This is a genomic window from Chryseobacterium sp. CS3K3.1 (genome assembly GCF_059515165.1).
Genome location: NZ_JCAKRV010000006.1, coordinates 1 through 57,671, shown reverse-complemented (window position 1 = coordinate 57,671; position 57,671 = coordinate 1). Strand labels below are relative to the sequence as shown.

Annotated in this window: 46 protein-coding genes and 1 tRNA gene (1 of these 47 running past the window's edge); 17 read left to right on the top strand and 30 right to left on the bottom strand. The window is 36.9% G+C overall.

The window, feature by feature from the left end; translation table 11 throughout:
* From AC5YGI_RS07635 to AC5YGI_RS07620, 4 genes are all read left to right on the top strand, one after another.
* Nucleotides 1-833 carry the 3' portion of an MBL fold metallo-hydrolase RNA specificity domain-containing protein gene (locus AC5YGI_RS07635; RefSeq protein WP_330746238.1) on the top strand. 547 nt of this gene lie to the left of the window's left edge, so 833 of the gene's 1,380 nt are visible here — the last part of the coding sequence; the start codon falls outside the window, past its left edge; it ends in the stop codon at nt 831-833.
* Nucleotides 834-1,068: 235 nt separating this feature from the next.
* Nucleotides 1,069-3,576: a cation-translocating P-type ATPase gene (locus AC5YGI_RS07630; protein ID WP_496167928.1), complete on the top strand. Its 2,508-nt coding sequence runs from the start codon at nt 1,069-1,071 to the stop codon at nt 3,574-3,576.
* A 661-nt stretch (nt 3,577-4,237) separates the two neighbouring features.
* Nucleotides 4,238-5,359, top strand: coding sequence for a T9SS type A sorting domain-containing protein (locus AC5YGI_RS07625; RefSeq protein WP_496167927.1), 1,122 nt, complete (start codon nt 4,238-4,240; stop codon nt 5,357-5,359).
* 578 nt (nt 5,360-5,937) lie between these two features.
* Nucleotides 5,938-8,901: a response regulator gene (locus tag AC5YGI_RS07620; RefSeq protein WP_496167926.1), complete on the top strand. Its 2,964-nt coding sequence runs from the start codon at nt 5,938-5,940 to the stop codon at nt 8,899-8,901.
* A gap of 92 nt (nt 8,902-8,993) precedes the next feature.
* On the opposite strand, the gene AC5YGI_RS07615 is transcribed toward AC5YGI_RS07620, so the two are convergent.
* The 3 genes from AC5YGI_RS07615 to AC5YGI_RS07605 all read right to left on the bottom strand — a co-directional run bounded on the left by AC5YGI_RS07615 (nt 8,994) and on the right by AC5YGI_RS07605 (nt 11,524).
* Nucleotides 8,994-9,065 (bottom strand) — tRNA-Arg (locus AC5YGI_RS07615).
* A 569-nt stretch (nt 9,066-9,634) separates the two neighbouring features.
* The gene (locus tag AC5YGI_RS07610; RefSeq protein WP_330746242.1) at nt 9,635-10,405 is read right to left on the bottom strand and encodes an alpha/beta fold hydrolase; all 771 of its coding nucleotides are present in this window, start codon (nt 10,403-10,405) and stop codon (nt 9,635-9,637) included.
* 9 nt (nt 10,406-10,414) lie between these two features.
* Nucleotides 10,415-11,524 carry an epoxide hydrolase family protein gene (locus tag AC5YGI_RS07605; protein WP_330746243.1) on the bottom strand — a complete coding sequence of 370 codons (1,110 nt, stop codon included), beginning with the start codon at nt 11,522-11,524 and terminating at the stop codon, nt 10,415-10,417.
* 347 nt (nt 11,525-11,871) lie between these two features.
* On the opposite strand from AC5YGI_RS07605, the gene AC5YGI_RS07600 reads away from it, so the two are divergent.
* Nucleotides 11,872-12,513: an NAD(P)-dependent oxidoreductase gene (locus tag AC5YGI_RS07600; RefSeq protein WP_330746244.1), complete on the top strand. Its 642-nt coding sequence runs from the start codon at nt 11,872-11,874 to the stop codon at nt 12,511-12,513.
* Nucleotides 12,514-12,661: 148 nt separating this feature from the next.
* On the opposite strand, the gene AC5YGI_RS07595 is transcribed toward AC5YGI_RS07600, so the two are convergent.
* A complete protein-coding gene (locus tag AC5YGI_RS07595; RefSeq protein WP_330746245.1) occupies nt 12,662-13,429 on the bottom strand; it encodes a methyltransferase domain-containing protein in 768 nt (255 codons plus the stop codon).
* Between the two features lie 90 nt (nt 13,430-13,519).
* On the bottom strand, nt 13,520-16,312 hold the full coding sequence (gene uvrA / locus AC5YGI_RS07590) for an excinuclease ABC subunit UvrA (RefSeq protein WP_496167985.1): 2,793 nt from the start codon (nt 16,310-16,312) through the stop codon (nt 13,520-13,522).
* A gap of 639 nt (nt 16,313-16,951) precedes the next feature.
* On the opposite strand from uvrA, the gene AC5YGI_RS07585 reads away from it, so the two are divergent.
* Together AC5YGI_RS07585 and AC5YGI_RS07580 are read left to right on the top strand one after the other, a co-directional pair.
* Nucleotides 16,952-18,763, top strand: coding sequence for a TonB-dependent receptor plug domain-containing protein (locus AC5YGI_RS07585; protein WP_330746246.1), 1,812 nt, complete (start codon nt 16,952-16,954; stop codon nt 18,761-18,763).
* A gap of 72 nt (nt 18,764-18,835) precedes the next feature.
* A complete protein-coding gene (locus AC5YGI_RS07580; RefSeq protein WP_330746247.1) occupies nt 18,836-19,552 on the top strand; it encodes a DUF2490 domain-containing protein in 717 nt (238 codons plus the stop codon).
* Here the strand turns inward: AC5YGI_RS07580 and AC5YGI_RS07575 are convergent.
* The 12 genes from AC5YGI_RS07575 to AC5YGI_RS07520 form a co-directional block, all read right to left on the bottom strand.
* Nucleotides 19,549-19,995: a phosphohydrolase gene (locus AC5YGI_RS07575; protein WP_041461800.1), complete on the bottom strand. Its 447-nt coding sequence runs from the start codon at nt 19,993-19,995 to the stop codon at nt 19,549-19,551. The genes AC5YGI_RS07580 and AC5YGI_RS07575 overlap by 4 nt on opposite strands.
* A gap of 81 nt (nt 19,996-20,076) precedes the next feature.
* A complete protein-coding gene (locus tag AC5YGI_RS07570; RefSeq protein ID WP_330746248.1) occupies nt 20,077-20,412 on the bottom strand; it encodes a YegP family protein in 336 nt (111 codons plus the stop codon).
* Nucleotides 20,413-20,439: 27 nt separating this feature from the next.
* Complete coding sequence (locus tag AC5YGI_RS07565; RefSeq protein ID WP_496167925.1) at nt 20,440-20,754, bottom strand: hypothetical protein; 315 nt, start codon at nt 20,752-20,754, stop codon at nt 20,440-20,442.
* Between the two features lie 145 nt (nt 20,755-20,899).
* On the bottom strand, nt 20,900-22,675 hold the full coding sequence (locus AC5YGI_RS07560) for an acyl-CoA dehydrogenase FadE (protein WP_227942772.1): 1,776 nt from the start codon (nt 22,673-22,675) through the stop codon (nt 20,900-20,902).
* A gap of 114 nt (nt 22,676-22,789) precedes the next feature.
* Entirely contained in the window at nt 22,790-23,158 is a 369-nt protein-coding gene (locus AC5YGI_RS07555) for a four helix bundle protein (protein WP_496167924.1), read from the bottom strand.
* Nucleotides 23,159-23,212: 54 nt separating this feature from the next.
* Complete coding sequence (locus tag AC5YGI_RS07550; protein WP_114822156.1) at nt 23,213-24,391, bottom strand: thiolase family protein; 1,179 nt, start codon at nt 24,389-24,391, stop codon at nt 23,213-23,215.
* Between the two features lie 104 nt (nt 24,392-24,495).
* Nucleotides 24,496-24,960, bottom strand: coding sequence for an IS200/IS605 family transposase (tnpA, locus tag AC5YGI_RS07545; RefSeq protein WP_496167923.1), 465 nt, complete (start codon nt 24,958-24,960; stop codon nt 24,496-24,498).
* An 81-nt stretch (nt 24,961-25,041) separates the two neighbouring features.
* Nucleotides 25,042-27,435 (bottom strand): 3-hydroxyacyl-CoA dehydrogenase/enoyl-CoA hydratase family protein, encoded by a 2,394-nt coding sequence (locus tag AC5YGI_RS07540; protein ID WP_496167922.1) that lies wholly within the window; start codon nt 27,433-27,435, stop codon nt 25,042-25,044.
* A 53-nt stretch (nt 27,436-27,488) separates the two neighbouring features.
* Entirely contained in the window at nt 27,489-27,941 is a 453-nt protein-coding gene (locus tag AC5YGI_RS07535) for a MarR family winged helix-turn-helix transcriptional regulator (RefSeq protein ID WP_330747650.1), read from the bottom strand.
* Nucleotides 27,942-28,106: 165 nt separating this feature from the next.
* Complete coding sequence (locus AC5YGI_RS07530) at nt 28,107-29,030, bottom strand: ABC transporter ATP-binding protein (protein ID WP_330746252.1); 924 nt, start codon at nt 29,028-29,030, stop codon at nt 28,107-28,109.
* Between the two features lie 502 nt (nt 29,031-29,532).
* Complete coding sequence (locus AC5YGI_RS07525; RefSeq protein WP_330746253.1) at nt 29,533-30,504, bottom strand: iron chelate uptake ABC transporter family permease subunit; 972 nt, start codon at nt 30,502-30,504, stop codon at nt 29,533-29,535.
* 19 nt (nt 30,505-30,523) lie between these two features.
* On the bottom strand, nt 30,524-31,087 hold the full coding sequence (locus AC5YGI_RS07520; RefSeq protein WP_330746254.1) for a thioredoxin domain-containing protein: 564 nt from the start codon (nt 31,085-31,087) through the stop codon (nt 30,524-30,526).
* Between the two features lie 33 nt (nt 31,088-31,120).
* On the opposite strand from AC5YGI_RS07520, the gene AC5YGI_RS07515 reads away from it, so the two are divergent.
* Nucleotides 31,121-32,245 carry a 2Fe-2S iron-sulfur cluster-binding protein gene (locus AC5YGI_RS07515; RefSeq protein ID WP_496167921.1) on the top strand — a complete coding sequence of 375 codons (1,125 nt, stop codon included), beginning with the start codon at nt 31,121-31,123 and terminating at the stop codon, nt 32,243-32,245.
* A gap of 56 nt (nt 32,246-32,301) precedes the next feature.
* Nucleotides 32,302-32,859, top strand: coding sequence for a SanA/YdcF family protein (locus tag AC5YGI_RS07510; RefSeq protein ID WP_395974871.1), 558 nt, complete (start codon nt 32,302-32,304; stop codon nt 32,857-32,859).
* On the opposite strand, the gene tamL is transcribed toward AC5YGI_RS07510, so the two are convergent.
* Nucleotides 32,856-35,465 (bottom strand): translocation and assembly module lipoprotein TamL, encoded by a 2,610-nt coding sequence (gene tamL / locus AC5YGI_RS07505; protein ID WP_330746256.1) that lies wholly within the window; start codon nt 35,463-35,465, stop codon nt 32,856-32,858. The two genes, AC5YGI_RS07510 and tamL, sit on opposite strands and share 4 nt — an antisense overlap.
* Here tamL and AC5YGI_RS07500 point away from each other — a divergent pair.
* On the top strand, nt 35,451-36,176 hold the full coding sequence (locus AC5YGI_RS07500; protein WP_110008752.1) for a TrmH family RNA methyltransferase: 726 nt from the start codon (nt 35,451-35,453) through the stop codon (nt 36,174-36,176). The two genes, tamL and AC5YGI_RS07500, sit on opposite strands and share 15 nt — an antisense overlap.
* 67 nt (nt 36,177-36,243) lie before the next feature.
* Here AC5YGI_RS07500 and AC5YGI_RS07495 read toward each other — a convergent pair whose 3' ends face one another.
* The 5 genes from AC5YGI_RS07495 to porQ form a co-directional block, all read right to left on the bottom strand.
* Nucleotides 36,244-36,744 carry a phosphoribosyl-ATP pyrophosphatase gene (locus AC5YGI_RS07495; protein ID WP_202842456.1) on the bottom strand — a complete coding sequence of 167 codons (501 nt, stop codon included), beginning with the start codon at nt 36,742-36,744 and terminating at the stop codon, nt 36,244-36,246.
* A 3-nt stretch (nt 36,745-36,747) separates the two neighbouring features.
* Nucleotides 36,748-37,056 (bottom strand): phage holin family protein, encoded by a 309-nt coding sequence (locus tag AC5YGI_RS07490; protein WP_202842454.1) that lies wholly within the window; start codon nt 37,054-37,056, stop codon nt 36,748-36,750.
* Nucleotides 37,057-37,135: 79 nt separating this feature from the next.
* Nucleotides 37,136-37,486: a YtxH domain-containing protein gene (locus AC5YGI_RS07485; RefSeq protein WP_047431084.1), complete on the bottom strand. Its 351-nt coding sequence runs from the start codon at nt 37,484-37,486 to the stop codon at nt 37,136-37,138.
* 95 nt (nt 37,487-37,581) lie between these two features.
* Nucleotides 37,582-38,256 (bottom strand): (d)CMP kinase, encoded by a 675-nt coding sequence (cmk, locus tag AC5YGI_RS07480; RefSeq protein WP_496167918.1) that lies wholly within the window; start codon nt 38,254-38,256, stop codon nt 37,582-37,584.
* Nucleotides 38,257-38,340: 84 nt separating this feature from the next.
* On the bottom strand, nt 38,341-39,333 hold the full coding sequence (gene porQ, locus AC5YGI_RS07475) for a type IX secretion system protein PorQ (protein ID WP_110008755.1): 993 nt from the start codon (nt 39,331-39,333) through the stop codon (nt 38,341-38,343).
* Nucleotides 39,334-39,499: 166 nt separating this feature from the next.
* Between porQ and pyrH the strand changes: the two genes are divergently transcribed.
* The gene (pyrH, locus tag AC5YGI_RS07470; RefSeq protein WP_496167917.1) at nt 39,500-40,207 is read left to right on the top strand and encodes a UMP kinase; all 708 of its coding nucleotides are present in this window, start codon (nt 39,500-39,502) and stop codon (nt 40,205-40,207) included.
* A gap of 82 nt (nt 40,208-40,289) precedes the next feature.
* On the opposite strand, the gene AC5YGI_RS07465 is transcribed toward pyrH, so the two are convergent.
* Nucleotides 40,290-41,645, bottom strand: coding sequence for a lipase family protein (locus AC5YGI_RS07465; protein WP_496167915.1), 1,356 nt, complete (start codon nt 41,643-41,645; stop codon nt 40,290-40,292).
* A gap of 361 nt (nt 41,646-42,006) precedes the next feature.
* Here AC5YGI_RS07465 and AC5YGI_RS07460 point away from each other — a divergent pair, with 361 nt between their 5' ends.
* Entirely contained in the window at nt 42,007-42,915 is a 909-nt protein-coding gene (locus tag AC5YGI_RS07460; RefSeq protein WP_496167914.1) for a hypothetical protein, read from the top strand.
* 27 nt (nt 42,916-42,942) lie between these two features.
* Here the strand turns inward: AC5YGI_RS07460 and AC5YGI_RS07455 are convergent, their stop codons facing one another.
* Entirely contained in the window at nt 42,943-43,227 is a 285-nt protein-coding gene (locus AC5YGI_RS07455; RefSeq protein ID WP_411413243.1) for a hypothetical protein, read from the bottom strand.
* A 411-nt stretch (nt 43,228-43,638) separates the two neighbouring features.
* On the opposite strand from AC5YGI_RS07455, the gene frr reads away from it, so the two are divergent.
* Together frr and AC5YGI_RS07445 are read left to right on the top strand one after the other, a co-directional pair.
* Nucleotides 43,639-44,193, top strand: coding sequence for a ribosome recycling factor (frr, locus tag AC5YGI_RS07450; protein ID WP_034694343.1), 555 nt, complete (start codon nt 43,639-43,641; stop codon nt 44,191-44,193).
* 198 nt (nt 44,194-44,391) lie between these two features.
* Nucleotides 44,392-45,453, top strand: coding sequence for a 3-oxoacyl-ACP synthase III family protein (locus tag AC5YGI_RS07445; RefSeq protein ID WP_496167912.1), 1,062 nt, complete (start codon nt 44,392-44,394; stop codon nt 45,451-45,453).
* 43 nt (nt 45,454-45,496) lie between these two features.
* On the opposite strand, the gene AC5YGI_RS07440 is transcribed toward AC5YGI_RS07445, so the two are convergent.
* From AC5YGI_RS07440 to AC5YGI_RS07420, 5 genes are all read right to left on the bottom strand, one after another.
* Complete coding sequence (locus tag AC5YGI_RS07440) at nt 45,497-46,141, bottom strand: hypothetical protein (RefSeq protein WP_496167911.1); 645 nt, start codon at nt 46,139-46,141, stop codon at nt 45,497-45,499.
* An 83-nt stretch (nt 46,142-46,224) separates the two neighbouring features.
* Nucleotides 46,225-47,016, bottom strand: coding sequence for a hypothetical protein (locus AC5YGI_RS07435; protein ID WP_330746263.1), 792 nt, complete (start codon nt 47,014-47,016; stop codon nt 46,225-46,227).
* 131 nt (nt 47,017-47,147) lie between these two features.
* Complete coding sequence (locus AC5YGI_RS07430; protein WP_227942756.1) at nt 47,148-48,605, bottom strand: LptF/LptG family permease; 1,458 nt, start codon at nt 48,603-48,605, stop codon at nt 47,148-47,150.
* 110 nt (nt 48,606-48,715) lie between these two features.
* Nucleotides 48,716-49,363, bottom strand: a complete 648-nt coding sequence (gene lolA1 / locus AC5YGI_RS07425; RefSeq protein WP_227942755.1) for an outer membrane lipoprotein periplasmic chaperone LolA1 — start codon at nt 49,361-49,363, stop codon at nt 48,716-48,718.
* Between the two features lie 64 nt (nt 49,364-49,427).
* Nucleotides 49,428-52,007, bottom strand: a complete 2,580-nt coding sequence (locus AC5YGI_RS07420) for an FtsK/SpoIIIE family DNA translocase (protein WP_454510661.1) — start codon at nt 52,005-52,007, stop codon at nt 49,428-49,430.
* Between the two features lie 362 nt (nt 52,008-52,369).
* Between AC5YGI_RS07420 and AC5YGI_RS07415 the strand changes: the two genes are divergently transcribed.
* The 3 genes from AC5YGI_RS07415 to AC5YGI_RS07405 all read left to right on the top strand — a co-directional run bounded on the left by AC5YGI_RS07415 (nt 52,370) and on the right by AC5YGI_RS07405 (nt 57,448).
* A complete protein-coding gene (locus AC5YGI_RS07415; protein WP_496167910.1) occupies nt 52,370-53,005 on the top strand; it encodes a cysteine hydrolase family protein in 636 nt (211 codons plus the stop codon).
* Between the two features lie 325 nt (nt 53,006-53,330).
* Nucleotides 53,331-53,909, top strand: coding sequence for a Crp/Fnr family transcriptional regulator (locus tag AC5YGI_RS07410; RefSeq protein WP_330746267.1), 579 nt, complete (start codon nt 53,331-53,333; stop codon nt 53,907-53,909).
* A 269-nt stretch (nt 53,910-54,178) separates the two neighbouring features.
* The gene (locus AC5YGI_RS07405) at nt 54,179-57,448 is read left to right on the top strand and encodes a cytochrome c biogenesis protein (RefSeq protein ID WP_496167909.1); all 3,270 of its coding nucleotides are present in this window, start codon (nt 54,179-54,181) and stop codon (nt 57,446-57,448) included.
* Nucleotides 57,449-57,671 lie beyond the last annotated feature (223 nt).

Here is a 57,671-nt window from a genome sequence, read left to right as displayed (position 1 = left end):
CAGGAGATATAGGAAGAAATCACAGTGCAGTTTTAGCTCCTCCAGATTTTTTTACACAGGCTGATTTTTTGGTTATGGAATCAACTTACGGAGACAGGCTCCACGAAAATAAAGACCTATCGGATCAGTTGGAATATTGGATTAATAAGACTGTAAAAGACCGGGGAAATATAATTATTCCCTGTTTTGCAGTCGGGCGGGCACAGGAAATCATTTATATCCTTCAGGAACTTAAAGACAGGAATAAAATCCCGGGCAGTATTCCGGTGGTGCTGGATAGTCCTATGGCAGCTGCTGCTACCGAAATTATGGTAAGGTACTCAGATTATACATTAGTCGGGAGACAGCAATGGAATGACATTATTGAAAAGATTTACATAACAAAGGATTATACTGAAACCCAGGAAATAATTGCAGAAAAACAATCAAAAATTGTTATTGCAGGAAGTGGTATGATTACAGGCGGAAGAGTGCTGGAATATCTGAAACACTATATCGGTGACAGCAGAAATACAGTACTTATCGTTGGATTTCAGGCTGAAGGTACCAGGGGCCGGGCATTGTTAAATCAATCTCATGAACTTAAAATGCACGGAAAATACTATGAGGTCAGAGCCCATATTGCAGAAATTACAGGGTTATCCGCGCATGCAGATCAGTCTGAATTATTGGAATGGATCAGAAAATATAAAATTCCTCCAAAGCAGGTCATGCTTGTCCATGGTGAGCTGTCTGCATTGGAAGCCCTGAGGGTAAAAATCCAGACGGAGCTTCAGGTTCCGGTTAAGATTCTTAAAAAAGATGAAGAAAGTATTTTAGCACAAGTGGAATAGGAATTTTTTATTTTAAATGACAAATCGCATTGCCACAGGAGTTGTGTCCATAAAGGTCAAAATCGACCACAATAAACTTTCGAAAGCCACCTGTTTTTAAACGCTCCCATAATACTTTCATTTGCTGATTCTTAAAGGATGTGAAAAAAGATCTGTCGAACCTGATAAAAATAGCAGGGTGAAATTCTGCTGATAAGCAAAACAATCAGTAAATTTAGTATCATATCCATTTCGTATGAATTACAATATACCGGAAAATTTGAAAGGGCTTACAGAATCCGAAGTAACCGCTTCCAGAAAAAAATACGGATATAACCGTCTCGAAGCGGTTAAGAAAGAATCCTGGACAGATCTTCTTCTCAACATCCTAAAAGAGCCGATGCTGATTCTTCTTATATGTGTTTCCTTCATTTATGTGCTTACAGGAGATTATGGCGAGGCTTTATTTATGTTTGCTGCTATTGTTGGAGTTACTGCAATTTCTTTTTACCAGGATAACAGGAGCAAAAAGGCACTGGAAGAACTTGAAAAATTGAATGAACCTTTAAGTAAGGTAATCAGGGATTCAAAGATTATAGATATTCCTACTTTTGAGATAGCAGTCGGAGATCTGTGCATTACCGAAGAAGGAAACCTCATCAATGCTGACGGAAGAATTGTTCACAGTAACGATTTTTCTGTCAATGAATCATCCCTTACGGGCGAGAGCTTTTCTGTTTTCAAGGACAGCAGATCCGAAGATAACAGAGTCTACAGCGGAACAATTACTGTTTCCGGACTTGCCGTTTTTGAGGTGGAAAATATAGGAAAAGAAACTAAAGTAGGAAAAATAGGACAGTCTATACTCAATATCAAAACAGAAATATCTCCTTTACAGCTTCAGATCCGGAACTTTGTAAAGGGAATGGCTGTTATCGGAATCATTATCTTTCTTGCAGTATGCATCTTCAGTTTTGTTAAAACAGGAGATTTTGTGACCAGCTTACTCAGCGGACTTACATTGGCAATGTCTGTTCTTCCTGAAGAAATTCCCGTAGCCTTTACAACTTTTATGGCTTTGGGGGCATGGAAACTGATGCGGGAAGGAATTATCATTAAACGAAGCAGTATTGTAGAAACCCTGGGAAGCGTTTCCGTAATCTGTACTGACAAGACAGGTACGATTACGGAAAACTCCATGAAGTTGAAACATCTTTATGACTACCGTTCCGACAGGATTTATGAAGAACCTGAGTTTGGAATAACAGCGCTGCATGAGCTTATTGATTATGCGATGTGGAGTAGTGAGCCCGTACCTTTTGATCCTATGGAAATAACACTGCATAAGGTCTATGAGCAGACCCGGAAGCCTGACCAAAGAAAAAATTACCAGCTTTTTCATGAATATCCACTGGAGGGCAAGCCGCCGATGATGACCCATCTTTTTGAAAATGAACAGAAAAACCGCATAATTGCAGCTAAAGGAGCTCCGGAAGCCATTATCAGTGTTTCCAGTCTTTCAGAAGAAGAAAAAAACAAAATTAGAAAGTTAATAAAGAATTTCGGAGAACAGGGATTCAGGGTTCTCGGTGTTGCCAGATCTCATTTTGAAGGAAATGATTTCCCGGATAAACAGCAGGATTTTAAATTTGACTTTCTAGGATTGACCGTATTTTACGATCCTCCCAAAAAAGGAATAAAAGAAGTATTTAAACATATTTACGACGCCGGTATTCAGGTAAAAGTCATTACAGGAGATAATGCAGATACTACTAAAGCCATTGCATTGCAGGCAGGAATAGTAAACAATACTCCGCCTGTTAATGGAAGTGAAATAGCCGCCTGTTCAGAATCAGATCTTATAAAACTTTCTGAAGAGACTACTTTGTTTACACGAATGTTTCCGGAAGCAAAGCTTGAAGTGGTTTCTGCCTTGAAAGAACAGGGCCATGTAGTGGCCATGCTGGGGGACGGTGTGAATGACGGTCCTGCTTTAAAAGCAGCTCATATTGGGGTGGCAATGGGAAATAAAGGAACTGAAATTGCCAAATCAGCCGCAGCATTGGTCATCACCAATGACGATCTGGATAAGCTTGTAATTGGGGTTGCTGCAGGAAGAAGAATTTATGCCAATATAAAAAAAGCGGTCCAGTATATTATTTCTATTCATATTCCTATTATACTCACCGTTTCTTTGCCTTTATTTCTGGGCTGGGTATTTCCCCATATTTTTACTCCGGTGCATGTTATTTTTCTGGAACTGGTTATGGGGCCGACGTGTTCCATTGTTTATGAGAATGAACCAATGGAAAAAAATGCGATGCAAAGGCCTCCGAGACCATTGACAGATACTTTTCTTAATTGGAAAGAGCTTGCAATAAGCATAATTCAGGGGATCATCATTACTGCAGGAATATTATGGCTGTATCAGTACTCTGTCAGTCATGGAAATGGTGAAGCTAAAACCAGAGCATTGGTTTTCACTACGCTTATATTTTCCAATATACTGCTAAGTCTGGTGAACCGTTCTTTCTATTACAGCATGCTGGAGTGTTTTAAGAACCGAAACGTCCTGCTTGCCGGGATTTCAGTATTGGTGCTAATTTTCCTTCTGATTATTCTCTATGCAGCTCCTGTTTCCGGATTTTTCAGTGTAACCGCTCTCAATGTAGAAGAACTTGGACTGGCACTGCTCACTGCTTCAGTTTCCGTACTGTGGTTTGATGTTTATAAATTCATAAAAAGACTTTATTTTAGGAAATAATCAATATGGAAAATTAATTATCTATAATAAGTATATATAATTTTGATTCGTATGCCGGAAATTAGATATGGACACTATAGAAAGTCTGTAAGGATGAGTACGGATATTATTTCTCTGAATCTCAGATTCAGGTAGCAGAGGAATATACTAATAAACTTAAACTGTTTGAGTTCTTTTCAACATCAAACAAAATTGAGAATTGTTACCAACAAAATCTACACGCCTGCAATTATATATCTACAGAATTACTTTGTGATTACCTTAATGATCATTGTAGATTTGTTCCATTATAAAAGTACTGATGAAACCTTGCAGCTTACGTTGAAAGCATTTAAATAATTTAACATTAATAAACGTCCATATATTAATAAAAAATAACATATTTTATGTTATATTGATTTGATTTTTTCCCCGGCGAGATCCGGGGATTTTTTGTGGTAATTCTTTTAATGGGTGTCTGGTGTATCAGGGACATTGTCTTTATTATCTATTCTAAATAAGTTGACATTAAGTACAATTAAAATCTACACCACTATAATTTATATCTACAGAATTTCTTTGTTACTACTTTATTGATCATTGTACATTTGCCCCATCATCAAAAGGTGCCTGATGAAACTCATCATTTATTAATTTATATCCCAATTAAAATTTTTACAGAATGAAAAAATCTTATTTTCTACTTCTTTTAGCATTTTCAGGTTTAAGCTTCGGGCAAACCAACCATACCTGTTCTACCGCCAGACAGGTCACCCAATTCCCCTATACTTTTGATCAGACAGATGGAATAACATCTCCAGCTGATGGCTTGATAACTGCTTGTCCGGATGAAATGAATGATGGCCTTTGGTATTCTTTTACAGGTGATGGGAGTTATGTAAGTATTAAAGTTACTGCTACATCAGATTGGTACTATCAGATAGGAGTATTTACAGGAAGTTGTAACGCTCTTGTATGTGGAGCAAAAACACATCTTTATGATCTAGCACCGGTTAAAACACTTACCATTCCAACTGTAACTGGAACCATTTATTATGTAAATGTTGGTGCGTATTTACCGCATACAGATATTCCAGAGGGGAATTTCAAAATAGAAATAAACAAGATAGACATTGCACCAACTAATGACCAATGTTCAACAGCCAAGCAAGTTACTCAATTGCCATATGCATGGACCCAAGTTAATGGTGTTTATGCCGCCAATGATGGCTTGACAGATACTTGTTCAGATAGCATGAATAATGGTCTCTGGTATTCTTTTACAGGGGATGGAAATAATACAACAATTAAAACCATTACTCTTTCTGACTGGAATCATCAGATAGGAGTATATACCGGAAATTGTAACGCTCTTGTATGTGCAGAAACAAAAAATAGTGAAGGTGGAGGTATAGGAAAAATTGAAACAATGACTATTCCTACTACAGCTGGAACCACCTACTATGTAAATGTTGGTAATCATGATGGCTCTGATGATCGTTCAGAGGGAAATTTCATTATTCAGATTACTACAGAATCTTCACTGGCTACTCATGAGACATCTGGTTCAAAAGCTGGCAGTCCTATCAAATTATATCTAAATCCATTCACAGATGAATTACATATTTCTGATAGTACCAAAGTAAAATCAATTTCGGTTTTTGATATTTCAGGGAAGTTGGTTAAAACTGTTGATAAACCTGATTCTGTTCTTTATTTAGGAGAGCTGAAGCAGGGAGTATATTTAATTACTTTGAATCAAAAAGACGGTTCTAAACAAACGCTGAAAGCGATTAAGAAATAAATTGGCGTGTACATAATTTGTACTGTATCATAGTCCTTGTATAACGTATTACATTGATGAGCAAAGTTGAAAAACTTTGTTTGTTAATAAAAAGCGACTCATCTCAGATTTGAGTTTTCATGGTTATTAGTTTTTTTTATCCCCGGTTAATCCGGGGATTTTTCTTTTTATAACTTAGGGTAAAAGTCAACTATAGAAGTAAAAGAAATTGCTTTTTAGCAAATTAATGACCGGAAATGTTAAGAGGTTGGGAATTGATTTTTAATAAAACTACGATGCCCGGGAAATCATTTTCACTTACTCTCCAAAATTTACGTTAAACTTTTGAGTGGTCGCAAAAGCATTACAAGTATAAAAATTTTATTTTTTAATCGAATATCTCACGTAATCAAGTTTTTTTAAAATAAACACCAATGGAGAAAAATGATATACAAAGTAAACTTTTATAAAATTGATAAACCCATCTTTAAGACTTTAATTGTACTCATTTTCCAATATCTGCTGACAAATTTCTAAATTAATTTGCTAATAATATAAAATGACTTATTTTTAGTATTTTATTACAAAAATACTATTCAATGCCGAAAAAAATTATAAGAAATCTTCAAATTGGCGTAGTGATTTCTTTGATGCTTCTGATTGCTAGTTCCATAGCATCTTATATCAGCATACATAAGCAGATGGAGAATAGGAAAGAGTTGTTAAAAAATAAGGAATCTATAAGCTTGGCAAAAGATATCTTAAATACTCTTTTAAATGCTGAAACGGGAAATAGGGGATATCAGCTTACCGGCCGGGAAAATTTTCTTGAACCTTTCAATAAAAGTAAGGATGAATATCCGCTTCTTGTTTCGAATATAGATAGGCTTAATCTTAAAAATAAAGATCAGATTAATGTCCTAAATGAACTTCTACATGCTTCGGAAATGATGATGAAGGAATATGTCATGCTTATTGAGAATCGTAGAAAGGGAGTATTAATGAGTCCGGAAGAACTTTTACAAGACAAGGAGGCTATGGACAGATGTCGCAGGCTCGTTCAGAAATTTGTAAAAAATGAGGAAGTTCAACTTGCCATAAAAAATGAAGATCTGAATAAATCTTCCAACTGGACTGTTTTGTTCATCATCTTTTCTGCCGTTGCAGCTATCGGTGTAACCCTTTTTGTTTATATACAACTAAAATCTGACCTTATTCGTCGTGGTAAGTTAGAAAAAGATCTGTTTTACACTAAGGAAATGCTTGAGGAAACAGGCTCAGTAGCCCAGGTGGGAGGCTGGGAAGCCAATATGAAGACCGGAAAGCTTTTCTGGTCTCAAAGTACTAGAGAAATTCACAAAATAGAAAATAATTTCCAGCCTACTTTTGAAAATGCCCTTGGATTTTATAAAGGAAAAAGCGGGGATAGAATAAAATATCTTTTTAACAGGGCAATACAACAAGGAATTCCTTTCGATGAGGAGCTTCAGTTGTTGCGTAATGATGGCGCCACGATCTGGGTAAGAGTAAAAGGTATTCCTGAATTTGAAGGTGATAGCTGTAAAAGAGTTTTTGGAATCATTCAGGACATTGATGCATTCAAAAAAATGTTTCTCGAGGTTACCCGGAAGGAGGCTATAATGCAGTCTTTTGTCACTGATGTTCCTGTTCCTTTGGCCATGTTTGATAAAGATCTTAACTATATTGCTGTAAGCAGCAGATGGAGAGAGGAATTTAATATGAATGATATAGATCTTATCGGTAATAATCTTTTCACAATATCACCTAATATTCCCGAAGAAGGAAAAGAGATCTATAAGAATGCGCTGTTGGGAAAAACGTACATCAACGGTGATTTTACGTTAAAGGTGGAAGGAAAAGAAGAAATTCAGCATTACGACCTTAAAGTGGGACCTTGGTATCTTACAAAAGATGAAGTAGGCGGTGTCATTATTTCCATACAGAATATTACCAATGCTGTTAAGATCAATGAAGAACTGAAAAATGCCAAAGAAACAGCAGATACAGCCAGCAAAGCAAAATCCGAATTTCTGGCCAATATGAGTCATGAGATCAGGACTCCTTTAAACGGAGTTATAGGTTTTTCAGACCTTCTCCTCACGACACCGCTGAATGAAACACAGATGCAATATCTGAATTACATCAATGAGTCTGGGGAAAATCTGCTTAGCATCATCAATGATATTTTGGATTTTTCTAAAATAGAATCCGGAAAAATGGAGCTTTTTATTGAAAAATGTGATGTTTATGATATGGTAAGCCAGGTAATCAATGTGATCATTTATCAATCCCAGAAAAAAGATATTGAACTTCTTCTCAATATTGAGCCAGGCCTTCCGAAAATACTTTTTATGGATGAAGCAAGGTTAAAACAGATCTTGATCAATCTTCTGGGGAATGCTGTCAAGTTCACAGAAAAGGGAGAAATCGAGCTTAAAGTAGAGAAGTTGCACATGAATGATCATACTATCGCTTTGCGCTTCTCAGTAAGAGATACAGGGATTGGAATCCCTGTTGAGAAACAGAAATACATTTTTAATGCCTTTACCCAGGAAAACAGTTCCATCAGTAAACGATATGGCGGTACGGGTCTGGGGCTTACTATCTCCAACAATATCCTGGGATATATGGGAAGCCATTTGTCGCTGAGCAGCGCAGAGGAAAAAGGGTCTGTATTTTTCTTTGATATTGAAATTCCTTACGAGATCCCTCAACTGAGAGAGGAGGAGGACATAACTATTAAAACGGCCTTAGTGGTTGATGATAATGAAACCAACAGGATTATTCTGGAGCACATGCTTACCTATAAAAATATCAAGTCTACCTTGGCTTCTAATGGGATGGAAGCCTTAGAGATCCTGTTGAAAGGTGGGAGGTTCGATGTGATCCTGATGGATTATCATATGCCCGTTATGTCCGGATTGGAAACTATAAATAAAATAACAGAACTGTTCAATCAGCGAAAAGAAACTTCACCATTTATAGTACTTTCTTCTTCATCTGAAGAACTGGGAATACTTAGTTCAATCAGGAAAATAGAAAATGCGCATTTACTTTTAAAACCCATCAAATCACATGATCTATACAAAACTTTAAAAAAGGTAGACCAAAGTTATACAGTAGAAATTAGTAAGGATCATTCTGAGAAAGTTTCGCATGTATTTGCCTCGGAATTAGAAGTGCTTTTGGTTGATGATAACGTAGTGAATATGGTCCTGAATAATAGAATAATGAGATCTCTTGCACCTGGTATACATCTAACGGAAGCCGTTAATGGGCTGCAGGCTTTGGAAGAATGCCGGAAAAAACAGTTTTCCATTATTATGATGGATGTACAGATGCCGGTAATGAGCGGTATTGAGGCAACACAACATATTAGAATGCTTCCGGGGTATGAACATATACCTATCATAGGTGTTACAGCTGGAAATGTGCTGGGTGAAAAAGAAAAGTGCCTTGAAGCCGGAATGAATGATTTCCTTCCCAAACCTGTAAAGCAGGCGGACCTTCTTGAAATACTCAAAAAATATATTATCGTTTAGAATTGATGAAAAAACAGGACTTGATTTCTTATTAAAATAGAAAGAAAATAAAATAATGTATCTTATTTAGTTAGTGCCATTTGGAAAATTTGTAGCCCCACCAGGAATCGAACCTGGATCTAAAGTTTAGGAAACTTCTATTCTATCCATTGAACTATGAGGCCGGGTTTGACTCATAAAAATACAAATTATTTAATAATCAACAATAAATGCAGAGAATGGAGATTGGGGCAAAGATGTTGGTACCGTTTTGTGCCTTTTTGAATATAATAAAGATACGAAAATGCTTTTATAAAAGGACTGTAGGATAAAAGAATCTGCCCTTTAGAGGCAGATCCAGTAGATAAATACATCTCATTTTTTTAATTAGACAACAATAAAAAGCACAGCCGACAATGCTGTGCTTAAATTTTTATTTCAAATTTAATTGCAATTTCAAGAGTAGTAAGAAAAGCAAATAAAGTTTCCACTTCGATGTTTATTACATAGTAAATGTAGTAATTATTTTAATACCAAATATGAATTTAATGTTAAAATTCACAAGTTATCCACATTTTTTTGTGGATAAGTCCGAAACTCATTTAAAAATCCAGGTTGATGCAGTTTCGATATCCATATCCTGACCTCCTATTGGCTGAATTAGATTCAGCTGATGATTTTCCAAAAAGTTTTACATTGCTTTTTCCAATACATGTGGCGGCATTAGAAACTCTACAGTAAGATACTTCTTAAATTATTGCTCAGAAAGATATTTAAAAACATATTCATTTAAGGTTTTTTTCTCTTCATCACGGCCTTTATTGTCCATATGACTATGATTAATGGAGGTTGTTTGTACTGTTATAGAATACTTTTTTTGTTCTGCCTCATCTGGAAGTACACCTTCATCAGCCGGATAATCATTAGAACGCAGAGTATATACTTTAGGAACAGAAGTTCTGGGCAGAAACATTCTGCGGTTGTCCATTGTGATCAGTTTATATACCAGGTTAGGATGCTGATTGGCGAATAATGCTGCCATATCACCACCATTGGAATGGCCTATTAAGGTCAGATGTTTATAATCCAGTTCCGGTTTCATCTTTTTAAGTTCATTCAGTACAAAAAGAATATTATCCGAACCATTCTGCCAGAAAGGTCTTCTCACCATTTGTAAATTTCCTTCAGTGGGCAACAGATGGTCTGTTGTAAGTTCGTGCTGAATACTTACCGTAAAATAACCTTTTGAAGCCAGTTTTTCAGTCAAATAAGAATAGACAAAATAATCGCCACCCTTATTAAAACCATATCCGTGATTAAAGATAATAACCTGTTGATTGGGAATCTTTTTATTCGTTTTAGAGTGATAAAAGGCTACAGGAATCTTCCGGTTTCTGCTCTGGTCAAAGAAGGTTAAAGTATCAAGTTTTACTTCATAATCATTACCTTCGGTATTTTTTTTTTGTATAGTACAGCTCATCATCAAAACAGAAACTGTAAAAAGGGCAGATATATTATATTTCATACATTGTTTTTATGGGACAGAATAGAAAAATGATCTCAGTTCATCTGCAAATATATGGGGTAATTCCAGGGCGGCAAAATGGCCACCTTCATTCATCTTTTTAAAGCTGGTGACATTCACGAAACGTTCTGCCCATTCTTTCGGAAACTGAGCTTCACGGGGAAATACAAGTACTCCTGCAGGAACATTGCTCTTTTGATGCGCATGTGTTCCGCTCCATAAAGCGGCTGCATCTTCCTTATACATTCTGGCAGAAGAACCAATGGTTTGGGTCATCCAGTAAATCATAATATTGGTGAGCAACTCATCTTTTCCGCCAAATGCCGTTTCAATCATTTCAGGTGGTGCGCCTGCATTGATAAAACTTATGATCCAGCCTGCCAGTCCGACAGGAGAGTCGTTGAGACTATAGGCCAAAGATTGAGGTTTGGTAGACTGTACCATAGCGTAAGCTCCTTCACTGTACCACCATTGCTGAACAAACTGTGCGAATTTCTGTTCCTCTTCACTCATGGTAGCAGGGTCTTCCTGGCCGGTGGGGTAGCCAACATCTGTAAGGTGAGCAGCTTCCAGGGCTTCAGGATATTTTGAAGTCAATGCCTTTACGACTCCCATTCCGATATCTCCTCCGGCAGCACAGAACTTTTCATAGCCAAGCACTTCAGTCATCAGTTTTTTCCACAGATCTGCCACCTTCTCACTGCTGACCGCTGTTTTATCGGAAAAGCCAAACCCCGGAATGGAAGGAATAACCAGATCAAAACTCTGTTCACCTTCCGTAAGCAGTGGAATAATTTTATGAAAGCGGTAATAGCTGTCCGGCCAGCCATGGGTAAGGATCAACGGTTTAGGATTTAAGCCTTTTCCTCTGATGTATTGAAAATGAATTAAAATTCCGTCAATCCGGGTGACATACTGTGGATGCTGATTCAATTGCTGTTCATGCATCTTCCAGTCGTAATCATTGATCCAGTATTGGACAAGTTTTTTCAGGTAGGCCTCGTTGGTTCCGTAGTTCCAGCCGGAACCTTCCGCTTCTCCCGGCCAGCGGACATTTTGCAGACGGTTTTTAAGATCGGTTATCACGGGTTCGGAGATGTTTACTGTAAATGGTTCCATATGATGATATTTTATTGGTGTAAAGTAAACTTGAGGAATGTGTTGATAATAAGTATGTTATCAAAGTTAAAAACTTTCTCTTTTAATACATGTTGTCAAAATCATAAATTTTTGATTTTTTTTTGAGAGAAAAAATGTAACTTTAATTCATTAAAATCTCGTAATACATATTACTGTGAGTCAGGTGTTATTTTTAACCCTGAACATCTTAGGTTCAATTTTCTGAGCCCTATACATTTATTATATCATATCTAAAAGCAAAGACAATGTGTTATTTGCCGTGTCAGTGTTCATTAGCGGTTATTCTGCTTTTGATTATTGATATTTTACTATTAAAAAAAATCATTATGAAAACTTATAAAATTGCCGTAATCGGCGGTACAGGAAAATCGGGACAATATCTGGTGCGAAAATTACTGGAAAAAGGATATTCACTAAAGCTTTTATTAAGACAACCTGAAAATTTTGCTCCTCAAAACCCATTAATCGAAATGATAAAAGGAGATGCAAGGGATGAAACAGCAATCTGTAATTTAATTGAGGGAACTGATCTTGTCATGAGTACTTTGGGACAGCCAAAAGGGGAGAAGTCTATCTTTAGTGATGCTGCCAAAAATATCATCAAAGCAATGAATCATTATGGGAGTAAGCGTTATATTGTAACGACTAGTCTCAGTGTAAATACAGCATCTGATCATAAAAGTGAGCGGGTAAAAATGGCTACAGACTGGATGTATCAGAACTATACTGAGACAACCGCTGATAAGCAGAAAGAGTATGAACTTCTTCTGGAAAGTAACCTCGACTGGACGTTAGTAAGATTACCACTCATTCATCTTACAGAGGAAAACTTTCCAATCGAAACAAATCTTACAGACTGTAAAGGCGAAGGGATCAATGCAGGAGATCTGGCTGAGTTTCTGGTTTCTCAGATTGAAAATTCTGAGTATATCAGGGAAAGTCCGTTTTTGTATAATCTGAAAGAGTAAATAATCTATAAAGAAGAAGCTGCCACAATCTTGTCATTCTGAATGAAACGAAGTGTAATGAAAAATCTCATATCATTGGTTATTAATGGGATTCTTTCTTTGTCAGAATGACCATTGTGGCAGTTTTTTTATTGAGTATTAAGATTTTCTATTTTTTGCGGCCATAGATCAGGATGCGCTTGAATGCATAGATAGCCGTATATTTTGTAAACCTTTTGGCGATACGCGATTTAAATTCGGAGATGAATTGTTCTTTCTGTTCTCCTTCCAGACGCTCTAAATAAGGCAATAATGCGGTTCCTGAAATAAACTCATATAAGGCTTCGTGATCATCTGCAATGATAGGATAAACCTTCTGAAATATTTCAATATCCTGAATTCCATTATCAAATAATATCTGGGCATAATCGTCCATTGAAAGGACTGGTGAATCACGGTTAAAATGATTTAACTGCGACTTGTAAGGCTCCTCATTTGCCATTTCCGTTAGAATCTGGTTCAGAATATTTTCTTTCTGAACGGGCATTTGTATGGCTAATTGTCCATTCTCTGAAAGTAATCCAATGATTTTAGGAAATAAAGTTTCGTGATCATCAGCCCACTGTAAAGCGGCATTACTGAAGACAAGATCCCATTTTTCGTCAGACTGCGCTGTTTCTTCAATGCTCTGAAGCTTAAAGTGTAAATGATCGTTTTCATATTTCTTCGATTTTTCAAGCATTTCTGCTGATGAATCAATTCCCAAGAATGTAGAGCCTGTGAGTTTTTCCGTAAGAATAGAGGTTTGTTCTCCGGTTCCACAGCCTAAGTCAATAGCTTTAATATTGTTTTCAGGCTTGATTAACGCTGCTAAATCATAAAAGGGTTTGTAACGTACATCTTTGTATTGATCATATAATTCAGGATTCCAGGGCATAAATAATAATTTTGTAATGAGTTGATAAGTTGAATAAAGATAAGTAATCTCAATAAAAAACCGGCTGTTTTTAAACAGCCGGTTGTGTATTTATTGTTCCAGTTTTTCTTTGATGTATTTTGCCGTATAAGACTTTTTATTTTTAGTCAGATCTTCCGGTGTTCCTGCAAATACAACTTCTCCGCCGTGTTTTCCAGCTTCCGGACCGATATCGATAATATAATCGGCACATTTGATAATATCAGGCTGATGCTCAATAACAATCACCGAATGTCCTAGATCAATCAACGCCTGTAATGACTTCAGTAATTTTTGAATATCGTGGAAGTGAAGCCCTGTGGAAGGCTCATCAAAGATGAATAACGTTTTATCTGTTGTTACCCCTTTTACAAGGAAAGAAGCCAGTTTCACACGCTGTGCCTCACCTCCGGAAAGGGTAGAAGAGCTTTGTCCCAGTTGTAAATAACCTAAACCTACTTCCTGTAAAGGTCTCAGCTTCGTTACGATCTTTTCTTCATTATTATCTTTAAAGAATTCCAATGCTTCATCTACGGTCATATGAAGGATATCAGAGATGTTTTTCTCATCAAATCGTACTTCAAGGATCTCATTTTTGAATCGTGTTCCTTTACAAACCTCACATTCAAGCTCGATATCCGCCATAAACTGCATGGAAACATTGATCACTCCTTCTCCTTTGCATTCATCACATCTTCCGCCATCTACGTTGAAAGAGAAGTGTTTCGGCTTATAACCCATCATTTTGGCTACTTTCTGCTTGGCAAAAAGATCACGGATATCATCGTAAGCCTTTAGATAAGTTACAGGATTTGAACGGGATGATTTTCCAATCGGGTTCTGGTCAATCAATTCAATGTTTTTGATCAGTTTCTTCGGGAATTCTACAGCATCATAATCTCCTTTTTTACCGCCCATTCCCAACTGGATCTGGATGTCATTGGTAAGAATTTCTTTCATCAAAGTAGATTTTCCACTTCCTGAAACTCCGGAAATAACAACCAGATTTTCCAAAGGCACATCTACATCTATATTTTTAAGATTATTCTGACGGGCTCCTTTAATGTGAATCCATTCTTTTGCTTTTCTTCTTTTCTTCGGAACTTCTATTTCAAGTCTTCCGGTAAGGTATTCTGAAGTAAGTGTATTCGCTTTTTTCAGATCCTTATAATCTCCGGCAAATACCAGTTCCCCGCCAAGATAACCTGCTTCCGGGCCAATATCAATAATATAGTCAGCCGCTCTCATTACATCCTCGTCATGTTCTACTACAATCACGGTATTTCCGAGGTCGCGAAGATTTTTCAATACTTCGATCAGGTTTTCCGTATCTTTGGAATGCAGCCCGATAGAAGGCTCATCCAGAATATAAATAGAACCTACCAAAGAACTTCCTAAGCTTGTTGCCAGGTTAATTCTCTGACTTTCTCCTCCTGAAAGGGTATTCGAAGTTCTGTTTAATGTTAAATAACCTAATCCTACTTTTAATAAAAATTCCAGACGGGTTGTGATTTCGTAAATCAGTCTCTTGGCGACTTCTTTGTCATGATCTGAAAGTTTTAATCCGTTGATCACCGGAGCCAGTTCATCCAAAGGAAGTTCAATCATCGATTGAATATTGTGTCCGTCTACTTTTACCCAGCTTGTTTCTTCACGAAGCCTCAAGCCTTCACATGTCGGACAAAGGGTTTTTCCTCTGTAGCGGGAAAGCATTACTCTGTACTGGATTTTGTATAGATTTTCTTCAAGCATCTTGAAGAAATTGTTGATGCACGGGAAATTACTCCTTCCGTCACCTTTCCAAAGGAAGTTTTTCTGTTCTTTTGTTAATTGATGATAAGGTTTGTGGATAGGGAAATCACCTGCCTTTTTGATGAAATCTTTTTTCCATTCGCTCATGGTTTCTCCTCTCCAGCAGACAACGGCATCTTCGTAGATAGAAAGAGTTTTATTAGGAACTACAAGATCTTCGTCAATTCCGATCACTTTTCCGTATCCTTCACATGCCGGGCAAGCTCCGTAGGGGTTATTAAAGCTGAAAAAATGAACGTTGGGTTCAAGGAACTCCATTCCGTCCAGCTCAAATTTATTGGAGAATTCTTTTACCTTCTCAGTGTTTGTATTCTTTAATGAACAATAGCCGCGTCCTTCATAAAATGCCATTTGAATAGAGTCCGCAAGTCTTTGTAAAAAGCTTTCGTCTTCCTCATAGGAGAAACGGTCGATGACAAGATTGATCGTCATCCCTTTTTCCGGAGCAAAACCAAAACTTTCCAGATCTTCAATCCCGGCTACATTTCCATTGATTTCAAGCCTTGTGAAACCTGCCAGCTTTAAAACATTCAGGGTTTCTTTAAAATTGTCTGCATCATATTCCAAAGGAGCAGTTAATAGAAAGGATGTATCTTTTTTTGAAGCCTTGATGAAGTCAACTACATCAGAAACTGAATCTTTCTTCACTTCTTCTCCCGAAACCGGTGAAAAGGTTTTCCCGATCCTCGCAAATAAAAGTTTCATATAATCGTAGATCTCTGTAGAAGTTCCCACCGTAGAACGAGGGTTGGAAGAAATTACTTTCTGCTGGATGGCAATAGAAGGGGCGAGTCCTTTGATATCATCTACTTTTGGTTTTTCAAGTTTTCCCAAAAACTGACGGGCATAAGAACTTAAACTTTCAACATATCTTCTCTGTCCTTCTGCGTAGATTGTATCAAAAGCCAAAGAGGACTTACCGCTTCCTGAAACTCCTGTAATAACAATCAGTTTGTTCTTTGGAATAAGGACGTCTATATGTTTCAGATTATTAAGATGTGCATTCTTAACGAAAATCTGCTTTTTTATATCTATTTCTGTTGTGTTAGCCATATTTTGTTTATTCATAAAAGTAACTGTAAAGCATTAAAACTTTCAGTATAATGGTGTTTTGCCTGAGAATCTTTCCAGGCTGTCATCAATTGAACTTTTACCTAAATTCTGATTTCGCCTGATATTTTGCCAGCATTTCTCCAAATAATGCCAACAAAATTACTGTTTGAAAAAGAATGTTTTCATCGTAAAATTAAGACCCACAAAATTACGAAATTTTAGCGAAAAATTTACGCTTATCTTATTGTTAAAAATTGTTATCATGATCGTTATATGAAATAGGTTAAACCCATATTTTGCTTTCAAAACCGTATCAAAAGGTGTATGTTTTGTGGACTTAATTTTATTTTGCTGTTTATTTTACAGTGTTTTATATAATTTTTTAAAATATATTGTGTTTTTTTATTGAACTATTGTTTTATATTGTAAAATTATTTAAAATTGCATTCATAAATATGTAATAGAGAAATGAGAAAATTATTCAGAGATCTGGTTACACATTTAATGAGAAAAAGATAGAAATTACTCCCTCAGAAAGATGCAGTGTAAAGCTGCATCTTTTTTTATGACAACTATCATTTGCCTGTCTTGGTGAACTCCCTTACTTTTGGACTCTCTTAAAAAACTACGGAAACGATTATGATCAAAAAGATAGGAAGTGCTTTTTTTCTGGGATCTTTACTTTGGGTAAATGCACAGGAAAAGACAACAGATATTGAAAGCATTGAATTTCAGGGGAAATTTATCTCTACACCTTATAAAAGTGCTAACCAGAACATCAGCGTGATCACCAGAGAAGATATTGTAAATTCTCCGGCTAAAAGTATCGACGAAATTCTTCAGCAGGTGTCGGGAATGGATATCAGAAGGAGAGGAGCCAATGGAGTGCAGAGTGATATCGGTTTCCGTGGTAGTTCTTTTGAGCAGGTTCTTTTGTTATTGAACGGAATCAGGATGAATGATTCCCAGACCGGACATAATAATATGAATATTCCGGTAGATCTGGATGAAGTAGAAAAGATAGAAATCATAAAAGGCCCGGCCGCAAGACGTTTCGGACAGAATGCTTATGCAGGTGTTATCAATATCATCACCAAAACTTTTCCGGGAAAAAAAGTGAAGATAAGCGCTGAGGGAGGAGATTATGGAAGTTATGGTCTGGGATTTAATGCGCAGATCGGAAATGAAAAGTTCACAAACTCCCTGCAGGCGAATTCAGCTTCATCAGAAGGGTATATGTTCAATACGGATTATGAGATCAGAAATGTATTTTATCAGGGAAAACTGAATATCAAAAACGGAGATGTGAGAGTTCAGGCCGGCTTTTCAGAAAAGAAATTCGGAGCCAATGGCTTTTATGCTTCCAGTGCTGCGACGAAGCAGTATGAGGAAACGCAGGCTTCTATCGTAAGTGTAGCTCATCAGCAGACTTTTGGAAAGCTGAAACTTAACTCTAATGTGTATTGGAGAAGAGGGCAGGATATGTACCTTTATGACAGATGGAATCCTGATTTTTACCGAAATATGCACATTGGAAATAATGCAGGTGGAGAAGTGAATTCCAGCTATCAGTGGGGGTTGGGAACAACCGGAATTGGTGTTGAGCTGAGAAAAGAATTTTTAGTAAGCAGTAATTTGGGTGACCGAAACCGTTTTGTCTCTCAGGTTTTCTTTGAACATCATTTTTCATTACTGGATAAAAAACTGAACATCAGTCCGGGAATTTCATGGGCCAATTATTCTAAGGAAGGAAATTTCTTCTATCCGGGTCTGGATGTAGGCTATAACTTTAATGCCAATTCTAAAATGTATGGAAATATTGCAAAAGTACACCGTGTACCCACTTTTACTGAATTGTATTATGTAAGTAAAACGGAACAGGGAAACCCGGATTTGCAGCCTGAAAATGCGATTTCTTCAGAAGTAGGATATCAATATCTAAATAACAGGATTTTAGCAAAAATAAGTGGATTTCTAAGAAACTCCAATAATTCCATTGACTGGGTAAAAAAAGATCTGAGCGATAAAATATGGTACGCCCAAAACGTAGGTGATATCAAGACCAAAGGAATTGAAGCAGAGTGGAGCCACAGACCGACCGACTGGTTAAAATATACGGTTGGTTATACCTACATTGACAGCAAATATGAAGAAAAAACTGGTGTGGTTTCAAGATATATTCTGGATAATCTGAAACATCAGTTTGTGTCCAAGTTAGAGGTAAAATTCCTGAAAAACTTTACCAATGAACTTGTTTACCGTTACAATGAAAGAGTTAATCTGGGAACGTATAATCTTGTAGATGAGAAGCTGAGCTTTGCTAAAAAAGATTACTCAGTATATGTGTTGATTAACAATTTGACCAACACAAAATATACCGAAGCATTTGGGGTGGGAATGCCGCAAAGATGGTTCCATATTGGTTTTTCTTATACAATCAATATTAAGTAATTGTTAATTTACACATGAATAAAAGTTAATATTAACAAATTGTTAAAAAATTTACATTTGCAAAAATTTTTTATGAAACGTCTTATAGGTTTAGGTTTATTACTTGGAATATCTTTTTTTAAAGCACAGGAACATATTTCCAGCTTCAATGCAGTAACTCTGACCTATAAGTTTCATCCTAAATTTTTCCTGTACGCAGAAGGGCAACTGCGTGGTAACGAAGATTATACATACCCCGATTATTATGAAATAAAAGGGGGATTAGGGTATAATCTTACCAAAAACCACAAACCTTTTGTGGGACTGGGAAGATATGTTAATTATAAAGAACACAGCCTGAGCAGAGAAGAGTTCAGGGTATGGCTTCAGGATGTTATCGACGTTAAAAAAGGTATTGTAAAGTTTGAAAACCGTTTTCGTGCTGAAAAGAGCTGGTTCTATGAGCCGAAAACAGATCAGACTTCCCAGAGAATGCGTTACCGGTACCGTCTGAACGTAAGTGTTCCTTTAAACGCCAAAACCATCAAGAAAGGAACTGTTTTCGCTAATGCTTATGACGAGGTGTTCTTTGTTTCTCCGATGAAGCCTACTTTTGCCAGAAACAGAGTCTATGGCGGTTTCGGCTATCAGATCGATGATTATTTTGGAATCGTGAGCGGATATCTGTGGCAGCGTGAATTTGAAGCAAAAGGGAACAAAAATTTACATTTCGTTTACCTTGCGTTAAACATCAATATCGACGGAACAGATCATCACACGAAAACATATGATTTCCCGGGTGCGGATTAATATTTCTCTATCAGATAACGATAGGCTTTCAGATATTTATTGAATCTTTTGATATCTTTAGGAGTAAGCTCTCTGTTGACTCTTCTGAGATCCATATTGTCGCGAAGGTCATTCAGCTTTACAGCAACAGATAGCAGAGATCTTTCTGTTCTTTTGATGAATTCATCATAATCTTCTTCCGGATCAAGCTTTGTAAGGCAGCTGATGGCAAAAATAATATATTCAGGGAATCCTTCAGATCTTAAATAATCCAGACTAAACTCCTGTGGATGGTCTTCTACAACATCATGAAGTACTCCGACGATTTTTTCATCCAGTGTTTTACCATAGTTCATCACACGCATTACGTGGGCAATGTAGGGAGCATGGTATTTATCGGTTTGTCCTTTATGAGCCTTATCGGCGATTTTGATTGCTTTATTCAGTAATTCTTCTTTTGTCATTGCTAATGAAAAATAGAGTACAAAAATAAAAAATGCCTTAAGAACTAAGGCATTTTTTATGAAGAATATTTTCACATGATTTTACAAGTTTGTTTCATCCTCTATATGGGCATGCGGAGCATTGTTTTTTACAGATTCTATTCCGTTTTCCATACCATTATCAGATTCATACATCTGGCTGGTTCCGATGATCTGCCCGTTTCCGGCTTTTAGATTAAAATAGCACCTGCCGTCATTGGCTGTATTTCTTTCAAATTTTGCATCTTCCTGTGCATTGAGTTTTACGGATCCGATTCCGCTTTCACAGGAAGGTTTGGTACTGTATCCCTGGCTGGTTAAAATGACCTGCCCGTTTCCTGCTTTAAGATTAAACTGGAATTCTCCGTTTGTTCTTTTAGAGATAATAAATTTTCCCATGGTGATTGTTTTTAGTTTGTATTGTGTTTATTTTGACGGTATTATCTTTTTCCGGCTGACATGAAGCTTATCAGGAGTAACCGCATTTAAAATTTTATATTGCGAATAATCCTTTGAAGGTTCTTTTAAGGCCAGATAAAGAGTGGTATCATTGGGCTTAACCGTTAATATCTTGTAAAGTTCTTTTTGAGGTTGATCCGGTTTCAGAGCAAAATATCCCGGGAATTTCCCTTTAGCAACAATTTTTGTCGTATCCATCCTGGGAGCAGGAAGTACATTGTCTTTTTTTTGTGCTGAAAAAGTAACGGAAATAAGGAGTATTGGAAATAATAGAATTTTCATGTGTTATGTATTTTAAAATAAAAATAATGATTTTTTTTGAATAACCTTACCAAATGTCATTAATTTCAATGGATGTCATCATTGATGAAGATCAAAAAAGCGCCTCAAAAATTGAGACGCTGAATCAAATTTATGTTATTAAAGACTAATAAGCTCCTTTCTCGATATAGTGAGCGGCTACTTTTTCAGTAAGTGCTACTACATTCGGATGGTTGGTATATTTAGTGAATCTTCTTAGTCCTGAAAGCATCATTCTCTGCTCATCTCCTTCAGCGAAAGAAACGATTCCTTCTTTAGCTGCAGTGATAATTTTTTCAACAGCTTTGTAAAGGTTTAACTGAGCCATAGCTGCTTCTACAGATTCAGGAGAGAAGTGTTTCTCTGCTCTTAATACTGCGGATTCTGCCATATAGATCTGGTTAAGGATTTCAGAAGCATTCAATAATAAATGCTGTTGTTTTTCAATGTCCATCATGTATTTCTGAAGAGCAGCTCCGGAAACCATTAAGAATACTTTCTTAAGGTTGGCAATAATTGCTTTTTCTTCACTCATGAATTCTGAATAATCAGGAACTTCAAATGAAGGGATACCCATCAATTCTTTGCTGATCGCCATTGCAGGAGATAAAAGATCCAGCTCACCTTTCATTGCTCTTTTGATAAGCATTCCTACAGCCAGCAGTCTGTTGATTTCGTTGGTACCTTCATAAATTCTTGAAATTCTTGAATCTCTCCAAGCCGCTTCCATAGGAGTATCTTCAGAGAATCCCATCCCTCCGTATACCTGGATTCCTTCGTCTGCGGTGTGTTGTGCAAGATCAGAAACGAATACTTTAAGGATTGAACATTCAACAGCGAATTCTTCTACACCTTTTAATTCTGCTTCCTGATGGCTTAATCCTGCTGCAACAAGCTCATCAATTTTATCCTGAACATTTTTAGCGGCTCTGTAAGAACCTGCTTCACTTACGAAAACTCCGGTTGCCATTTCTGCCAGTTTCTTTCTGATCGCTCCGAAAGTAGCGATTGAAACACCAAACTGTTTTCTTTCGTTAGAGTACTGGATAGAGTGGTTTAAGATTCTTCTCTGTGCATCAAGACAAGCGGCAGCCAATTTGATACGGCCTACGTTTAATGCATTTAAAGCGATCTTGAAACCATTGTTTCTCTCTCCTAAAAGATTTTCCACAGGAATCTTCATATCATTGAAGAAAACCTGACGGGTAGAAGAAGCACGGATACCCAGTTTATGCTCTTCCTCACCGAAAGTTAAACTTTCAGGGTTTTCAAGTTCAGATCTGTTGATCACAAATCCTGTGATATTTTTATCATCATCAATTTTAGCGAATAATGTAAATGTATCTGCAAATCCTGCATTGGAGATCCACATTTTCTGGCCGTTGATGATATAATGTTTTCCGTCTTCGGAAAGTTTTGCTCTTGTTTTCCCTGAATTGGCATCAGAACCGGCATCAGGCTCTGTCAGACAGTAAGCTCCGAATTTTGTTCCTGTTGCTAAATCCGGAAGGTATTTTTTCTTCTGCTCTTCAGTTCCGTAAAGAACGATAGGAAGCGTACCTATTCCCGTATGTGCTCCATAAGCTGTAGCCAATGAACCTGTAGTTCCTGAGAGATAATCACAAGCAAGCATTGTAGTCACAAAGCCCATTCCAAGACCTCCGTATTCTTCAGGAACAGCGATTCCCAACATTCCCATTTCTCCCAGTTTACGCATGGTCTCTTCAGTAAATGCGTAATCTTTCTTCTCAAAACGTTCTCTTTGAGGAACTACTTCTCTATCTATAAATTCCTTCGCAGAATCACGAAGCATCTTTTGTTCTTCATTCAGTTCTTCAATACTGAAAATTTCGTTTGCAGGAATTTGTTTGATCAGGAATTCCCCGCCTTTTAATGTAGCCATATATTATTTTGTTTTTAAAATTTTTTGAGACCTTCAGATCATAGACAGATAGATGATAGATTATTAATGGTGTCTATTTTCTTTCGGTCTATTATCTCCTAGTCTTTTGTTTTCTTAGTCCCTGTTTAAAGTATTCTGAAATACCATTGTTGCTTTTTGAAATTCTTCAATCTTAATTTCAAAGATTTCAGTTTTTTCATCAGATAAATACTTTCTATGATTTGCTAACAATATTTGTGTTTGTAATTCAAATGAAGAACCTAAAGAAATATCCAAAAAATGACTAAAAGACTTATTTGTCCTGCTTGAACCTTCAGCTATATTTGATGGAATTGAAATTGCACATCTGTCCATTTGATTTTTCAAACCATACTTTTCATAAGTCGGAAAAGTATCTGTAAGATCTAAAGTTAATCTTGATAATTCCATACTCATTTGCCAAATTTTAAGCTTTTTAAAATTGTGCCTCTTAAAATCATTCATACATTTTTGGTGTCTTTAAGTCTATTATCTATCCGTCTATTCTCTATTTGTCTATTAAAGAAGTTCAAAAATAGAAGCAGCTCCTTGACCTGTTCCTACACACATAGAAACCATTCCGTACTTGTTGCCTCTTCTTCTCATTTCGTCAAGAAGTTGTACTGTCAGTTTTGTTCCTGTACATCCAAGCGGGTGACCAAGGGCGATAGCTCCTCCGTTTACGTTTAAGATGTCAGGATTTAAGCCTAATTCTTTTTTGATTGCAACAGATTGAGAGGCGAAAGCTTCGTTAAGCTCGATCAAATCGATATCTTTTAATTCTAAACCAGCCTGTTTCAATGCTTTTGGAATAGCATAGATAGGACCCATTCCCATGATTCTTGGCTCAAGACCTGCTGCGGCATAGGCTACTAATCTTGCTTCGGGTTCAAGACCTAATTCTTTTACCATTTCCTCACTCATTACCATTACGAAAGCTGCTCCGTCGCTCATCTGAGAAGAGTTTCCTGCAGTTACGCTTCCTCCGTTGGCAAATACAGGTCTTAGTTTTGCTAAACCAGCTAAAGAAGTATCTGCTCTTGGCCCTTCATCTACTGAAAAATCAAACTTTTTAGTCTGCAGTTTCTGATTTTCGTCCAGGAAATTATACTCTACAGGAATCGGAACAATCTGGTTGGCAAATTTACCTTCCTGATTAGCTTTTAAAGCCTTCATATGAGATTCAAAAGCAAACTGATCCTGTTCTTCTCTTGTAATATTATATTGTTTTGCAACTTCTTCCGCTGTGTAACCCATTCCCCAGTAATAATCAGGGTTTGTTTTTGCGATATCCGTTTCAGGAACCGGCTTATAACCTCCCATAGGAATATATGACATCGATTCTGTACCACCCGCGATGATACAATCTGCCATACCAGCCTGAATTTTCGCAGAAGCAATAGCAATTGCCTCACTTCCTGATGCACAATATCTGTTTACGGTTACTCCCGGAACTTTATCGGTATTTAACCCCATCAAAGAGATCAGACGCGCCACATTAAGCCCTTGTTCAGCTTCCGGCATTGCGTTTCCTACGATAAGGTCATCAATTCTGTTTTTATCTAATTGCGGTAGCTCAGCCATTAATTTTTCAATAACGGTAGCCGCCATGACATCAGGTCTTGTAAATCTTAAACTTCCTTTTGGAGCTTTTCCAACGGCAGTTCTGAAACCTTTTACTATGTATGCTGTTTTCATTTTTTTTGTTTAATTAAATTGTTTTAAGAATTTTTTGCCTCGTAGAGGTAAACTGTTCATAGATTTTGTTTTTGTTTTTTGCAGAGCTCCGTAGGAGCGACCTGTTAATCATTAATCCATTCAAATAAATATTTTGGATCATATTCTATCTCAAATTTTGACATAAAATCCAGGTATTCTTCTCTAAAAGTTTTCTTTTTATGATGTTCTTCCTGATTTAAAATATATTTTACAACAGAATCAACACTGCTTTTAGAATAAGAAAAAGCTCCGTATCCTTCCTGCCAATTGAATTTTTCATCTACCCATCCTTTTTCACTGATGAATTTTGAAGAACCCGCTTTAATATCTCTTACTAAATCTGAAACCGAAAGTGTCGGATTCATACTTACAAGAATATGCACATGGTCAGGCATTGCAAAAACTGCGAATAATTTTTGATTTCTATTGGAAATAATACCTGTTATAAACTGATGTAATTCTTCTCTGTTTTCTTTTGAAATCAGATTTTGTCTTTCTTTTACAGCGAAAACAATTTGAATATAAATCTGAGTGTAGGTATTTGCCATACATTAACAGGTCGCCTCTACGAGGCTTTCCAATTTTAAATTATTCATGCTATTAACAGTTCGCTCCTACGGAGCTTCCCGTTAGTTTCTCAAAGGTTTACCATTTTGTAACATGTACTGGATTCTCTCCAGAGTTTTTCTTTCTCCACAAAGCTGAAGGAAAGTTTCCCTTTCAAGGTTCAATAGATATTGTTCTGTTACAACTGTTGGCTCTGATAGATTTCCTCCTACCATCACGTTGGCTAGTTTATCAGCAATTTTCTTATCGTGTGCAGAAATAAAGTTTCCGGTTAACATCTGGTCAGTTCCTACGTAGAACATTCCTAATGCGTCTTTACCCAAAACTTTTACTTTCTGTTCGATGGGCTGGGTATAGCCTTGTTCTGCTAATAGTTTCGCTACTTTTTTAGCTTCAGCAATCTGTCTGTTTTTGCTTACAGAAACGATGTCTTTTCCTTTTTCAAGGATTCCCATATCGTAAGCTTCGTAGGCAGAAGTCGCTACTTTACCCATGGCGATGTTCATGAAAGCATCACGAAGTCTGTTATTTTTAACATCATCGTTGTGGAATTCTCTGGAAGTTCTTAAAGTAAGCTCTTTAGTACCACCACCACCAGGAATTACTCCAACTCCGGTTTCTACCAGTCCGATATACGTTTCTGCAGAGGCAACCACACGGTCTGCATGCATGGTCATTTCGCATCCTCCACCTAAAGTCATTCCGTGAGGAGCAACTACAACCGGAATAGAGGAGTAGCGTACTCTCATCATTGATTTCTGGAAGTAAGCGATCGCCATATTCAGATCATCCCAATCCTGTTCGATTGCCATCATAAGGATCATTGCAAGGTTGGCACCTACAGAGAAATTAGCTCCCTGATTACCAACTACTAATCCGTCGTATTCTTTTTCTGCCAGATCAATCGCTCTGTTCAATCCGTCAAGAACTTCGCCTCCAAGAGAGTTCATTTTTGAACGGATCTCAAAGTTGATAATTCCGTCTCCCAAATCTTGAATAGCAGCCCCTGAATTGCTCCAGAGTGTTTTATTTTTTCTGATATTATCTAAGATGATGAATGCATCCTGACCAGGAATTTTGTTGTATTCTCCTGAATTTTTATCAACATAAATGCTTTGTCCTTCGTCATTAACTTTATAGAAAGTTTCTACATTTTTTACCCAGTCTGAAACTTCATATCCTGCATCTTTTGCCAGTTCAATACCTTTCTGAACACCTACGGCATCCCAGATCTCAAAAGGACCGTTTTCCCATCCGAAACCGGCTCTCATCGCGTCATCAATTTTGTAAACTTCGTCAGAGATTTCAGGAACTTTGTGTGAAACATAAGCGAATAATGCCCCTAAAGACTTTCTGTACAATTCACCCGCTTTATCTTTACCGCCGATCAATACTTTGAATCTGTCGATTGGCTTATCAATAGATTTTGTTAATTCTAATGTCGGGAATGACGATTTGCCTTGAAGTTCATACTCTAAAGTATCAAGGTTTAATCCATGAATTTCAGATTTTCCTTCTGCATTTTTCACTTTTTTATAGAAACCTTGTTCTGTTTTTGAACCCAGCCATTTATTGTCCATCATTTTCTGGATATAAGGAGGAAGGGCAAATACATCATTAAAGTCGTTCGCTTCTGCACCGCTCTGGCGAACTCCATTGGCTACCATTACCAAAGTATCAAGACCTACCACGTCAGCTGTTCTGAATGTAGCAGATTTTGGACGTCCGATTACCGGACCAGTTAATTTATCAACATCAGAAACGGTAAGTCCTAATTTTTGTACATTGTGAAGAAGATCCATCATAGAGAAGACCCCGATTCTGTTGGCGATGAAGGCTGGTGTATCTTTGGCTAAAACAGTCGTTTTACCCAAGAATTTCGCTCCGTAATTCATATAGAAATCGATGATTTCAGGAGCTGTATCGTTGGTTGGGATAATTTCTAAAAGAGGAAGGTATCTTACCGGGTTGAAGAAGTGTGTTCCGGCAAAGTACTTCTTGAAATCCTCGCTTCTCCCTTCTGTAAGGAGATGAATAGGAATACCGGATGTATTGGAAGAAATTAATGTTCCCGGTTTTCTGAACTGTTCAATTTTTTCGTACACAGACTTCTTGATGTCAAGTCTTTCAACGACTACTTCAATGATCCAGTCGGTATTTTTTATTTTCGGTAAATCATCATCGAAATTTCCGATTGTAATTCTGTCTGCAAACTTGGGTGAATAAAGAAGTGCAGGACTTGCTTTTTTAAGTTTTTCAAAGTTTTCGGAAGCAATTCTGTTTCTTACTGCTTTGTCATCTTTGGTCAAACCTTTTTTCTGTTCAGCTTCAGTAAGTTCAAAAGGAACAATATCCAAAAGTGATACTTCAACGCCGATGTTGGCGAAGTGAGCAGCGATTCCGCTTCCCATAATTCCTGAACCAAGAACCGTTACATGTTTGATTCTTCTTTTCATATGTAAATTTTTATTTGTATAAGATGATATGAGCCCGAAGGCTTCATCATAATTTATTTCCTGTTATTTAATAATTCGTTTGCTATTTTCATGATTTCACCCATCACATCCTTGAAAGCATCCAGTTTTTCCGGAGAAATTTTTTCCATCACCTTCTTGTTGAAATTCACAACGACTTCTTTAGACATATTTCTGGAGTTTAATCCTTTGTCTGTAAGTTTAATGATCACCTCTCTTTTATCAGTGGTGGTTTTTTCCTTATAGATGTATCCGTTATCTTCAAGAAGTTTGATAATTCTTGTTAATGAAGTGGGTTCAATAGCCATCTTGGGTCCAAGATTCGTACTTCGGGTTCCTTCTTTAGGATCTATTTTTAAAAGTGTGAGTGCCTGTACCGCTGTGGAATCATGTTCCTGGGCTAATTCTGTGTACATTTTAGAAACAGCCAACCAGGTCTGCTTTAAAATTAAATCTACGTTTTCTATTTTTTCCTTATTATGATCCATCATTTTTGCGCCAATGGTTTTACCCAAATTTAATAAATATTATGCATGCATAATATTTATTAACGTTAAATTTTGTTAATAGGCTGTAAATAAACGGATTAAATTGTATGATTAGCATAATACTATGCATGCATAGTATGTGGATAAATCAAAGAAAATCAAGTATTAATGAATGTTTGAGACTAAATCAATGATTTCTTCAAAAGATTCACATTGATAGGTGGCGGAATCCTTAGTAATTACCCAAAATGGGTTCTGAAATTCGAAATTCAGGTCAGACAGGTCTTTTTGGAAGTTTTTTTGAAGCAGAGAATACAGCATTTCCTTATGAAACTGAGGTGCAGAAATAAATGGCGGAATAAAAGTCTCATTAATTTGAAATAACGAAACATTGGTAAGTTCATCATGCTGAAGCAAAATATCCTCAACAATTCCCGAATACAGATGATTCTCCTTTACATACCATATTTTGTCTGCAAACTCTTTGGCGAGGCGCCAGTCGTGGGAGGAAAACAGGATAAGTTTGTTTTGTTCCTTAGCCAGCTTTCTCAGGGTTTTAAGAATGATGATTTTATTTTTTTCATCCAGATGGGTAGTAGGCTCATCCAGAATGATAATAGGCGAATTTTGAGTAATAGCACGGCCAATAAACGCTTTCTGAAGATTTCCATCTGATAGGTTTTTCAAAAGAGTATATCGGTACTGATTCAGATCCAGTGCTTCAATAATATGGCCAACCTCTTCACGATCTTCTTTTTTGAGTTCAAAATAAAAAGGATAATAGATATACTTTCCGAGAGAAATAAGATCTTCAACAGTATAATGCTGCGGAATAACCGACTTTGAAAAGACAATGGCAATATTCTCCGCAATCTCTTTTACCGAAAGATTTTTTACATTTTTTCCATTAATAGAAATTTCCCCATTCAGCAAAGGGAGCTGATGCAGGATAGATTTGATTAATGTTGTTTTTCCTACACCGTTATTACCAATCAGCAGGCATACATCGCCAAGCTTTAAATCTGCATTGGCATTGGAGATTAAAGTTGTATTGTAGCCGATATCAGCATGTTTGATTTGTAGGTGCATGTTTAAAAGAAGAATAGTATTAGAAATAAAAGGATAGGGAGAAAACTTAAAAATAGATATAAGAATTTATTTTTTTTAACTTTCCATAAGGTATAACCACCTAAAATAAGAGAGCCCCAGAATGCTGTAGGTAACGCAAACATAATCCACCAATTATGACCCCAAGAATAAATCCAATGCAATTTCTGATTCATCCGAAACATTTTTGAATACTCCAGAAATACAAAACTTACTACAAACAAAATGATGTGTGCAGAAATTAGTTGTTTTTGTGTTATTTCAATTTTCATTGTTTCGTTTATAACTATATAAGTTTTACTTAATAAATCATGCTGAAAGCATCTCGATAAAGTAATTTAGATTCCTTCGGAATGACACAGTATGATTGATTTCCTTTTTTATCCACTGAAGCAAGTTATAAAATTATTATCAAATTCTATGGGGTATTTTCCTGACCCCGTATTAATTTTGAAACTGGTTGTCCGGTTTGTGTATATCACGATCACACTTTATTCTGTTTCAACAGCATCATCAGAATCACAGGAATCCCGAATACAGAGCTTATCACATTCAAAGGAATCTGTGTTTTTTCGGCAATGACAGAGAAAAATAACATGATCAGCATTCCCAGAAACATATTAAGAATCCATTGCTGCCATAATCTGGATGGATTATAAACAAGTCTGCAAAAGTGTGGCACAATGATTCCGATAAAAAGAATAGGTCCTAAAAATGCAGTAACAGAGGCGGATAGGAGAGAAGACGCTACTATGATTAGGAGCTTCAGTTGTTTCAGGTTGACCCCTAAACTTTGTGCATAGGAATTGCCCAGAGAATTTCCAATAAGTGGTTTTATCGCTCTGAAGCAGACCAACATTCCGATTAAAACCAGAACGGAAAGTACATAGATCTGATTCCTCGTTACCATATTATTCGCTCCGAAAGACCATAAAATATAGTTTTTAAGACTCTGATTCTCTGCATAAAACTGAAGCAGAGAAACAATAGCTCCGGCAAAAGCAGAGACAAGAAATCCAAAGATAATAAGATATGATTTGTCCTGAAATCTATTGGACATAGAGAGAAGTACCAACATCAACAGTAAGCTTCCTCCAATAGCTGATAAGCTGAGAAAACTATTCTGTAAAAATTCAGGAAGGGAAATAGTATGGGAAAAGAAAATATAAAAAGCAACTGATAAACTGGCGACTGATGTTATCCCCAATATATCAGGTCCTGCCAGTGGATTTTGAAAATATTCCTGCATCAGAAAACCAGAAGTAGGAATGGAAATCCCAGCCAGCATCATCACCAGAACACGGTTGATACGGATCTCAGCAATTTGATTCTGAGCAGAATCCTGAAAGAAATCCTGGAAGCTTAAACTTAAAAATCCTGTGTTCAGATTAATAATTGCGCTTGCCATAATAGCAATCACGAATAATAAACACAGGATTTTAAATCTTTTTGACATGATTCAGAAAGAGTTCAGTCTATTTATTTAGGAAAGAATCGATTTTAGAATTCAATACATCTTCCGTCATCATTCCCAGATATTCGTCGGTTTTATCACCTTTTCTCATGAAAGTAAAAGGAATAGAACCTCCGTCCCATTGTTTGAAGTTGTTGTGAAAGAAGTTTGGATCTAATTTTTGTCCATCCAGTAATATAATGCTGCCTCCCAATTTATTTTCTGCAGCAAAATTCTTAACAGCACCAGCCCAATCTGCCTTATCATCGAGGTTGACGAAAGTGAACTTTACAGGTTTTCCTTTCAATTCATCCATTTTACTTTTAAAACTTGGAATTTCTCTGATACATGGGCCACACCAGGTTGCAAAAAAGTTGGTTACATATAACGTATCATTATTTTTTGCCAAATGCTGGCTTACGTTTTCAGGAGAAAGCTCTTTGGGAATAGCGGTACTTCCTTCTGCCTCTGCAGTTTGAGATACAGGAACAGAATCTGCAGCTGTGATATTTTCAGATTTCTGACCTTCTTTTTTACAGCTGTAGAGAGCAGTAAGAAGTAACGTGGAAAAAATTATCTTCTTCATAAATTATTTTTTATCTATTTTTGAATTGAAGTTATGGAACAACAAATCTATAAAGGGAAACTTATACAGTTTCATCCGTTAAAAATAGCGAAAAAGGAAGAGCTGACCAAAAATACTTTTTCTCTGGAATTCGAAATTCCTGAGAATTTAAGAGAAAATTTCAGGTTTGAAGCCGGGCAATTCGTCAGTATACGATTTCAATCACATGGGGAAGAGGTTATTAATGATTATTCAATGACTTCGGCTCCTTATGAAGGTAAAATATGTCTGGGGATAAAGGTTAATTCTTCTCAAGGTGCTACTTCTCAGTTATTTCAGAACTATAACGAAGGGGATGAACTGTGGGTAAGTGAACCTGCCGGAAGATTTACAATCGTATCCAAACCCAGCGAATTCAGAACTATTGTTGCTTTTGCTGCCGGTATTGGGATTACGCCCATTTTGAGTCATTTTAAAAATATTCTCCACAACGAACCCAGAACACGGCTGTTCTTATTTTTTGGAAATAAAAGTTCAGAAGATTTAGTCTATCGCGAACAGCTGGATAATCTTGCCAGAACATGTGGAGACAGACTTCAGATATTTTACTTTTTTTCTCAGGAGAAAACGGCAGATCAGTTTTTTTATGGAAGACTTGATGAAAAAAAGCTGAATCTTATCATCAATCAGATTCTTCATTTGGATGATACAGACGAAGAATCTACAATCTGGGATGCTGTAGACGAAGTGCTGATCTGTGGAAAAGGCGAAATGATCAAAACTTTGGCTAATGCCTGTTATCATCACGGAATTCCGAAAAAGAATATCCATTTTGAACTTTTTGAAGAATTTAATGACGATATTTATCCTGTGGAAAAAGAATTTCCTCTTATTCAAAATATAGAGGTCGAGTTTACCATGCTTGGAAAGAAATATACCACTTATCTGCCTGATAATAAGGATAAAATCCTACAGCAGCTTCTGATGCAGAAATTCCCTGTTCCTTATTCTTGCAAGTCAGGAATCTGTGGAAGCTGTGAATGTTCTCTGGAGGAAGGGGAAGTAGAACTGCTGGAGAATGAGTATCTTACCGAAAAAGAGGAGGAGCAGGGACATATTTTAGCTTGTATGTCTATTGTGAAAAGTAAAAAAATAAAGCTTAACTTTGATCTTAGTTGAGAATTATTAGGAACATATTTAACCTTGGATTTATATCACTGGAATTGGGAATTCTGATGATATGCTTCTGTAATGTGTGGGTTTTCGGGCTTACCAACGGAAGAACTTATACCAAAATCTCAAAAATTCCGCCAAGGGAAATTGCACTGGTTCTGGGAACCTCTCCAAAAATGAGATCAGGAAAATCAAACCCTTATTTCACCAAAAGAATGGATGCGACAGCCCTTCTATACCATCATGGGAAAATCAAGAAAATTATCGTTAGCGGGGAAAAGAGCAAAGGCTACAATGAGCCGGGAGCTATGAGAAATTATCTGGTTAACCAGGAAGGTGTTCCGGAAGATATTATTGTAGAAGATCCGAAAGGCTTTAATACCTATAAAAGCATTCTGCGTTGTAAGGATGTTTATAAGAAGAAGAATGTCATTATTGTATCTCAGGGATATCACAACCTGAGAGCATTGTTTTTTGCAAGAAATAATGATATGAATGCTTTGGGATTTGATGCGCAGGATGTCACAAAACCTGAGAGTTTCTACAGAAACCAGACGAGGGAAATCCTCGCCCGTGTGATTGCTGTAGTGTATTTTATTTTAGGCGTTTCTCCGGATTAGAAAGGATATCCGAACGCGATATTAACTGTAGGTTTGAAAGGCTGGATGAATTTGAATCTCCATCGGTCGCCTTCAGGTTTATTCGGGTCATAGATCTTATACGCAAGGTCAATTCTCGCCGTTACATAGGCAATATTTAATCTTAATCCGAATCCACTTCCGATACCTACCTGTTTCCAGAACTTACCGAACTTAAATTCATCTCCGTATCCATCGTTATAATTACGAAGACTCCATGTATTTCCGATATCGGTAAATAGTGCGCCTTCATAGGTTTTATTGAATGGAATTCGGTATTCAATATTGGTGGTAAGCTTCAGGTTATCCGTCATATAAGTACGAACTCTTTCGTCTACCTGAGAATCGGCAGGACCTAGTCCTCCAAAGGCTACCCATGCTCTGATATCGTTGGAACCTCCATTGAAATAAGACTTGATGATGGGCATATCCTTAGAGTTTCCATAAGGTATTCCAACTCCGATAAACTGGCGCAGCACCAATGTCTGGTTTCCGTTAAACTTGAAATATTTTCTAGTATCAATATCAAATTTTACAAACTGTGCGTAGGGCAGCCCGAAAATAGTTCCTTGAGGGCCGGTAACAATACCTCCGCCGTTATCTTTTTTATTGAATATACTCAATATATTTCCCGCAAGCTCCACTTTTCCGTTAAAATAAAAGGCATTTGGATATTCCTTTTTTCCAATTTCACTATAAACAAAATTATAGATCATAGAAGAGATAAGGACATCCTGGGTCTGTCGGTCTTTGTTGACCAATGTTCCGGTAAAGGCCGTTAAAAGATCTCTTCCCTGCTGATTAAGACTTCCACGGTAAGCATCGTTCTCAATAATCATTTTGGAAACTTCATCTACATTCAGTTTTCCATCTTTGTAATCTTGTCCGGTCTGCGCGGTTTCCGGGCTAAACATAAAATAATTTCCGAAAACTTCATCTTTTACCCTTCCGTCATTCACAAAGTAGTCATAGTAGGCATCTTTATTTTTTGTCAGACTGACCTGAGTATTGAATAAAGTAAGCTTGTGATACACCTGATCATTAACACTTGCCTGATAATTCAGTCCGGTATTGAAAATCAACCTTCCCAAACCGATGTTGTTCTGTATCGACGCCCCCAGCAAAATAGATGATGTAGGCGTGTATCGTTTTGGAATAAACTTATAATAATTAAAAGGAAGCAGCAGTCGTGGGAAGTTCAGGGATGCCTGGGCTGAAATTTCGTAGGCCGCAACCCTTTTACTGATGTCTTTTGTACTTCTGATAGAACCAAATGTCCCAGAAAGGCTGGTAGAAAGGTTTTCTGCTCCTCTGAAAACATTTCGCGTGGTAAGGTCAACAGAAGGAGAGATCCCCAGATTTAAAACCTGAGAATAATTGATATCCGTTCCCACTTTAAGTTCGTACTTTGGTAGTGGTTTCAATACATACAAAACATCAACAATACTGTCGTTAGGAGAAGTCATTCCACCTTGTCTCAGAGAGTCTCTGGCTTTAACGATGCTGAAGTTATTCATCGATAAAAGATTTCTCTTGGTAACATCCAGTTTTGTCTGGTCAAAAACCTTTTTACTGTCCGGAATAATAGCTCTCCACACCGATGAAAGTTTATATTTATCATTCATCGTATGGAATCTTATTCTCCTTAAGCTGTCTTTTTTGGTATTTTTAGGATAGTCACCGGGTTCATCCACAATAGCCACATCTATATTTCCAAAAGTGGCTATTTTATAGGGAGTATCCAGAGAATCTTTATGAATTTCCAGGGTTAAAGGAACCTGTTTTCTGCTTTTAAGGGAATCTGCAACGAAATAAACTTCATCATTGGAAGCATTGAACCTGTAGAAACCAAACTCTCTCATCAGATCAGTAATTCTGGTAACCTCTCTTTCCAGAACGGTCTGGTCAAGGATCTGTCCGGATCTTACAAGACTTCTGTTCAGATTATAGTTGTAATACCCTTTGATCCCCTGATCCGGAATATTATAGAAATAATCCTTGATACGCGTAGGTTCATTATGTTTGATGGAATAATTAACCGATGCTTTTTTGGAAGCGGAATCCAGCGTATGTTTAAAATTGACATCAGCATCCCAATATCCCCTGTAGGTAAGTCTTTTCTTGATAGATTCAGCACTTTTTTCACTTCTCGTCTGATCAAGAATAACCGGCGGTGTTCCCCAATTGTGCAGTAGACGGTCAAAAAGAAGGCTTTTCCCGACACTGCTTTTCATATTATATTTAATAAATAAAGAATCTCTCAGCTTCTGATTTCTCATCTCACCGGGATAGGTCATATATTCATTAAGTATGGTGTCGTATTTCGGATCCGCCATATTGTACAGGAGGAGACTTAATGGCATGAAAAGAAACTGCTTTTTGTTGGGCTTCTGCTGAATATAATCTTTAAGTTCCTCATCGAAAAATACTTTCTTATCCTCGAACTCTAAACTGTTCTTGGTAAGCAGGTATTCGCCGTCAGGAACTTTTTTTGTCGTACTACAAGCATAAAGGAGACCAACAAATGTTGCAAATGAGATAATTTTATAATATTTTTGAGGAGAATTCTTATAATGCTTACAGCTCATACAATAAAAGTTTTACAATCTTTAGATAAAAAGAAGTTCAGACAAAAATACAATTTGTTTTTGGTTGAAGGTAATAAAATCATTTGTGAACTTTCTAATTCTAACTTTAAAGTTAAAGAAATATTGTCAACCGATCCGCAAAAATTGGACCGTACTGACGTTCCTGTTACCCATATCTCTGAAAATGAATTAAAAAAAATAAGTTTTCTTAAAACTCCAAAAGATTCCGTGGCGGTATGTTATCTTGCTGAGGAAGAAAAATGGGAAGATAAGAATATACAATTGGTTTTGGATGGAATACAGGATCCGGGAAACCTGGGAACCATTATACGATTGGCAGACTGGTTCGGGATAGAACAGATCATCTGTAGTGAAGACACTGTAGATGTTTACAATCCGAAAGTGATTCAGGCAACCATGGGATCTTTTACCCGGGTGAATGTTGTGTATACTGATCTGGTGGAATATCTTTCCAAAACAGAGAATGTAAATATCGGAACGGATATGGAAGGGGAGAATATTTATACTTTTCAGAAACCCGAAAAGCTAAACCTTATTTTAGGAAATGAAGGAAACGGAATGAGACCGGAGACGGAAAAACTGGTACAAAAAAGTATCAGTATTCCTAGATTTGGAAAATCCCAGTCTACAGAAAGCCTGAATGTGTCAATGGCTGCCGGGATTATTTTAGGACAATTATTTTCAAAATAAGATTCAGAAATTAGGGCCCAGGAAGTGAAAATGTAAAACTATTTTCTAAATCCTAAGCCCTAATTCCTTAAATCAGTTGTTCCATACTTGAAACACTTTTGTTTTTCTGGTATACTTCTATTTTTTTTCTGACATATTTCAGCGCAATAGGAGCAAGGTAAATCAATGCAGCACCAATCAGTTTTTTCTTCCAGTTGGAACTTTTCATATTCTTTTTGGCATAGTTCCCTACGATAGCAGTAACCCCCAGTTTTACAAGCCCGTCTGTAAGATTTCCTCCTTTGAAAGCAGAGCTGGCAATTCCTACAGCTGTATTTTTGCTGATCAAAAGGTCTTTCACCTCTGAAGTAAGCTGTTTGGCAATGACATCCTTCCTTAGGACTACTTTTTCATCACCGTCTTCATCAATCTTTTCCTGAAGATACTGATCAGTTAAACCATTGGTAAATGCACTCAGGCTTTCTTTTGTATTTTTGAAGGTCAGAAGATTTTCAAGATCACTTATTTCACCCTGAAGCAGTTTTTTCTTTCTTCTTAATTCTTCTATGCTCTCGTATTTTCTACCCATAGTTTAATGATTTAAAAATTTAATAACCTGATCTGCAACAGTATTCACAATTTTTGTTTTGAAGGCAACCACAAACGCCATTATCAGCGCATAAAATGCAGCTACAATTAAGAATCCATAGGAATAATTATCCAATGCTTTTCCGATAAGGAAAGCAATTCCAAAGTTGAAAAGGATAATAAAAAAAGCAAAAGCAACAAGCAGTACTACAAAGTAAGTAATGAGCCCGGCAGAAAGTGACGACTTTTCAGTCGCTTCAATTTTCAGAAGATCGATTCTCTTGGAGGCGTATTCTTTAATAGTTTCTATCATTGTTTTTTTTTAAAGTTACAAAAAAAGGAACTTTCGCACAAAAGTTCCTTTCTGTAATTTACTTAAAAAGATAAATTACTTATTTTTTCAGATCATTCAGTTCTGCTTCTACATCTTTTGCTAAATCTGCAGTTTTAGAAACAATCTGATCTTTGTATTTGTCATATCCGTCTTTCACAGTATGTGCTACGCTGTTCGCCGTTTCCTTGAAAGTAGAAGAAATATTGCTGTACTGGTCTTTCACTTTTTCAGAAACCTCACCGTATTTGTTTTTTGCCTGATCTTTAAGATCATTAGCCTTCGTTTTGATTTTTTTTCTGGTTTCTTTCCCTTCTTCCGGTGCGTATAACATTCCTAAGATTACACCTGCCGCAGCACCTGCAAGAAGTCCTGCCAATATACCTGCTGTATTATTTCCTTTTCTAGACATTTTAAGTTTTTTAATAATTAATAATAGATTAGTTTTTACAGTAATAAAACTTACAATTTGTATACCAAAGGAGGCCTGAAGCCTATTAAAAATTGTTAAATCTTTTGGATGTGAGATAAAATAAGCTGTATAGTTTCCTCTTTGGTGAGTGCCGAATTATCAATGACAATAGCGTCGTCAGCCTGCTTCAAAGGGGCTATTTCACGCTCACTATCGATTTTATCGCGTTCTACAAGGTTTTGCTTTACCTGTTCCTTATCCGCCTCAATTCCCAGTCCTTTCAGTTCCAGAAACCTTCTGTTGGTTCTTTCATCAATACTGGCAGTAAGAAAGAATTTATAGTCTGCATTTGGCAGAACTACTGTCCCGATGTCACGTCCGTCCATAATAACGCCACCTTTTTCTGCCAAAGTGCGCTGTGACTGCAGGAGGAAATCTCTCACCTCTTTTTGCTTGGCAACAAGGCTTACATTATCAGATACGATATTGGTACGGATTTCCGTAGAGATATCTGTGTCATTCAGGAAAAGAATCAGCGTGCCGTCGCTGTTTTTAAATTCAAGTTTAATCTGGTCAAAAGAAGAGAACAGCGCATTCAGATCAATCTCGCCGTTTTCATTCAGACAATGCTGCAAAGCATACCAGGTAACTCCTCTGTAAAGCGCTCCTGTATCCATATGAATAAGTCCCAGCTGATCAGCAATGATTTTAGAGATAGAACTTTTTCCGGTAGACGAGTACCCATCGATAGCAATTACAGGTTTTTTCATACTGCAAATTTCAAGATTTTTTTTAGAAAATCAAGAGGAAGTAAGAAATTTTCAGAATAATTAAGAAATTTCCGGCCAGGAAAATTATTCTCCTCTGTGGCTGGAAAGGTCCATGGAAATTCCTATCTGATTGACGTTCGAAGAGTTGTGATATCTTACGTGGGCATAATCAATACGGAATCTGGAAACTTTAACTCCAAATCCTGCAGAAAGTCCTGAGAAATTTCTTTGATCCGCAACCGCCAGCTCATTTCCTCTTTTTACATTATATCCCAGCCTGATATTGAAATTCTTCTCCGGAAACAATTCGGCTCCCAAAGAAAAGTGATCGGCAATCTTTCTGCCGGCACCCACTTTCTGCCCGTCCAGGTTTTCTTCTGAGGAAATATCAAACTTCTGAAGATCATGTGCGGTAATAGTAATGGCAAGAGGGAAGTTCTTGATGATTTTGGTATATCCAAGATCAATTCTGAAAGGAAGATTTTCTCTTGTTCCATTAAAAGACTTCAGCTGAAACCCAAAGTTTCTCATGACCAATGAAACGACTTCCTTGCTCTTTTTATTATGATAGGTAATTCCCGCTGTTCCTGAGATCGCGGAAGAAGTATAATTGTCAATTTTTGAGGTAATAAAATTCAGTCCTCCACCAATCGTCCAGTCTTCTTCAAACTGGTAGGCATAGCCTGCGCCAATCGCGACATCTGAAGCTTTGAATTCTCCGTTTTCGAAACCGCTTTCATCCGTCCTCGGAATACTTCCATAGCTCATATACCTTGCATTGATGGTTGCCATATGGCCGTTCTCAAAGTCTTTGGCATAAGCAATCGTTCCGTATTTCGAGTCGGCAAGGTAAGCCGTTGCGTTTACAGAAAGCTGTTTGTCAGAATCTTTATTTAACAGGGCAGGGTTTGCAATAGCAAAGGAAACATCATAATCTCTTACCGAAATTGCATCGCCGCCCAAAGCAGCCTGTCTTGCAGATACAGGTACATTTAAGAACGGATAAACATTTGTTCCTGTTTGCGCATAAGAAACAATTCCTGATAGAAATAATGAAAAAATGATAATTTTCTTCAACTCAATTTATAATTAATGCAAAAATAATCCTTTTTCGTACTTTTCAAAATATTTCTGACATTATTTCTATTTAAATATTTTTCTTTCATCAATATCTTTAATGATTATATTTGCAAAATCAAATTCCGGGGAAACCCATACTAATAAAAGTTATTAAAAATAAAAGATGAAATATAAAAGAATCCTTCTGAAACTAAGCGGTGAGACCTTAATGGGAAACAGACAATACGGTATTGACAACGAAAGACTGCAGGAATATGCAGCTGAGATCAAAAAGGTAGTTGAAAAAGGCTGTGAAGTAGCGATCGTAATTGGAGGAGGAAACATTTTCCGTGGTGTAGCAGGAGCTGCCAAAGGAATGGACAGAGTGCAGGGAGATTATATGGGAATGCTGGCCACGGTAATCAACGGAATGGCTTTGCAGGGAGCATTGGAAGATGCAGGAATTAAAACAAGACTTCAGTCTGCTATCGAAATGGATAAAGTTGCTGAACCTTTCATCAAAAGAAGAGCGGTAAGACACCTTGAAAAAGGAAGAGTAGTGATCTTCGGGGCAGGTACAGGAAACCCTTATTTTACCACGGATACAGCGGCTACCTTAAGAGCCATCGAAATCGGAGCTGATGTGATCTTAAAAGGAACAAGAGTAGACGGAATCTACGACAGCGATCCTGAAAAGAATGCAGATGCTGTAAAATACAATTCATTATCTTTTGATGAAGTATTTGAGAAAAACCTTAAAGTAATGGATATGACCGCATTTACTCTGAGCCACGAAAATAAACTGCCAATCATTGTATTCGATATGAACAAAGATGGAAATTTAGAAAAAATCGTAGACGGAGAAAATGTAGGGACTTTAGTTGATTTATAATCAGTTTAACCGTTTAAAAATATAAAAACACCTGTTACAGTAATTGTGACAGGTGTTTTTTATTAATGATTGTTTTAAGTACTTATTTGTCTGCTTCAACATTCTGTGTGGCATTTTCCTTTTCAACCAAAACATAACGGGAAGAAATCCACCCGATGATCTGATTTATTATTTTAAGAATCATCTCCAATTCCGTGACAGCAGTTACTCCCGGTACCAGCTTCACCTCTGGTTTTGGTAATGGCTGTGATAAAATAAGTCCTTCTACCTGTGGATTGGATCCTTCCGCAGGAATACCATTATACATTCCCACATGCTGTACGGATAGCTGAAGCATGTAGTCCTGCAAAGACTCAGGAGGTGTCTTGATGCTCACCGAGGAGGCGCTTGAATGTTGGAGCTGACCTGGGAGCGATTGGTTCTGTATTCTTGTATAACTGGCTCCTGAATTTGAAGAATCAGCAATCGCCATCTTTTGTAAAGCGTTTAATAAGGCTGCCGTCATATAGGTAGGAGCCTGGCCATAAATCGTTGCAATTTTCCCCAGTTCCGATACCGGCCATGCATGAGGAACAACGTCCAGATCGTTCCAGTGCATGGTATTCCAGCTTTGATAAGTACCTGTCTGTTGCTGCCATCCCGGAGGCAATGGCGGGAATTTACTGTTGAACAGGCTGGCAAATGCAGCTTCACCCGGCGTTGGTCCGGCGGTAGGATATACAAGCGTTACTCCGAAGGCATCCAGATCCTTATTCTCTTTCAGATAAAGGGCAAGGGTAGGAGATAATGCTCCGGCAAGGCTATGTCCACAGAATATGATGGCAGTATCCGGATCCGGACTTAAGCTGGCAAGAAACTGTTGAAGCGTGGTATTGGGTGCGGCTGCATCACCCGGACTTATAAGTCCCAGAAGTATACCTACACCGGTAGCCGTTCCTTTTGAAATATAAGGGTCAATGCCGTTAAAGGCTGATGGAGCAAAGTTGGAAGGATTATAAGTGGTCCAGTTTACTACTTCTGCCACTGAGAAATCTTCTGTTTCCCAATCGTAAAGAGAGGAAGGATTAGTGGCAGCAATAGCCACAACGTAAGTAGGTAATGTAGGACCTCCCGGAAATGCAACAGCATCAGATTTAACAACATATAATGCATTATCTGCAACACCGGTAGGAATTCCTTTTTCATTTTTTTCTTCGATCAGGGCAGGTCCCCATACCAGATCCCAGTTTCCTAATTCCGATACGGCTGAAGGATTAGCTATGGAAGGTGTTTTCTGATCCATTATTTTAACCGGAGGAACATTGTTAAAATAATAGGATAAATCATACTGAAGCTGTTGCTGCAGTTGGATACCAAAACCGTTGTAGCCTCCGGCACGGTTGGCAAGACCTGCCATACCGAAAACTTGTTGATAGGCATCTAAAGATGGATTTGTCATGATGTGATTGGTTTAAATTAGTTTATAATTGTTCATTTCTGCAAAATGTCTTCTCCAAGACTTTCCGTTTGTTACGGCAAGTTTTCCGTTTAAAATACCTGCCGACATTTCGTTTAAAAGAATAGAGTAAAGGACGTTATTAAAAATGATATCACACTAAGTAGAAATAACCAAAATGTTTGGTAGGTATTTGTACCTGAAGTTTTTGCTTGAAGTTGGATTTTTAGGTGAAAACAAGTTTTTTGTTTGAAAGAGGAGATTAAGAAAGAAAATCCCATATCGCTGAAAACAGTAGTTTCTCAACAATATACAAGCATTCTTTTTAAGATGGCTTTTTATTATATTTGTGAAAACAGGTATTATGAAAGATTTTTTAACACATGCAGGATTGTATGAAAAAAAGGTTATTCTCGAAGATTATAAAGTTGGAAACAAGAATTATTATAAAGAGGAACATTTTAGCGGTATTACATTCGATTATTATTGTGAAGAAGAGGAAAAAATCACTACTTTCCAAACAGGTTTAGAATATTCAGGACCTGCTTTCTATAATGGAGAAATACATGATGGCTATTTTAAAGATGAATTTTTAGATTTCACATTTCATGCAATTTGTACTTGTCAGTCTTGTAAAAAACAAATAGTAAACTTTTTGCTACATGTGTATTCTGATAAAAAGCTGTCACAAAAAATAGGACCTGTTTCAGACGAAGAATTTCAACAAGGCTACAGAGAAGATGAGCCTGAAGTAAAAATTTATATTGAAAAAGCAGGAATTTTTCCAGAGATAAAGATCAAAGTCGATAAGGAAATAAATAAATTTCTAGACAAAGAAAACAAAACATTTTACTATAAAGGTTTAAAATCGTTAAACAATAATTTAGGAGTTGGTGCCTTGGGCTATTTTAGAAGAATAGTGGAAAGCGAATTAATGCACATTGTTACTGAGGTGAAAAGCCTTCCGAATTCAGATAAAGGTGCAATACAAAAATTACTAGATGAATATGAAAGAAGTGGAAGAGTTGCTTCAATATATGAGAATATTTTTGAGTTCTTACCATTAAGTCTGCAGAGTATTGATTATAATCCACTAATGTTGTTGTATAACCAAACATCTGAAGGACTGCATAGTTATTCGGAGGAAGAATCTTTAGATAAAGCGTTTAAGGTGAAAGCTTTGCTTGATTTCGTTATCATAAAAATTAATGAAGAAAAATCAACACTTAAAGATATTAGGCAAATAGTAAAAGATTTGCGACCTGATCAATAAAAATAGCCCCTTAATTGGGGCTTTATTTTATTTTTCTTTTGTACAGAATTCAGAGTAAGATATTATTGCCTCATGGAAATAATTAAAGGAAATTCCTTTTTGTATTATTGTACTGCGTACTTTCTCAATTGATAAACCCGTAGCATTTGATAGTTTGTTAATAATCGGGATTCCAATATCAGTAATTTGTCGGTAATCCTCGGAACTCATAATGCCTTTTTCTTTTACAATGTTGTAAACATTAATAAGCTTTTTTGAAGGGACCGAAAACCATTTTTCAATAATGTCTAATTTAGCTTCAATATTTTCCATTAGTTTGTTTTATTTCAAAGTTAATTCTTTTCCTTTAAGTGCAAAGAAATGTTTTGGAATTGATTGAAGAGTAAAATAATAATACTTGGCAGGATACAAAACAAAAAACTCATTAAAAAAACATCTCCCTAATTGCACAACTTAAATCCACATGAACAAAACAAGCAACAAATAACGACTGGCAATAAAACAATTTTGTACAGTGTCCTATTCAAAAATATCAACGTTTTCACAAAATACAGAATGCAGTCTTACCAGAATATGGAAATAATCATTATTTTTGCAGCACTGAATAGTAAAAAATAATTTAAAATAGTAAGAAAACCCTGATGTTTGCGGTGTTTTTGGATTTAATTAATTGATATTCAGTTGAATTAATAGATGTGTAATTTATCAAACTTTAATATAATAATGGAAGAATTAGATCTTATATTAGAATCTGTAAAACAGGACATGGATGCAGCGGTAAAGCACCTGGATCACGCATTTCAAAGAATTAGAGCAGGACGTGCTTCTACGACAATGGTTCAGGATGTAATGGTAGAATACTACGGAGCAATGACTCCTATCAACCAGGTTGCGAATGTTTCTGTTCCGGATGCAATGACAATCTCTATTCAACCTTGGGACAGAACGGCAATCAATGCGATTGAAAAAGCAATCATTAATTCCAACTTAGGTTTTGCACCTTCTAACAACGGTGAAAACATTATCCTTAATGTTCCGCCTTTAACAGAGGAAAGAAGAAAAGAGCTTGCAAAACAGGCTAAAGTGGAAACTGAGAACACTAAAGTAACGGTAAGAAATGCAAGACAGGACGGTTTGAAAGAACTTAAAAAACTGGAAGGAGTTTCTGAAGATGTCGTAAAAGGCGTGGAAGAAGAAATCCAGGCTTATACTGATAAATACGTTAAGCTTTGTGATGAGCATCTTAAGACAAAAGAAGCTGAAATTATGAAAGTATAATTTTCAGTTTTTAAAATATTTTTAAAGAGGTTTCTTTTGGGAGACCTCTTTTTTTGTGATTTTTTACTATGACATTTCACTTTTTTGCAATGCAATGCATTCTTGTTCCATACGATATTGTTAAGTATTTACGTTCATTCATTATATTTAATGAATTATTCCTGACGTTTAATTAAAAAACAGGAAACAGATACTATAATGATGACAAAAATAATCGGGGTAGGAAATTATATCCCATCGGAAACCATAACCAATTTATTTTTTGATAAACATATTTTTCTTAATGAAGAAGGGATTTTATTAAAGGAGAATAACGCTTCCATTACGGATAAGCTTAAAAAGATTACGGGTATTGAAGAAAGGAGGTATGCGGACAGTACACAGGTCACTTCAGATCTTGGCGTCATTGCGGCGCGTGCAGCCATAGAAAATGCAGGGATCGATCCTGAAACATTAGACTATATTATATTTGCCCATAACTTTGGGGATGTTCGTTTTGGAACCGTTCAGTCTGATATGGTGCCCAGCCTCGCTGCAAGGGTGAAACATTTACTGGGGATCAGAAATAATTTCTGTGTCGCCTATGATGTTCTTTTTGGATGTCCGGGATGGATTGAAGGGGTAATACAGGCTCATGCATTTATCAAATCCGGTTTGGCAAAACGATGTTTGGTGATTGGAGCAGAAACCCTTTCCCGTGTGGTGGATATCCACGACAGGGACAGTATGATTTATGCAGATGGAGCGGGAGCAGCGGTTCTGGAAGTGAACTCTAATGATGATTCCGGGATCAAATCCCATTTGTCAGCTTCTTATACCCTTGAAGAGAAAGACTATCTGTATTTTGGAAAATCTTACAACAATGAAAGATGCCCGGATACCCGGTATATTAAGATGGATGGCAGGAAAATATATGAATTTGCTCTGGTGAATGTTCCGGATGCGATGAAAAAATGTCTGGATAACAGTGGATATTCCATTGACCGGTTGAATAAGATTATCATTCATCAGGCGAATGAAAAAATGGACGAAGCCATCGTTAACAGGTTTTACCAGCTGTATGGAAAACCCGTTCCGGAAAATATCATGCCTATGGTTATTGATAAATTAGGTAACAGCAGTGTGGCTACGATTCCTTCTTTGCTGACGATGATTTTACAGGACGAGCTGGAACATCATAAAATTAACAAAAATGATATCGTATTATTTGCTTCAGTAGGAGCAGGGATGAATATCAATGCTTTTGTGTATCAGTTTTAAAATATAAAAAAGAGATTGGCTCATAGGTCAATCTCTTTTGTTTTTATAAACATTGTATGGAGCCTTTCTGGTCTTTATGCTTTAACAGAGATTGGTAGCTCTGAAGGACTTCATCCACATTACACCTGATTTCTTTTCCCGGAATCGTATCCGGAGCTGTTTTCTCTTTCTGGTCGGATTTTATGCTGTATTTCTTTTCAAGACATTTCAGCGGCTGATTATTCTGAAGGTAGATACGGGTTTCTGTAATGTCATCTTTGGTGACCGGTTTTTCAGGGGTGCCACCGTCAAAATTCCATACGGTTTCCTGTCTGAAAATAAAAAATAGGTTCCCGTCTTTGATAAAATACTTTTCAGATGCCGAAAAATGACTGTGTTCTGCATAAAAATGCTCTATCACTTTAATTCCATCCTTGTCAGAATAAAAAATAACTTCCCCTGAAGGTTCATCATGGCAGTCATAACTAAATTTTGAAGAACTCAGCTTTTTAGCTTCCAGTTGAGCCTGGAGCACAGCATATTCTTTTTTAATCTGATCAATAGGGTTTTCTGCTGTATCTGTTTTTACTGAATCCTTTTTTGCAGTAGAACTATCTCTGGAAATGGATTCCTTCAGGATGATTTTATCTTTTTCATTTTTACAGGAAACAAAAAGAAGCATGCTCGCTGTCAGAACTAGGATTTTCATAGAGTTAATGATTTGGTGGTGAATAAAAATACAAAAATTTTAAGGACATAAAAAAGGCCTTCATCTGAAAGCCTTACATAGTTTTATTTGCAATTTTCGTTATAATCGTAGATCACTTCATTGATAATTGAAAGTTTATCCACCGTTGAATTGCTGATCTCATCCCGGATGAATTTTCCAAGACCGCTTCTTTTCTTCTCTTCGTTTTTCAGGGAACCGTATTCTCCCTTTGTTATTTTTGCTTTTACGTAAGGGCAGTCTGCCAGGATAATTTTGGCTTTTGCGGGCGTTAATTCTTCAGCTTTTCCTCCTTTCTTTGAAAAGATATAATTGGGATTCTCTCTTAACCGGTCTGTTTCCCGTTGTGTGATGGCCTGAGTACTGTTTGCAGAAAGAGCTGTAGGATAGCCATAAAGCTTATAAACTGTAATTTTACCTTCTGCTACTACTTCAGCAAACTGTTCCGTTCTTGACAGGTTGTTGATTGCCTTAAAGCCGGCTGATAATCCTGTTGAACTTTCAGAGCTGTTCAGAGCCTCTCTCATGTTTGAGTATTTTACCGACTTGAAAACCCTCGGAGTGTCACCTTCATACAACATGTATTCTTTGATATCGTCTGTGTCGTAGGTTTTGAATTTTATCTTATTCTTTACTTTGTCAATATCAGCAATGGCTGCAAATTTTACTTTTAACTGATTTTGCCAGGGACTTGAATAGCCGCCGTGCAGATGTACAACACCTTCAATTTTCTTTCCGGATTTGTCAATGATGTAGCCGTATTTTTCGCCGTTGTATGTTCCGGTTTCGTCCTGATCCTGAGCATGGGCATTGAGTGATACAAGACCGAACAGGCCTATAAGTAGTAATTTCTTCATGGTTTTGTTTTACATTCCCACAAATATAAATTTTTAAATTCAAAATCATTGTCGACAAAATATTTTAATAATAATCAGCAAAAAAGCTCCGGAATTTCTCCGAAGCTTTTAATTTTATTTTAAAATCAGAATTATTGATATCTCTGATGTTCCTTACTTTTGGTAAACCTTTTGGTGATAGGTTTGAACAATGCTTTGTATTTTTCTGCATCAAACAGTTGTGAATCTGTAAGGGCTTTATAAGTCATCCAGACTCCAAAGGGAAGAAGGATCAGGTTGGGCAGCCAAGCTGCAAGATAAGGATTCATTTTCCCGCTCCATGACATATTTTCCACCCCTACATTCATGACATAAAAGATGATGAAAATAACGATTGCAATGATGACCGGAAGTCCCATTCCTCCTTTTCTGATGATAGAACCTAAACTGGATCCGATCAAAAAGAAGATGATACAGGTCACAGAATAGGCAACAATTCTCTGCTGATAAATCACTACCTTACTGAAGTATTTTACATTAGAACTATACTCATTCTTTTTGGATTCCAGTGTTGATTTCAGGTTGTCAAGCCTGGTGTAGGAATTATATATGATTTCCAGTTTTTTATCACCTTTTACCGTATCCAGTTTGATCTGGGTTTTCGGAGCAGCTTTATGTTTATTCCCTTTATCCATATAGGTAATTACAGAATTGGTCTGGTTAAGAACCTCGGATCCGATGTTATCAAAGAACTGCTTATTGTCTTTTTTGGTTTTGGTAATCGTTCCGTCAAGCTGGTTATAAGTCTGGAAACGGTAGTCATCCGTAATCTGTTCTTTTTCGATCGCTTTATTGATGATTTCACTGATGTCAAAGTGAGAAACCAATGTATCAAATTTAATCGCCTGATCAGGTTGTTTCAGTCTTACATTATCACCTTTTCCGGCAAAAGCATCTTCAAATACATAACCGTTATACAGTACCAGTTTTAAAAAGTTCTTGTTGGCCGCTGGAACAAATTTTCCTTTTTCTGCAACAACAGACTGCTGGTTTTCATAAGCATTGGCTTTTTTATGAACAAAAACACCTTCAATATTTTCTCCGTTTTCCCCATAAATTTTATCAAATTTTACCATATAACCGGGAATCTGATCAATAAACTGTCCCGGAGTGAAGTTGATAGCCGGTTTGGTTTGAGCAATATTGAAAAGCATGTTCTTGGCTTTCTTCTGAAAATCCGGAATAATATTGTTGGAAAAGAAAAACAGCATGATGGCAAGTGCTGTTGAAATTCCAAGAAGAGGCGTCATTACACGGGTCAGAGGAATTCCCGCTGCTTTCATGGCAGCAAGCTCGTAGCGTTCTCCAAATTCACCGAACGACATTATACTCGCCAGAAGGATCGTAAGCGGGAGCACCATACTGATGACGTTTACTCCAAGATAAAAAAGAAGTTTAAGGATTTGCCAGTAGCTTAATCCTTTTCCCATAAACTGTCCCAACTGTACCCAGATAATGTTTACAATAAAAATGAAAAACAATACGCTGAATATAAAGAAAAACGGTCCAAAGAAGGTTTTTATAATGTATCGGTCTAGTATTTTTAACATGCGCCAAAATTAATCAAAAAGCCACAAAGTTTACTTGTGGCTTTTTATATTTTGTTATTTTTTTAACGTTAAAAGTAAATTTACATAGTTGCGAATTCACTTTCAGCTTTTTAAAGTTCTGTAACGATGTAGTTTTTAAACTTATTTTTGTCAAAAACAAACATATTAGGATCCAGTTCCTGGTTTTCTTTATATTCTTTAATAGCAATTACTGCAACATCTTTATTGTTTCCGTGCTGTTCCAGTTTTACCATCTGCTTTTTCGCTGAATCGACAAAAAGGTACACAAACTTAATTCCGTTGGCTTTCACCGGAGTCAGTTTAATAAAATCGGCATTCACACCATTCACCATTTTCTTACCGTTGTATGTTACATTATAATCGTTTCTATACGTGGTAAGATAGTTGATAGGGGAGAACATGGTGCTGGTTCCGTTGGGCTTGGCAATGGTAACTTCCATATCATCGGCGTTGATGTTGTAAATTTTATTTCCGTCGAAGATTTGTTCCGTATCCATGATCTTCAGTTTGTATTTCTCTCCGGCAACATAATAAATACCAGGTTCTGTTTTAGTCACCTGTCCGTTAAGGCCGCTTCCAAAAGAAAATTTGAAGTAAGAATTCTTTTTAGAATTGTAGTTGGCTGTAATATCATCCAATATCTTTTTAGCTTTCGCATCAATCTTCTGAGCGTTGGCCATACCTACTGCACCTACAACAAAACTTCCCAATATAACTTTTGAAATAATATTTTTCATTTTCTTAATTTAATAATCGTTAGATTTTCTTTAATTCTTAAGGTTAAAACGATGTGTTTTTCCTTTAACTACGCAGATCTTCCAAAAACTGTTCCAAAGAATGAAGATCACTGATCAAAACCTCTCTTGCTTTAGCACCATTGAATCCTCCCACAATACCACTTGCTTCCAGCTGATCCATAATTCTTCCGGCTCTGTTATAGCCCAGTTTCAATTGTCTCTGAAGCATTGAAGTAGATCCCTGCTGGGTAGAAACGATTATTCTTGCAGCTTCCTCAAATAAAGCATCTTTTTCGTTCGGGTCAAAAGCACCTACTGTACTTGCTGAATCTTCAGAAACGTATTCAGGAAGTAATAATGCTGAAGAATATCCTTTTTGTTCTCCGATAAACTCTGCCAGTCTTTCCACTTCCGGAGTGTCTACGAAAGCACACTGAAGTCTCAGGATCTCATTTCCGTTGAAATAAAGCATATCTCCTTTACCAATCAGCTGATCTGCTCCCGGAGAATCAAGGATGGTTCTGGAGTCAACACTGGAAATTACCCTGAAGGCAGCTCTTGCAGGGAAGTTAGCCTTGATCATACCTGTAATAACATTTACAGATGGTCTCTGTGTAGCAACAATAAGGTGGATTCCTACGGCTCTCGCAAGCTGTGCAAGTCTGGCAATCGGTAATTCAACCTCTTTTCCTGCGGTCATGATCAAATCTGCAAACTCATCTACTACCAATACGATATACGGTAAATAACGATGTCCGTTTTCAGGATTTAATTTTCTTTCCGTAAACTTTTTATTATACTCTTTTAAGTTTTTACAAAACGCATTTTTCAGAAGATCATATCGGGTATCCATTTCAATACAAAGAGAGTTCAGTGTATTGATTACTTTATTGGTGTCTGTGATGATAGCTTCTTCTGCATCCGGTAGTTTTGCCAGGTAATGTCTTTCAATTTTAGAATATAATGAAAGTTCCACTTTTTTAGGGTCTACCATGACGAATTTCAGTTCGCTCGGGTGCTTTTTATAAAGAAGGGAAGTAAGGATAGCATTAATACCAACAGACTTACCCTGACCTGTTGCTCCTGCCATCAATAAGTGAGGCATTTTTGAAAGGTCGGCCATGAAGATTTCGTTGGAAATGGTCTTTCCAAAAACTACCGGAAGGTCCATATCTGTATTCTGGAATTTCTGGGAAGCGATAACAGAACGCATAGAAACCATGGTAGGATTCTTTCTTGGCACTTCAATACCGATTGTTCCCTTTCCTGGCATTGGCGCTATAATTCTGATTCCTAATGCGGAAAGGTTCAGCGCAATATCATCCTGCAGTTTTTTAATTGCTGCGACTCTGATTCCTGCTTCAGGAACAATTTCATACAGCGTAACTGTAGGACCGATGGTTGCTTTAATCTCTGCGATTCCAACATTGAAATTTTTCAGAAGTCCGACAATTTTGTTTTTATTTTCTTCTAATTCTTCCTTATTGATGGAAATTTCTTCATTACCGTAATCTTTCAGCAAATCTACAGGTGGCATCTGGAAGTTGGCAAGATCTAGCTTGTGGTCATACAAACCATGCTTCTCTACCAGTTCCTGAGACTTTTTATCAGAATCATCCAAAACATCAACCACCTGTGCCACTTCTACATTGAATTTAATGTTTTCCTGTGCCGGAGCAGTGGTTACTGCCGGAGACGGAGCAGAAGGTCTGATATCAAATGCTTCCTCTGGGCTGGAAACCGGAACAATGGGTTTGGTAGAAAGGTTTAAGCTGACCTGTTGAGAAACATCTCTTGGCTCTGCTTCAAAAGAAGTATGGTTGGGCGTAGAAATGGTTTCTATTTCGTTGGAAACCGGAACCTCAGGAAATCCTTTCGGAGCACTTACCGGTTCCGGGTCTTTTATTGTATTGACAGGAGTTGTAACGGGATTATTGGTAACATCACTCACCGTAACTCTGGAAAGTGTTTCCTCTTCAGCTTCCTCTGCTTCCTCTTTCAATTCTTCATCAGCCTCAAAATCATCATTAGAGTCAGGCATCATGGATTTTACTTTTCCGATCGTATTTTCATTGATTTTATCCAGCTTCGCCTTGATCGAACTTGGACGAAGATTAAACTCAAGGATAAAATAGAGAAGAATGCTTGCAGCTAACACGGTCCACAGGCCTACTGCTCCGATGATGGAGTTAAGATAGTCCATGATCTGATATCCATAAACACCTCCTAAAACACCTTGCCCTTTCGTAAGTGCTCCCATAAAAATAGGAAGCCAGCAGATGAAAAATAAAGAGTGGCCGATCGTTTTCCATGGTTTGAAGATTTTCTTCTTAAGGATCAGAGTCCCCACTACAAGGAATAAAAATGCAATGATAAATGAAGCAATACCAATACTTTCAAAAATGAAAATATTTCCAAGCCAGTCACCTACCTTGCCAAAGATATTGGAAGATTTTATGCTTTTGTCCAGCATGGTTCCGGCCTGGCTTTGATCTGCTTTCCAGTTCATCAGATAAGAGACGAATGAGAGTGCAAGAACAGCCGATAAAAGTATAAAAGTAAGCCCGAAAAAAATACGTGGCTTAGATAAGATTCTGCCTTTCTCAGGCGATTCAGTCGGTTTTTTTTGTGTCTTTTTATCCATAATATCAATGTCGCAAATTTAATGTTTTATTCAACACTAAATAAATCTTTTTTATCCAAAAAACATTTTGGTAATCCCGCTTTTACAAAGGTTATTTAAAATTTTTACTTTAAGAATATTTTCTTTTATGACAGAATAAAATAAGGTTATTTTTTTGGCTTATCCAAATCTGATACCGTTAAATTATATTAACTGTTTATGAATTGTTTTTCTTTAAAAAGATAATAAAATTTTTGATTTAATCGGACAGAGATTAAAAAAATTAACAATATTAAAGTTTTTAGATAGCAATAGTGTTTTTTGAACTAGTTCAAAGGTCAGGACGTAAAGCCTCTGTAATTTTGGCCTATACAATTTCACCTATGAAAAATAAATTTAAAACTATTCTGACCTCTTGTCTGATAGTAATTTCAATGATTACAATGAACGCACAACAACAAAAAACGGAACACAAGGCACTATTAATTATCGACGTACAAAATGATTATTTCCCGGGCGGAAAAATGACATTGGAAAAAAGCGTACAGGCCGCTGAAAACACCAGAAGAATTTTAGAATATTTCAGGAACAATCATCTTCCTGTCATTCACATTCAGCATATTTCTACCAATGATGGTGCTACTTTTTTCCTTCCGGGTACAGAGGGCGCTAAAATCCATCATCTGGTTGTACCGGAGAAAGATGAAAAAGTTATCGTTAAGCATTTTCCCAACAGTTTCAGAGAGACGGATCTTCTGGATTATCTTCAGTCAAAGAACATTAAAAACCTTGTGATTACAGGAATGATGACAGATGTCTGTGTGGAATCTACAGCCAGAGCTGCTTTTGATTTCGGGTTTACCAATACCATTATTGCCGATGCCACAGCAACCAGAAATCGTGAACTGAATGGGGAAGTGATAAAGGCTGAAGAAGTTCAAAGATCCTTCCTGGCAGGGATATCTGCTCTTGGAAATCTTTATGCCCGTGTCATAAATACTGATGAACTTTTAAAATAAGGCTATTTTTAGATAGGGAACGTGTACAATGAACTTCAATTTTTGTTGGGTAAACGCAAAGGTGCAAAGTTTTATCATACATATTGTTTAATTTAAGACGCAAGGAAATCGAAGATTTCCAGCAAAATGAATCTAATAAATTTTATCATAGATAAAATCTTTGCGACGTTAAAAACATCTGATATTTCAAAAATTATTAGCGTCTTTGCGCTTGCCCAACAAAAAAAACAGAGTTCTATTGTTTAAATACAAAAATAACTTAACCTAACTTAATTTCATAAAGGTGTCAATAATTTTGATACCTTTATTTTGCTTAAATAATCCTATGTCCGATTTACTTTTTAAAAATATCAGTCAATATATCAATCTTTCAGAAGAGGATTTTCAAAAGTTTGCAAAGCCTTTTGAACACAAAACATTTAAAAAGAAAGAGGTGGTGCTCAAAGAAGGAGAGTATTGTTTCTTTGAAGGATTTGTTCTGAACGGGTGTTTTAAAATCTATTATCTCAATGAAAACGGATTGGAGCAAACCTTATATTTTGGGGTTGAAGGCTGGTGGATTACGGATATTGACAGCCTTATCAATACCGTTCCCAGTATTCTGAATATTGAAGCCCTTGAAGATAGTGAAGTATTGATGATTTCTAAAAAAGATAAGGAACATCTGTATAAAACAATGCCACAGATAGAAAAGCTTTTCAGAATTATGAACCAGAAATCTTCGGTAGCACTGCAGAGAAGAATTCTTTCCTTAACGGGTAAAACGGCAGACAAACGCTATCTAGAATTCCTGGAAAAGTATCCGGGATTGGAACAACGAATTACCCAACAGCAGGTAGCATCCTATCTGGGAATTACCCATGAGTTTTTAAGTAAAATCAGAAAAAAATTATTGATTGGCTGAGGGGATTTGATTTTTGTATCAAAGTTGAGCTGTAAACCAATGTTTTACAGTGTTTTATTTTACTTTCATATAGAAGGGTTCAATCATCAGAATAGTTTTTATAAATCTATATCTTTTCGGAATTAGAAATTGAATTTTTCCTAATGTTTTCAGGCTTATTAAGAATGTTTCAAAATAAGCAAAACCGAGGTTAAAGTGATAAAAAACAGCTTTTTTTAGGCTCTTTGTGGTTTATCATGCTTATTTTTGCATGTCAAGTACAATAAATCATGAAGAAGCTCCAAGATATTCTTATCTCAACCAGGACAATGGCTGTATTGTTGCTGGTGTACGCATTCGCGATGGCTTATGCAACGTTCTTAGAAAACGACTACGGAACTCCTACAGCAAAAGCATTAATTTATGAGGCCAAGTGGTTCGAACTGATCATGGTCTTACTGATTCTCAATTTCATAGGAAATATCGGAAGATACAGACTGTGGAAAAAAGATAAGTGGCCGGTTCTTGTTTTCCACCTTGCCTTTGTTTTTATTTTTATTGGTGGTGCCATCACCAGATATATCAGTTTCGAAGGCCAAATGCACATCAGAGAAGGTGAGACATCCAACGAAATCGTAACTGATAAAAATTTCTTTAAAATTCAGATTGAAGAAAAGGGTGATGTACTGAATTATCAGGATGTTCCTTATCTGATGTCTCCGTTACACAAAGATTTCAAAGCAACTTATGACTTCCACGGAAAAGAAGTGAAAGTGTTTGCCAAGGAATACATCCAAAGAAAAAAAGACAGCCTTATTGCTGAACCAAATGGTGCTGAGTATCTTCATCTGGTTTCTACCGGAAATACCGGAAGACAGAATATTTACATCAAACCGGGAGAAACAAAATCTATCAACGGAACTTTGGTGACCTTCAACAGAGCGATTGAAGGAGCTGTTGAATTTAAAAATGAAGGCGGAAAATTATTCATCAAAACTCCTGTAGATGCCAGCTATATGACCATGGCCACGCAGGCAACAGGAACTACAGTGAAAGATGCGTTTCAGCCTTTGGCATTAAGAAGTTTATATACCATCAACGAACTGAAGCTGGTAGTACCTGAAGGTCTTAAAAAAGGAAGACTGATGGCTATTGAAGGCGACAGAAAGAAAGATGCTAATGTTCCGGATATGCTTCAGATTGAGCTTCAGGGACCAAAAACAAAACAAATTGTAGACCTTTCAGTTGAAAAAGGAAACCCAAATGCTTACAAGCAGGTGACGATGGATGGTTTAAACATCATGGTAGGTTTCGGACCTAAAGTATACAACACGCCTTTCGCGTTGAAACTGGATGATTTCGTGATGGAAACATATCCGGGAAGTTCATCTCCAAGTGCTTATGAAAGCCACGTAAAAATAATTGATGAAGGTAAAGAAACTCCTTATAAAATCTATATGAACCACGTTCTTAACCATAAAGGATACCGTTTCTTCCAGTCGAGTTTTGATCCGGACAGAATGGGAACCGTTCTTTCTGTAAACCACGATTACTGGGGAACATTGATTTCTTACATCGGATACGGACTTTTATTCCTTGGAATGTTTGTCATTTTCTTCTGGAAAGGAACTCATTTCTGGAAATTAAATAAAATGCTGGCTGACGTGAATAAAAAGAAAGCAGCAGGTATACTTTTATTGTTCTTAAGTTTAGGTTTACATGCACAAAAAATCGAAACTCACGGAACTACCGACGGAAGCAGAGAACATATTCATGTGGAAGGAGACAATCATTCCCATGCTCCGGCACCTTCTGCCCAGCCGCTTGATGGCACTGCTCCAAAGCAGAATTCTCTGGCAACTCCAATGGGAAAAATGAGAACTATTTCTCCGGACGAGATCATTGCAAGAAACAAAATCAGTAAAGAACATGCTGATAAATTCGGATATCTTTTGGTTCAGAACTTTGAAGGAAGAATTGTTCCTATCAATACAGAGGCAATCGATATTTTAAGAAAATTATACAAGAAAGACGAATTTAAAGGAACAGACGGAAAATCTCTTACAGCCAACCAATGGTTCCTTTCTATCAATACAGATACTCCAAGCTGGACAATGGTTCCGATTATTAAAGTAGGAACTAAAGGAGGGGATGAGCTGAAGAATAAAACAAAAGCAGATGAAGATGGTTATACTTCTCTGATGAACCTTTTCCCGGCAGATGCAAACGGTAATCTTACATATATTCTTGAGCATGATTACAATACCGCATTCCGTAAGAAACCGGCTGAACAAACGAATTATGATAAAGAAGTAATTGCTGTAAACGAAAGAGTACAGATCTTCAATGAGTTCTTCAGCGGTCAGTTTATGAGAATTGTTCCTGTGAAAAATGATGCCAATCACACTTGGCATTCATGGCTGGATCAGAAATTCGAACCGGATATGGAATCTCAGCAGGTAATGGGACCTTATTTTGCAGAAGCGCTTACCGCACAAAAAACCGGTGACTGGAGCAAAGCAGATGCTGAGTTGGCGAAGCTTTCAGACTATCAGCAGAAATGGGGTAAGGCAGTTGTTCCTGCTAAATCCAAAGTAGATCTTGAAGTATTTATGAATAACGTAGATATTAACTTCAAATTATTGATCTTCTACACGCTTATCGGCGGTCTTCTTCTGATCTTGGGATTTGTTGAATTATTCAAATCAAATAAAGTATTAAATAAAGTAATTAAAGTAATTATTGCGATTGGTTTAATTGGATATCTGTGTCATTTCTTAGGACTTGTTGCAAGATGGTATATTTCAGGTCATGCCCCTTGGAGTAACGGATATGAAGCAATTATCTTTATCTCCTGGGTAGGGATTACGGCAGGTTTGATCCTGTACAGAAATGCTAATGCATTGATTCCTGCAGCCGGCTTCATGGTGGCTGTTATTATGATGGGATTTGCCCACGGAGGTTCAGCACTTGATCCGCAGATTACACCGCTTGTTCCGGTATTGAAATCTTACTGGCTAATTGTTCACGTAGCCATTATTACCTCAAGTTACGGATTCTTCGCACTCTCAATGATTATTGCGGTGATCTCATTAGTATTCTATATTATCTCCAATAAAGAAACGTATAAAATTCACCACGATACGACATTGAAAGAATTGGTAATCGTTTCTGAAATGTCATTAACCATCGGATTGTTTGCTTTAACAGTAGGAAACTTCTTAGGAGGAATCTGGGCCAACGAATCATGGGGAAGATACTGGAGCTGGGACCCGAAAGAAACATGGGCTTTCATTTCCATTATGGTGTATGCATTTGTACTGCACATGAGATTAGTACCTGGATTGAGAAGCAGATGGGCATTCCACGTAGCAACAATGTTTGCGTTCTGCTCAATGGTAATGACATACTTCGGAGTAAACTATTATCTAAGCGGACTTCACTCGTACGCAGCAGGAGATCCGGTACCAGTGCCAGCATGGGTATACATCGGAATAGGAACAATGATTCTTTTATCAGTTGTTTCTTATATCAAGTTTAAAGCTTTAACGAAGAAATAAAATACTGAACATATAATTTAAAATCCCGGAAAGTGAATTCCGGGATTTTTTATTTCTATGGTTGCTGGTTTTAGGATGAGTGGTTTTAACGCTGCGTTCGCAATGATGTATATTGTGATGAGTTATTGTTCGCAGAGGCATTTCATTCAGCAAGAGAAGACGTTTTAGTTAAGCTGGAAGGTTGGTAAAAGGTCAAGAGTTTGTGTTTTTTTAACGCCAAGGC

What these genes read in the sequence shown, in the direction of transcription:
- AC5YGI_RS07630 (WP_496167928.1), top strand. Translation starts at nt 1,069, where the DNA reads ATGAATTACAATATACCGGAAAATTTGAAAGGGCTTACAGAATCCGAA.
- AC5YGI_RS07625 (WP_496167927.1), top strand. Translation starts at nt 4,238, where the DNA reads ATGAAAAAATCTTATTTTCTACTTCTTTTAGCATTTTCAGGTTTAAGC.
- AC5YGI_RS07620 (WP_496167926.1), top strand. Translation starts at nt 5,938, where the DNA reads ATGCCGAAAAAAATTATAAGAAATCTTCAAATTGGCGTAGTGATTTCT.
- AC5YGI_RS07610 (WP_330746242.1), bottom strand. Translation starts at nt 10,405, where the DNA reads ATGAAATATAATATATCTGCCCTTTTTACAGTTTCTGTTTTGATGATG.
- AC5YGI_RS07605 (WP_330746243.1), bottom strand. Translation starts at nt 11,524, where the DNA reads ATGGAACCATTTACAGTAAACATCTCCGAACCCGTGATAACCGATCTT.
- AC5YGI_RS07600 (WP_330746244.1), top strand. Translation starts at nt 11,872, where the DNA reads ATGAAAACTTATAAAATTGCCGTAATCGGCGGTACAGGAAAATCGGGA.
- AC5YGI_RS07595 (WP_330746245.1), bottom strand. Translation starts at nt 13,429, where the DNA reads ATGCCCTGGAATCCTGAATTATATGATCAATACAAAGATGTACGTTAC.
- uvrA (WP_496167985.1), bottom strand. Translation starts at nt 16,312, where the DNA reads ATGGCTAACACAACAGAAATAGATATAAAAAAGCAGATTTTCGTTAAG.
- AC5YGI_RS07585 (WP_330746246.1), top strand. Translation starts at nt 16,952, where the DNA reads ATGATCAAAAAGATAGGAAGTGCTTTTTTTCTGGGATCTTTACTTTGG.
- AC5YGI_RS07580 (WP_330746247.1), top strand. Translation starts at nt 18,836, where the DNA reads ATGAAACGTCTTATAGGTTTAGGTTTATTACTTGGAATATCTTTTTTT.
- AC5YGI_RS07575 (WP_041461800.1), bottom strand. Translation starts at nt 19,995, where the DNA reads ATGACAAAAGAAGAATTACTGAATAAAGCAATCAAAATCGCCGATAAG.
- AC5YGI_RS07570 (WP_330746248.1), bottom strand. Translation starts at nt 20,412, where the DNA reads ATGGGAAAATTTATTATCTCTAAAAGAACAAACGGAGAATTCCAGTTT.
- AC5YGI_RS07565 (WP_496167925.1), bottom strand. Translation starts at nt 20,754, where the DNA reads ATGAAAATTCTATTATTTCCAATACTCCTTATTTCCGTTACTTTTTCA.
- AC5YGI_RS07560 (WP_227942772.1), bottom strand. Translation starts at nt 22,675, where the DNA reads ATGGCTACATTAAAAGGCGGGGAATTCCTGATCAAACAAATTCCTGCA.
- AC5YGI_RS07555 (WP_496167924.1), bottom strand. Translation starts at nt 23,158, where the DNA reads ATGAATGATTTTAAGAGGCACAATTTTAAAAAGCTTAAAATTTGGCAA.
- AC5YGI_RS07550 (WP_114822156.1), bottom strand. Translation starts at nt 24,391, where the DNA reads ATGAAAACAGCATACATAGTAAAAGGTTTCAGAACTGCCGTTGGAAAA.
- tnpA (WP_496167923.1), bottom strand. Translation starts at nt 24,960, where the DNA reads ATGGCAAATACCTACACTCAGATTTATATTCAAATTGTTTTCGCTGTA.
- AC5YGI_RS07540 (WP_496167922.1), bottom strand. Translation starts at nt 27,435, where the DNA reads ATGAAAAGAAGAATCAAACATGTAACGGTTCTTGGTTCAGGAATTATG.
- AC5YGI_RS07535 (WP_330747650.1), bottom strand. Translation starts at nt 27,941, where the DNA reads ATGGATCATAATAAGGAAAAAATAGAAAACGTAGATTTAATTTTAAAG.
- AC5YGI_RS07530 (WP_330746252.1), bottom strand. Translation starts at nt 29,030, where the DNA reads ATGCACCTACAAATCAAACATGCTGATATCGGCTACAATACAACTTTA.
- AC5YGI_RS07525 (WP_330746253.1), bottom strand. Translation starts at nt 30,504, where the DNA reads ATGTCAAAAAGATTTAAAATCCTGTGTTTATTATTCGTGATTGCTATT.
- AC5YGI_RS07520 (WP_330746254.1), bottom strand. Translation starts at nt 31,087, where the DNA reads ATGAAGAAGATAATTTTTTCCACGTTACTTCTTACTGCTCTCTACAGC.
- AC5YGI_RS07515 (WP_496167921.1), top strand. Translation starts at nt 31,121, where the DNA reads ATGGAACAACAAATCTATAAAGGGAAACTTATACAGTTTCATCCGTTA.
- AC5YGI_RS07510 (WP_395974871.1), top strand. Translation starts at nt 32,302, where the DNA reads ATGATATGCTTCTGTAATGTGTGGGTTTTCGGGCTTACCAACGGAAGA.
- AC5YGI_RS07500 (WP_110008752.1), top strand. Translation starts at nt 35,451, where the DNA reads ATGCTTACAGCTCATACAATAAAAGTTTTACAATCTTTAGATAAAAAG.
- tamL (WP_330746256.1), bottom strand. Translation starts at nt 35,465, where the DNA reads ATGAGCTGTAAGCATTATAAGAATTCTCCTCAAAAATATTATAAAATT.
- AC5YGI_RS07495 (WP_202842456.1), bottom strand. Translation starts at nt 36,744, where the DNA reads ATGGGTAGAAAATACGAGAGCATAGAAGAATTAAGAAGAAAGAAAAAA.
- AC5YGI_RS07490 (WP_202842454.1), bottom strand. Translation starts at nt 37,056, where the DNA reads ATGATAGAAACTATTAAAGAATACGCCTCCAAGAGAATCGATCTTCTG.
- AC5YGI_RS07485 (WP_047431084.1), bottom strand. Translation starts at nt 37,486, where the DNA reads ATGTCTAGAAAAGGAAATAATACAGCAGGTATATTGGCAGGACTTCTT.
- cmk (WP_496167918.1), bottom strand. Translation starts at nt 38,256, where the DNA reads ATGAAAAAACCTGTAATTGCTATCGATGGGTACTCGTCTACCGGAAAA.
- pyrH (WP_496167917.1), top strand. Translation starts at nt 39,500, where the DNA reads ATGAAATATAAAAGAATCCTTCTGAAACTAAGCGGTGAGACCTTAATG.
- AC5YGI_RS07465 (WP_496167915.1), bottom strand. Translation starts at nt 41,645, where the DNA reads ATGACAAATCCATCTTTAGATGCCTATCAACAAGTTTTCGGTATGGCA.
- AC5YGI_RS07460 (WP_496167914.1), top strand. Translation starts at nt 42,007, where the DNA reads ATGAAAGATTTTTTAACACATGCAGGATTGTATGAAAAAAAGGTTATT.
- AC5YGI_RS07455 (WP_411413243.1), bottom strand. Translation starts at nt 43,227, where the DNA reads ATGGAAAATATTGAAGCTAAATTAGACATTATTGAAAAATGGTTTTCG.
- frr (WP_034694343.1), top strand. Translation starts at nt 43,639, where the DNA reads ATGGAAGAATTAGATCTTATATTAGAATCTGTAAAACAGGACATGGAT.
- AC5YGI_RS07445 (WP_496167912.1), top strand. Translation starts at nt 44,392, where the DNA reads ATGATGACAAAAATAATCGGGGTAGGAAATTATATCCCATCGGAAACC.
- AC5YGI_RS07440 (WP_496167911.1), bottom strand. Translation starts at nt 46,141, where the DNA reads ATGAAAATCCTAGTTCTGACAGCGAGCATGCTTCTTTTTGTTTCCTGT.
- AC5YGI_RS07435 (WP_330746263.1), bottom strand. Translation starts at nt 47,016, where the DNA reads ATGAAGAAATTACTACTTATAGGCCTGTTCGGTCTTGTATCACTCAAT.
- AC5YGI_RS07430 (WP_227942756.1), bottom strand. Translation starts at nt 48,605, where the DNA reads ATGTTAAAAATACTAGACCGATACATTATAAAAACCTTCTTTGGACCG.
- lolA1 (WP_227942755.1), bottom strand. Translation starts at nt 49,363, where the DNA reads ATGAAAAATATTATTTCAAAAGTTATATTGGGAAGTTTTGTTGTAGGT.
- AC5YGI_RS07420 (WP_454510661.1), bottom strand. Translation starts at nt 52,007, where the DNA reads ATGGATAAAAAGACACAAAAAAAACCGACTGAATCGCCTGAGAAAGGC.
- AC5YGI_RS07415 (WP_496167910.1), top strand. Translation starts at nt 52,370, where the DNA reads ATGAAAAATAAATTTAAAACTATTCTGACCTCTTGTCTGATAGTAATT.
- AC5YGI_RS07410 (WP_330746267.1), top strand. Translation starts at nt 53,331, where the DNA reads ATGTCCGATTTACTTTTTAAAAATATCAGTCAATATATCAATCTTTCA.
- AC5YGI_RS07405 (WP_496167909.1), top strand. Translation starts at nt 54,179, where the DNA reads ATGAAGAAGCTCCAAGATATTCTTATCTCAACCAGGACAATGGCTGTA.